This window comes from Sporosarcina sp. FSL W7-1283, assembly GCF_038003105.1.
Taxonomy (GTDB): Bacteria; Bacillota; Bacilli; order Bacillales_A; family Planococcaceae; genus Sporosarcina; species Sporosarcina newyorkensis.
Window position 1 is genome coordinate 2847367 of sequence record NZ_JBBOOL010000001.1, and the last position, 57671, is coordinate 2905037.

54 protein-coding genes and 1 other RNA gene (2 of these 55 only partly in view) are annotated in these 57671 nt (G+C 40.4%); 10 read left to right on the forward strand and 45 right to left on the reverse strand.

Annotated elements, in window-relative coordinates; translation table 11 throughout:
- The 3 genes from MKY93_RS14940 to MKY93_RS14950 all read left to right on the forward strand — a co-directional run.
- Positions 1-79, forward strand: partial view of a PadR family transcriptional regulator gene (locus MKY93_RS14940; protein WP_340759878.1) — the 3' portion only. 242 nt of this gene lie to the left of the window's left edge; only the last 79 of its 321 coding nucleotides appear in the window; its start codon lies off the left edge, out of view; the stop codon is at positions 77-79.
- Positions 80-155: 76 nt separating this feature from the next.
- Positions 156-722, forward strand: a complete 567-nt coding sequence (locus MKY93_RS14945; RefSeq protein WP_340759879.1) for an HAAS signaling domain-containing protein — start codon at positions 156-158, stop codon at positions 720-722.
- Positions 709-1563: a DUF4097 family beta strand repeat-containing protein gene (locus MKY93_RS14950; protein ID WP_221835775.1), complete on the forward strand. Its 855-nt coding sequence runs from the start codon at positions 709-711 to the stop codon at positions 1561-1563. Before MKY93_RS14945 ends, MKY93_RS14950 begins: the two co-directional genes overlap by 14 nt.
- 936 nt (positions 1564-2499) lie before the next feature.
- Here MKY93_RS14950 and MKY93_RS14955 read toward each other — a convergent pair.
- The 10 genes from MKY93_RS14955 to MKY93_RS15000 form a co-directional block, all read right to left on the reverse strand.
- A complete protein-coding gene (locus MKY93_RS14955) occupies positions 2500-3597 on the reverse strand; it encodes an aminotransferase class V-fold PLP-dependent enzyme (RefSeq protein ID WP_340759882.1) in 1098 nt (365 codons plus the stop codon).
- A 29-nt stretch (positions 3598-3626) separates the two neighbouring features.
- Complete coding sequence (locus MKY93_RS14960) at positions 3627-4832, reverse strand: M20 family metallopeptidase (RefSeq protein WP_340759884.1); 1206 nt, start codon at positions 4830-4832, stop codon at positions 3627-3629.
- A gap of 21 nt (positions 4833-4853) precedes the next feature.
- The gene (locus MKY93_RS14965; RefSeq protein ID WP_340759886.1) at positions 4854-5582 is read right to left on the reverse strand and encodes an MBL fold metallo-hydrolase; all 729 of its coding nucleotides are present in this window, start codon (positions 5580-5582) and stop codon (positions 4854-4856) included.
- Between the two features lie 19 nt (positions 5583-5601).
- A complete protein-coding gene (locus tag MKY93_RS14970; protein WP_340759888.1) occupies positions 5602-6606 on the reverse strand; it encodes a Gfo/Idh/MocA family protein in 1005 nt (334 codons plus the stop codon).
- A gap of 21 nt (positions 6607-6627) precedes the next feature.
- Entirely contained in the window at positions 6628-8109 is a 1482-nt protein-coding gene (locus MKY93_RS14975) for a sodium:solute symporter family protein (RefSeq protein ID WP_340759890.1), read from the reverse strand.
- A 4-nt stretch (positions 8110-8113) separates the two neighbouring features.
- Positions 8114-8452: a hypothetical protein gene (locus MKY93_RS14980; RefSeq protein WP_340759892.1), complete on the reverse strand. Its 339-nt coding sequence runs from the start codon at positions 8450-8452 to the stop codon at positions 8114-8116.
- On the reverse strand, positions 8453-9085 hold the full coding sequence (locus MKY93_RS14985) for a bifunctional 4-hydroxy-2-oxoglutarate aldolase/2-dehydro-3-deoxy-phosphogluconate aldolase (protein ID WP_340759895.1): 633 nt from the start codon (positions 9083-9085) through the stop codon (positions 8453-8455).
- Between the two features lie 33 nt (positions 9086-9118).
- A complete protein-coding gene (locus MKY93_RS14990; RefSeq protein WP_340759897.1) occupies positions 9119-10066 on the reverse strand; it encodes a sugar kinase in 948 nt (315 codons plus the stop codon).
- Positions 10067-10076: 10 nt separating this feature from the next.
- The gene (locus tag MKY93_RS14995) at positions 10077-10544 is read right to left on the reverse strand and encodes a RidA family protein (RefSeq protein ID WP_340759899.1); all 468 of its coding nucleotides are present in this window, start codon (positions 10542-10544) and stop codon (positions 10077-10079) included.
- 153 nt (positions 10545-10697) lie between these two features.
- Complete coding sequence (locus MKY93_RS15000; RefSeq protein WP_340759901.1) at positions 10698-11465, reverse strand: IclR family transcriptional regulator; 768 nt, start codon at positions 11463-11465, stop codon at positions 10698-10700.
- 1072 nt (positions 11466-12537) lie between these two features.
- Between MKY93_RS15000 and MKY93_RS15005 the strand changes: the two genes are divergently transcribed.
- Complete coding sequence (locus MKY93_RS15005) at positions 12538-13605, forward strand: PTS sugar transporter subunit IIC (RefSeq protein WP_078817985.1); 1068 nt, start codon at positions 12538-12540, stop codon at positions 13603-13605.
- Between the two features lie 344 nt (positions 13606-13949).
- On the opposite strand, the gene MKY93_RS15010 is transcribed toward MKY93_RS15005, so the two are convergent.
- From MKY93_RS15010 to MKY93_RS15040, 7 genes are read right to left on the reverse strand one after another with little or no spacing between them, the layout of a single operon-like run.
- A complete protein-coding gene (locus MKY93_RS15010) occupies positions 13950-15275 on the reverse strand; it encodes an MFS transporter (RefSeq protein WP_078817984.1) in 1326 nt (441 codons plus the stop codon).
- A 38-nt stretch (positions 15276-15313) separates the two neighbouring features.
- Positions 15314-16498 (reverse strand): thiolase family protein, encoded by a 1185-nt coding sequence (locus MKY93_RS15015; RefSeq protein ID WP_078817983.1) that lies wholly within the window; start codon positions 16496-16498, stop codon positions 15314-15316.
- A 19-nt stretch (positions 16499-16517) separates the two neighbouring features.
- Positions 16518-17264 (reverse strand): 3-hydroxybutyrate dehydrogenase, encoded by a 747-nt coding sequence (locus MKY93_RS15020; RefSeq protein ID WP_078817982.1) that lies wholly within the window; start codon positions 17262-17264, stop codon positions 16518-16520.
- Positions 17257-18213, reverse strand: a complete 957-nt coding sequence (locus MKY93_RS15025) for a 3-hydroxyacyl-CoA dehydrogenase family protein (RefSeq protein WP_078817981.1) — start codon at positions 18211-18213, stop codon at positions 17257-17259. The genes MKY93_RS15020 and MKY93_RS15025 overlap by 8 nt, the downstream gene beginning before the upstream one ends.
- A gap of 19 nt (positions 18214-18232) precedes the next feature.
- Positions 18233-19543: a GntP family permease gene (locus MKY93_RS15030; RefSeq protein ID WP_078817980.1), complete on the reverse strand. Its 1311-nt coding sequence runs from the start codon at positions 19541-19543 to the stop codon at positions 18233-18235.
- A gap of 22 nt (positions 19544-19565) precedes the next feature.
- Positions 19566-20207, reverse strand: coding sequence for a 3-oxoacid CoA-transferase subunit B (locus MKY93_RS15035; protein WP_139366002.1), 642 nt, complete (start codon positions 20205-20207; stop codon positions 19566-19568).
- Complete coding sequence (locus tag MKY93_RS15040) at positions 20185-20886, reverse strand: CoA transferase subunit A (protein ID WP_078817978.1); 702 nt, start codon at positions 20884-20886, stop codon at positions 20185-20187. Before MKY93_RS15040 ends, MKY93_RS15035 begins: the two co-directional genes overlap by 23 nt.
- Before the next feature lie 82 nt (positions 20887-20968).
- Here MKY93_RS15040 and MKY93_RS15045 point away from each other — a divergent pair, with 82 nt between their 5' ends.
- Positions 20969-21568, forward strand: a complete 600-nt coding sequence (locus MKY93_RS15045; RefSeq protein ID WP_078817977.1) for a TetR/AcrR family transcriptional regulator — start codon at positions 20969-20971, stop codon at positions 21566-21568.
- Between the two features lie 578 nt (positions 21569-22146).
- Here the strand turns inward: MKY93_RS15045 and MKY93_RS15050 are convergent.
- Positions 22147-23529: a vWA domain-containing protein gene (locus MKY93_RS15050; protein ID WP_078817976.1), complete on the reverse strand. Its 1383-nt coding sequence runs from the start codon at positions 23527-23529 to the stop codon at positions 22147-22149.
- 239 nt (positions 23530-23768) lie between these two features.
- Positions 23769-24032, reverse strand: a complete 264-nt coding sequence (locus tag MKY93_RS15055) for a hypothetical protein (protein WP_221835761.1) — start codon at positions 24030-24032, stop codon at positions 23769-23771.
- Between the two features lie 391 nt (positions 24033-24423).
- Here MKY93_RS15055 and MKY93_RS15060 point away from each other — a divergent pair, with 391 nt between their 5' ends.
- Together MKY93_RS15060 and MKY93_RS15065 are read left to right on the forward strand one after the other, a co-directional pair.
- On the forward strand, positions 24424-25059 hold the full coding sequence (locus tag MKY93_RS15060; protein WP_340759909.1) for a 2OG-Fe(II) oxygenase: 636 nt from the start codon (positions 24424-24426) through the stop codon (positions 25057-25059).
- Positions 25060-25760: 701 nt separating this feature from the next.
- The gene (locus MKY93_RS15065) at positions 25761-26612 is read left to right on the forward strand and encodes a DegV family protein (RefSeq protein WP_340759911.1); all 852 of its coding nucleotides are present in this window, start codon (positions 25761-25763) and stop codon (positions 26610-26612) included.
- Between the two features lie 233 nt (positions 26613-26845).
- Here MKY93_RS15065 and MKY93_RS15070 read toward each other — a convergent pair whose 3' ends face one another.
- Positions 26846-27394: a hypothetical protein gene (locus tag MKY93_RS15070; RefSeq protein ID WP_340759913.1), complete on the reverse strand. Its 549-nt coding sequence runs from the start codon at positions 27392-27394 to the stop codon at positions 26846-26848.
- Positions 27395-27647: 253 nt separating this feature from the next.
- Positions 27648-27797, reverse strand: coding sequence for a hypothetical protein (locus MKY93_RS15075; RefSeq protein WP_340759915.1), 150 nt, complete (start codon positions 27795-27797; stop codon positions 27648-27650).
- 479 nt (positions 27798-28276) lie between these two features.
- On the opposite strand from MKY93_RS15075, the gene MKY93_RS15080 reads away from it, so the two are divergent.
- Positions 28277-28465 (forward strand): hypothetical protein, encoded by a 189-nt coding sequence (locus MKY93_RS15080; protein ID WP_340759917.1) that lies wholly within the window; start codon positions 28277-28279, stop codon positions 28463-28465.
- A gap of 133 nt (positions 28466-28598) precedes the next feature.
- Here MKY93_RS15080 and MKY93_RS15085 read toward each other — a convergent pair whose 3' ends face one another.
- From MKY93_RS15085 to MKY93_RS15115, 7 genes are all read right to left on the reverse strand, one after another.
- Positions 28599-28868: a DUF6678 family protein gene (locus MKY93_RS15085; protein WP_340759919.1), complete on the reverse strand. Its 270-nt coding sequence runs from the start codon at positions 28866-28868 to the stop codon at positions 28599-28601.
- A gap of 128 nt (positions 28869-28996) precedes the next feature.
- The gene (locus MKY93_RS15090) at positions 28997-29734 is read right to left on the reverse strand and encodes a YwqG family protein (protein ID WP_340759921.1); all 738 of its coding nucleotides are present in this window, start codon (positions 29732-29734) and stop codon (positions 28997-28999) included.
- Positions 29735-30108: 374 nt separating this feature from the next.
- Positions 30109-30207, reverse strand: coding sequence for a putative holin-like toxin (locus MKY93_RS15095; protein ID WP_340759923.1), 99 nt, complete (start codon positions 30205-30207; stop codon positions 30109-30111).
- Between the two features lie 1006 nt (positions 30208-31213).
- Complete coding sequence (locus MKY93_RS15100) at positions 31214-32464, reverse strand: IS4 family transposase (RefSeq protein WP_340759925.1); 1251 nt, start codon at positions 32462-32464, stop codon at positions 31214-31216.
- Positions 32465-32756: 292 nt separating this feature from the next.
- Complete coding sequence (locus tag MKY93_RS15105; RefSeq protein WP_340759927.1) at positions 32757-34505, reverse strand: ATP-binding protein; 1749 nt, start codon at positions 34503-34505, stop codon at positions 32757-32759.
- A gap of 11 nt (positions 34506-34516) precedes the next feature.
- Positions 34517-35668 (reverse strand): hypothetical protein, encoded by a 1152-nt coding sequence (locus MKY93_RS15110; RefSeq protein WP_340759929.1) that lies wholly within the window; start codon positions 35666-35668, stop codon positions 34517-34519.
- A 143-nt stretch (positions 35669-35811) separates the two neighbouring features.
- Positions 35812-37743 carry a DUF2075 domain-containing protein gene (locus tag MKY93_RS15115; protein WP_340759931.1) on the reverse strand — a complete coding sequence of 644 codons (1932 nt, stop codon included), beginning with the start codon at positions 37741-37743 and terminating at the stop codon, positions 35812-35814.
- 585 nt (positions 37744-38328) lie between these two features.
- On the opposite strand from MKY93_RS15115, the gene MKY93_RS15120 reads away from it, so the two are divergent.
- Positions 38329-40071, forward strand: coding sequence for a GIY-YIG nuclease family protein (locus MKY93_RS15120; protein WP_340759933.1), 1743 nt, complete (start codon positions 38329-38331; stop codon positions 40069-40071).
- Positions 40072-40554: 483 nt separating this feature from the next.
- Here MKY93_RS15120 and MKY93_RS15125 read toward each other — a convergent pair whose 3' ends face one another.
- The 4 genes from MKY93_RS15125 to MKY93_RS15140 all read right to left on the reverse strand — a co-directional run bounded on the left by MKY93_RS15125 (position 40555) and on the right by MKY93_RS15140 (position 42804).
- Positions 40555-40857 (reverse strand): hypothetical protein, encoded by a 303-nt coding sequence (locus tag MKY93_RS15125; RefSeq protein ID WP_340759935.1) that lies wholly within the window; start codon positions 40855-40857, stop codon positions 40555-40557.
- Between the two features lie 158 nt (positions 40858-41015).
- On the reverse strand, positions 41016-41624 hold the full coding sequence (locus MKY93_RS15130; RefSeq protein WP_340759937.1) for a replicative DNA helicase: 609 nt from the start codon (positions 41622-41624) through the stop codon (positions 41016-41018).
- Between the two features lie 163 nt (positions 41625-41787).
- The gene (locus tag MKY93_RS15135) at positions 41788-42051 is read right to left on the reverse strand and encodes a DnaB-like helicase N-terminal domain-containing protein (RefSeq protein WP_340759939.1); all 264 of its coding nucleotides are present in this window, start codon (positions 42049-42051) and stop codon (positions 41788-41790) included.
- Entirely contained in the window at positions 42052-42804 is a 753-nt protein-coding gene (locus MKY93_RS15140) for a conserved phage C-terminal domain-containing protein (RefSeq protein ID WP_340759941.1), read from the reverse strand. It lies immediately after the preceding gene.
- Positions 42805-42974: 170 nt separating this feature from the next.
- Between MKY93_RS15140 and MKY93_RS15145 the strand changes: the two genes are divergently transcribed.
- Positions 42975-43304 (forward strand): winged helix-turn-helix transcriptional regulator, encoded by a 330-nt coding sequence (locus MKY93_RS15145; protein ID WP_340759942.1) that lies wholly within the window; start codon positions 42975-42977, stop codon positions 43302-43304.
- Between the two features lie 301 nt (positions 43305-43605).
- Here MKY93_RS15145 and MKY93_RS15150 read toward each other — a convergent pair whose 3' ends face one another.
- The 13 genes from MKY93_RS15150 to gpmI form a co-directional block, all read right to left on the reverse strand.
- Positions 43606-44766: an S-layer homology domain-containing protein gene (locus MKY93_RS15150; RefSeq protein ID WP_340759944.1), complete on the reverse strand. Its 1161-nt coding sequence runs from the start codon at positions 44764-44766 to the stop codon at positions 43606-43608.
- Between the two features lie 205 nt (positions 44767-44971).
- The gene (locus tag MKY93_RS15155) at positions 44972-45166 is read right to left on the reverse strand and encodes a hypothetical protein (protein WP_340759946.1); all 195 of its coding nucleotides are present in this window, start codon (positions 45164-45166) and stop codon (positions 44972-44974) included.
- A gap of 251 nt (positions 45167-45417) precedes the next feature.
- A complete protein-coding gene (locus MKY93_RS15160; protein WP_340759950.1) occupies positions 45418-46107 on the reverse strand; it encodes an AIM24 family protein in 690 nt (229 codons plus the stop codon).
- A 519-nt stretch (positions 46108-46626) separates the two neighbouring features.
- Positions 46627-48105, reverse strand: coding sequence for a purine-cytosine permease family protein (locus MKY93_RS15165; protein ID WP_340759952.1), 1479 nt, complete (start codon positions 48103-48105; stop codon positions 46627-46629).
- 838 nt (positions 48106-48943) lie between these two features.
- A complete protein-coding gene (locus MKY93_RS15170) occupies positions 48944-49093 on the reverse strand; it encodes a hypothetical protein (protein ID WP_340759954.1) in 150 nt (49 codons plus the stop codon).
- Positions 49094-49270: 177 nt separating this feature from the next.
- A complete protein-coding gene (locus tag MKY93_RS15175; protein WP_340759956.1) occupies positions 49271-50194 on the reverse strand; it encodes a S66 peptidase family protein in 924 nt (307 codons plus the stop codon).
- A 147-nt stretch (positions 50195-50341) separates the two neighbouring features.
- Positions 50342-50703, reverse strand: a transfer-messenger RNA (tmRNA) gene (gene ssrA / locus MKY93_RS15180).
- Positions 50704-50796: 93 nt separating this feature from the next.
- Complete coding sequence (gene smpB / locus MKY93_RS15185; RefSeq protein ID WP_340759958.1) at positions 50797-51264, reverse strand: SsrA-binding protein SmpB; 468 nt, start codon at positions 51262-51264, stop codon at positions 50797-50799.
- Between the two features lie 175 nt (positions 51265-51439).
- The gene (gene rnr / locus MKY93_RS15190; protein ID WP_340759960.1) at positions 51440-53785 is read right to left on the reverse strand and encodes a ribonuclease R; all 2346 of its coding nucleotides are present in this window, start codon (positions 53783-53785) and stop codon (positions 51440-51442) included.
- 48 nt (positions 53786-53833) lie between these two features.
- Entirely contained in the window at positions 53834-54580 is a 747-nt protein-coding gene (locus tag MKY93_RS15195) for an alpha/beta hydrolase (RefSeq protein WP_340759963.1), read from the reverse strand.
- A gap of 61 nt (positions 54581-54641) precedes the next feature.
- A complete protein-coding gene (secG, locus tag MKY93_RS15200) occupies positions 54642-54869 on the reverse strand; it encodes a preprotein translocase subunit SecG (RefSeq protein ID WP_009498255.1) in 228 nt (75 codons plus the stop codon).
- A gap of 120 nt (positions 54870-54989) precedes the next feature.
- Positions 54990-56285, reverse strand: a complete 1296-nt coding sequence (gene eno, locus MKY93_RS15205) for a phosphopyruvate hydratase (protein WP_221836840.1) — start codon at positions 56283-56285, stop codon at positions 54990-54992.
- 12 nt (positions 56286-56297) lie between these two features.
- Positions 56298-57671: the 3' portion of a 2,3-bisphosphoglycerate-independent phosphoglycerate mutase gene (gene gpmI / locus MKY93_RS15210; protein WP_340759972.1), read on the reverse strand. Its footprint extends 153 nt past the window's final position; only the last 1374 of its 1527 coding nucleotides appear in the window; its start codon lies beyond the right edge, outside the window — the gene reads right to left on this strand; the stop codon is at positions 56298-56300.

Consider the following 57671-nt stretch of genomic DNA (forward strand, 5'->3'; position numbering starts at 1 on the left):
TCTTCATGAACAATTGGCCGAGTGGCGGACTTTCACGGATGGAGTGAATGCATTAATCAAGGAGGGTGTACAGGAATGACTGAAAACTGGAGAATGAACGGATTTCAATCATATGACCATAGTCGGTTAGCAAACGAAAAGAAAGGAGTAGTAAAATGAATAAGAAAAAATTTTTTACTCATCTAAAGAATAATTTAACAAAACTCCCACACGAAGAACGACAAGAAATTTTGCAGGACTACGAAGAATACTTTGCAATTGGGCAGTTAGACGGAAAATCTGAAGAGCAAATTGCAACCTCCCTTGGTTCTCCAAAAACAATAGGAAAAGAGTTATCTGCTGCGTACCACCTTGAAAAAGCAGAAACAACCGGCAGCACGGGAAATCTATTGCGAGCTATATGGGCAGTTATTGGTTTAGGTTTCTTTAACCTGATTATTGTACTTGGACCATTTATCGCATTGGTCGCCTTGATTGTGTCTGGTTGGGTCACAGGCATTGGATTCACTGCGGCACCTCTTCTTATTTTGCTAAACCCCATTCTAGCTCCTGGTACATTTGAGTTGTTCGACTTATTTAACTCACTCGCCTTGTGCGGACTCGGTCTCTTTATCTCAATCGGAATGTTATACGCCACGAAGTACTTTATGAATGGGTTTATACGCTATATGAAATTTAATGGGAAACTCGTCAAAGGGGGCTTAACGCATGTTGAACATTAAAGGACTATCGATAATTGCTTCTCTTCTTCTGCTAGTTGGTATCGTAGGGAGTCTCATCACCTATCAGCTTATCCAAAAGCCAAAGGCGGTTACCCAGGAATTCACTATTCAAGATGATAACTTTACAAGCATCGATATCAACGCCGATGACGGTCAAGTTGAACTAGTTCCAACAGACGGATCAAAGGCTTTTATCGAAGCTTCGGGACACGATATAAAGAACGATGTATCCGCTATGGTAAAGGATTCTAGTTTGGTCATTGTACTTAAAAAGAAGAAACAGAAGCTGATCTCAGTCAATTTCGGGTTAAAGCCAACTATCCTGAAAGTACACATACCTCACAAGGATTATGACTCGCTACGAATTCAAAGCGATAATGGAACCGTTGACGTGAGAGACGTAAACGCAGATTATATGACGTTGGAATCAGATAACGGAAAAGTAAAAGCGACAAGTTTAACAAATACTACACTCAAGGTACAATCAAATAATGGTCTGATTGCGCTTAAAGACACGTCAGCCGATTCGATTTCAGTTCGCTCGGATAACGGAAAGACGAAGCTGGAAGACGTAAAAGGGAAACTTACTGTACAAGCGAATAACGGGCGAATTGAGGTAAAGACAGATTCACTCGATGACCCAACTGAATTGATTACAGACAATGGACGCATCGATATTCAAACGGCAAACACGCCTACAAATGCGACAATCATTGCAGAAGCCGCTAATGGGAATAGCACGATTTTCAATGAAAAAAAATCACATGCTGTATTTGGAAAAGGTGAAATCCCTATCAACCTTTCTTCGAAAAATGGAAATATCACAGTGGGAAAACGTTAAAAAACATGTGTAAGGTACCTGTGCATGAAACTATTACGTTCGATAAAACTTTTGCGTTTAATCAAACAATCATGAATGTTTGCCACACAGGTACCTTGAATTTGACGTAATACTCATAATGAACCGATAAATTAAACACTTCTACCATTGCACACTCAAAACAACATCATTATTGAGTCATTTCAGACTCATTAAAGAAAGAGTATTATTTAAAAATGATTCAATAGCCCCCCGGAAATTTATGTAGAAGATATTGTGCTATAGGCACTCACTCATTGAAGTGTTCATGTACATGAAATTTTTGCGTTTATTTAAACACTCATGGTTGTTTGTCAAATAGGTATCCTTGACTCTAACATTGCCTACCCTTGCTTGTATCATTGCAAATTCTCTCTATCATCTATGAAACAAATAAATGCTTCTGATCCTAAAGCCATCCACTTCGTTTTAAAAGCCGCAGCATATACAAGGTGAACGCCTTCAGCACAGAAGCATTAGTTATATAGTTTTTTAATCGCAAAACCATCCTGGATAGTCCGCAAATAGTTCTTAATGATCCGGCATCATAGACCCGCTCACCCGCACATTAATAATAGCGCCAAGCGCCGTGATATTTTCTTCTTCATTTGATTATCTCTAGACAGCCTTAACAGTAGCTGCAGTGTATAGACGGAGATTGTAAAGTAAGTTTCAAAATTTATAGGGATAATTTTCGGGAAGGAAACTAAGCTTGGAGCATTAATACAGTGAAATAGGAAAGTAACAGGTCCAAACACAAATTCAGAACAATTCAGAATCGCTTTGAAGCTATTATAAAACTTAGGATCCTTCAATAACTGTTGTTTATTAAACAGCGAACAGACAACTTTTCAGTATAGTTGCCTGTTCACTAGGATATATACAAATCCGAATTTTTTGTAGACCTGGCACACGAATTTACAAATTATTCAGAAATCTATCAATTTCCTCTTCTGTATTATAAAAATGAGGTGAAACCCGTATCCCCGATCTAAAGTTAACTTTAAAATTATTTCTTTCAAAGGTTTCTATTCCTCTTCCTGAGAATAATGTAATTCCAGATTCATTAGAAGTTGGAGATAACAAGGTTAGACTTGGAATAGCATCGATTCCTTTTCTTAATCGCTGAGTTAATCTGGCTACCCTATGATAAATTTCCTTTTGCATAGGTTGTAGTAAACATAATGTTTCATTCACACCTGAAATAGCAGAAAAATTCATATTACCAGTCTCGTACCGTCTTGCACTTTTGCTTAGGAGGTATTCTACCCTCTCATATTCAAAGGGATTTTCCATACTTGCCCACCCTACCCAAGGCATCTTTAATTTATCCATTGATTTTTCATTAATATAGACAAATGAAACTCCATCAGGACCCATTGCCCATTTGTAAAATCCGCTTACCAAAAGATCAACATGACATTTCGCTAGATCTAACTCAGTCATAGCAAATCCCTGAATTGCGTCAACTACAAAAAAGATATTATTCTCTTTACAGTATCTCCCTAGCGTCTGAATATCAATTTTATTACCATTAGTTGCACTAACCCAACTAACACTGATGACTTTTGTTCTTTCTGTTACCATAGCGATTATATGTTCCGCGGTCAATTCATTATTCTCAAAAGGCACAATCTTTGTTTTGACTCCTTTTTCTTTTAATGCCAACCAAGGATATATGTTCGCGGGGAATTCTTTATCGGGAATTATTACCTCATCCCCATCTGTGAGTTCTAAACCTTGTGAAGCTACATTGATTCCAGCAGTGGTATTCCATAAGTAGGTAATTTCTTCAGGCTTCGCATTAATCCAATTTGCAATAAGCTTACGAGTTTCTTCAACTACACCCCACCAGGCTGGGAAATTGGAACCTTTTATCTGTCTCTCTATGTGGAAGTTTTGAATGCGATTTACGACTGTATTATGCAATGCCCCCATGGCTGCATTATCTAAATAAATTTTTTCGCTTAGAAGTGGAATCTCTTTTCTAAACTTTTCAATTTCTTGTTTATTCATTTACACTCAACTACTTTCCATAAATAAGATTATTCATCACTATTACTACTCCAATGACCTGATTTATGAATCTCTGTAAAGATAAATGAGTACATGTTAATAGCCTGTACCATTTGTTCGGCTGCTATCCACTCGTCTTCTGTATGAGCTTCCTGAATACTTCCTGGACCAAACACCACTGTAGGGATCCCCTTAGGTTGAATTTTGCTTGCATCGCACCCGAACTGTAAGCCACTATATTCAATGTTCGGATTTAGTTTTTTTAGAACCTCGGTTAAAGCTAATAATTCCTTTGTATTTAAATTATTTTCTAACGGAGGATCGATAAGATACGGCTCATTCCAAATGATATCTTCCCAGAGATTAGGGCTTATAGCTTTTTGGACTCTTTCTTTAATATCTTCTATTGCATCCTGCCAATTTTCTTGGGGATTTAGTCGACGATCAATATGTATCGAACAATTACTAGGAATGATATTTACCTGCTCTCCTCCGGAAATTAAGGTAATACTTAATGAACTCTTTCCACATAGTGGATGACAATTATTTTCAACACTTGGTTTTACATGTTCCTTAATTATGGTAATAATATCCGTCATTTTCTCAATCGCATTATCACCTTCCCACGGTGTAGAAGAATGAGCACTCTTCCCATTAACCTCTAACACAAAGCGCACGCTTCCTTTATGATAAGTTCCAAACTGCAGTGATGTTGGCTCTCCAACTATTGCTAAGTCAGCTTCAACAGATTTTTCCATCAAGAAGTCTACACCACGATGTCTATGCTCTTCGTCTACTACAGCAACTAGAAGTACATTTAGAGGCAAAACTCCATTATTCTCAGCTAAAGCTTTACGCAGGCCAATGACCATGGCTGTAAGCTGTCCCTTAGCATCGCATGCGCCTCTTCCATACCATTTATCACCACTACTGGTTAACTCAAATGGTTCAACTGACATGCCTTGTATATCTACCGTATCTAAATGTGTTTCTAATAAAATGGTTGGAAATTCATTGCCACCTATATAAGAAGCATAATAATTAAACCGATCAGGTAATACCTCTTCTTTCCACGTTGTAAATTCCGGCAAGTATTCTTGAAGATAAGAAGCAAATTTCACGCCTACTTCCTTTTCACCGTAGTTTTCACTAAAATTAGTGGATTCACCTGGATTAATACTTGGTATCTCGACGAGCAATTTTAATAAACGAAATGCCTCTTTTTCCCAATTCATTACCCAATCATCCTAACTTATTTAAAATGTAGTAGGCATAAAGACTTTACTTAACTGATCTATCGCTTTTTGAATGTGTGCCTGACCATTCTCGAGTAAAAATAAACGATGTCCAGAGAACAATGCGTTCACTTCCAACCCACTCAGCTTTCCAATATCTTTTCGGTAACAGGCCAAATCAGACCCTGGGGCATTTAACAAACCTAAATCACCATTGTTGAAAACAAAATCACTTGCAAACAAAGTATTTTTTTCTTTTGTTTTCATATAAAAACAATACATACCAGGGCTATGACCACGTACATGAATTGGAATAAGTTCTACATCGCCACATTTTATAATATCATCTTCACTCATTAAATAGTCGGGTTCAAAATAGCTGAATTCATAACCTTCTGGATAGCCCCCAGAACTAATAGCGAGCCTTAGAGCTTCTTCTACTTCTTCGTTGCATGTTGTCATCCAATTGTATTCTTCTTTCGACAGCCAAACTTCTTTCCCTTCACTTTGAAAGAATTTACTTCCGCCACTATGATCGGCGTGGGAGTGTGTACATATCACCCGTGTGACTTTATTCCATGGTACATACTTCTCTACGTTTTTTTTAATTTTCTCTGACTCGATTCCAACCCCTGCATCAATTAAAACAGCATCACTACCCCCATCGATCAAGTACACATGACAATCATATTGATTGGTTAAACCGATTTCACCGCTACCTACTAAATAAACATTATCTGTTAACTTCATGGTCACAACCCCTGTATAGCTATAGATTTTCCCAGATAATTTCTCTTTGTTCCTTAGCTGATTTAATTAAAGCGTCACAAATTTTGACCCCTAAAACTGCTTCCTCCATGGTTGTAATTGGTTTCAGCTGAGGATTTTGAATCAAACTAATAAAGTGTTCTAATTCATTCCGTAATGCTCCATAAAACTCCCCATGAATAGCTGTACTCAATTGAATATCTGGTCTTGATAATCTTCCCTTAGTCATCATAGATAAAGTGTCTCCGGGAAACCGATAACTTAAATGGCCGCCCTCGTACATTACTTCAAATTCAACATCTAAGTATTGACCATATTCATTCGGTAAGCACCACTGAGTTTCCAAAGAACAAATAGATCCATCTTCCATCTCAATTAATCCAAAGAAAATTCCAGGCATATTTATGTCTTCTACAATCTTTTTCTCCATTGCATAAATTCGCTTAGGAGATACTTTTGTATTCCAAATTAATTGGTCAATGTCATGTGAGAGTGCCATAAAAACTGGATGTGTACGAGAGTGCAAAGAAAAACGTTGAAAGGGAACATTTCTTTTAAAACGTAACGATAAAATTCTTGAAGTTAGATTTTCTAAACCGTCTTTTATAGTGGCATATCCCGGGTCAAAACGCAGCATATGACCCGGGATGATAACTAGATTGCTTTTCTTGCTCAACTCTAATAATCTTTCAGCGGTTAAAACATCAGTTGTAATAGGTTTTTCAATTAATACATGTTTTCCGTTTGAAACAGCTTCATTTACTAGTGGTTCATGACTGACCTCATCAGTTGCGATAACTACAGCATCTAATTTTTCGCTTTGTAATAGTTCTGTTGAGCTCGTATATGTTTTTTCATCAGGTATACAAAATTCTTCTTTCACTTTTCTTAGTCTTTCTATATTACGATCACATATACCAAATAATTCAACCCCCTTTAAAGATTGAATGGTACGCACATGCTCTATTCCGAAATCTCCTATGCCTATAATCCCAATATTAATCAAGAAGACCACTCCGTCAAATTATTATTCTTTAATTTCTTTCATTTTCATCTTTTTAAAGAACTCTTCTATTTTTTGTTCATGTTTATTTGTCGTTTTTATTAGCAAGCTTAAGATTATGCCTGTTATAAGTGTCATTAGCGTACTTGTTGCAGTTGTTGCAGCTAAGCCTTGTATTCCACCCACACCCATTACTGATACTAAAAGCCCGCTAAGCGCGCCGACAAGGATGGAGATAACCGCAGCTGTTGCTTTCATTCTTTTCCAAAAGATAGCTAGACATACAATTACAAAAATCGGCATATCAGTTACGGCAATTACATTTAAAATTGCATCCACGGCGCCACCCAATAGTGGTACTATCATCGCCCAAATTGTACCAATCACTGCGAGAATTATTGTAGCTATTCTGGAAGTTTTCAAATAATGTGCTGCATTTTTATTTGGCTTCCACTTTCGATAAAAGTCTTCAGTAAAAAGAGACGAAGAAGCGCATAAAGCAGAGTCAGCTGTTGAAATACCAGCGGACAAAAGTGCGGCAAAAAATATTCCAAGCATTCCAACAGGCAATAATTCAATATATACCTGTGGACCAACCATATCTGGATCAAGGCTGGCTACTAACTGATCAGGAAGAATGCTATGTGCAGCCAGTCCAGGCAGAATTTCTAAAATTGCTATTGGAATCGAAACTATTGCCGCTAAGATTAACCCCCACTTTGCCACATTTACAGACTTAGCAGCAAGTCCACGTTGCATGACAAATTGACTGGTAATAAAATAAGGAAAACCTAAAAGAGTAATCGCTATGATCCACGGCCATCCATTTGCACTTTCGGAAGAAGGTACCCATTCAATTAAATTATCCGGAACCGAATTAACGACGCCACTCCATCCACCAAGTTGTGAGAAAATATAAGCCCCGCCAATAAACAATCCTGCAAACATAAATAAAAACTGAATCGAGTCCGTAATTACTACCGAGCGAAGTCCACCCAAATATGTATAAATTACTACAATGATAGCAATTAATAAAATCATCCAGTGGATTTCAATACCGAAGACTAAACCTGTTATTACAGCAGCAGCATATACTGTAACTCCATATCTATTTAAAGTATCTGCTAAAATCCAAATTACACTAATTAACCCTCTTACTCTGCCATCATACCGATCTTCAAATATTTCCGACATTGTATTATATCTCAATTTTCTATAGATAGGTACAAACACTACTGCCGCCAAAACACATGCCATCGCATTAAGCGCAATCCAACTAACAGAAACTCCAGCATTATATACCAAACCAGGTTTTCCTACTAAACTCCAGGTTGAAAAATTGGTAGCGCCAAATGTAGCCGCTAACATAAAAGGACCAAAGGTTCTGCCTGCAACTGAGAAATCTTCAAAGCTGTCAACCCCCCTAGATACCCACCATCCAATGAAAAGGGTCAAAATAACATACAAAATAATAATAACAATATCTAAAGCAGCTATATGGTTCATCTAATCATCTCCTTCCAGCTCTCTCTATTTCCTCGTCAGGCACCATAAATGCCAACATCTCATTTCGTATAACTGCTATAACCCCACCAATAATCCACAATAAATATCCTCCCATAACGTATGGAGTCACGGTATGAGATGAAAGTTGCGTTCTTAGTACGAGAGCAATCACAAAGATCACCATACTTAAAACCATTAGCCCCATTCCAATACGGCCTTTCGTGACAGGACTTTTTTCTCTTTCAAAGAGTATTTTTCCTTTCAACTCAAAATAAGGGCCAATACTTAGTAATAGTGCAAAGAAAACAATTGAGCCAAGTATTAAAACGCTTACAAAATCCATTTACTTGCCCTCCTTTTCTTGTAATACTTTTTTATAGATATTTAGCTGTTCTAATACTGCTCTTCGGTCTCTATTCGTAATCCATTCCTCTTTAAGTAAGCTGCTACCTATTCCAACCCCAGCAGCACCAGCATCTAGGAATTCTTTTAGATTATCCGATCCTACCCCGCCAACCGCTAACAACTTGACCTTATTTAAGGAAGCTAACACATCTTTAATGTAAGAAGATCCTAATTGCCGAATTGGAAAGATCTTAATTACATCAATTCCCAATTCACTAGCATACTGTATTTCAGTAGGTGTTAGTGCACCAGGAATATACGGTATATCTAATTCCTTTGCTGTGTTTGCTACTTGCTTAGAAATATTTGGGCTTAAAAAGAAACTTGCACCTAAGTCTCTAGCGTCATATGCCATTTGGCTTGATAGCACTGTTCCAGCACCAATTGTCATTTGGTTTCCAAACTCTTGACAAAGCCTTTCAAGTACCGTGTAACTATCCGCTTGGTTTAAAGATACTTCCAACACGTTAAAATTCGATTGATGTAAGCATTCAGTAAGGAAGAGTGCATCCTCTACATTCATTCCTCTTAAGATTGGAACAATTTTGTATTCACTAATCGTCGATAACACAGTATCATCCCTTCCAATTTTCAGTTAAATTTTTCATCGTATAGTTCCGTGAGCACCTTCTAGAAAACGAGTGAGTTCTTGTTTTGTAGGCAACCCATCTGTGTCTCCCTTAGAACTTACAACAAATGCTGCACATGCATGACCCATCCTTACAGAGTCCTCATGACTTTCCTTTTGCAAGTAGCCATGAAGAAAACCAGCTGCAAATGCATCGCCTGCTCCAATCTCATCAACAACATGCTTTACTTCGAACGAAGGTACAAAAACGGATGTGCCATTTTCAAAGATCCAGGCACCATTTTCTCCATCCTTCATGATTGTAAGAGGGATACCCCAATCGCTTAAACAACGCTCTATATCTTGTCGCTTTTCTAATTTGGACAGAAGCTTCATTTCATTTTTACCCGGAAGAAAAATATCACATTGCTTAGCGATAGGAATTAAAACTTCTCTCGCTTGGTCAATGCCCCAAAGTTTCAGTCGAATATTGGGATCAAAACTAATTAAGGCCCCATATTCCTTAGCCAAATCAATAACTTTAAATACCAATTCGCTGCAACTCTTGCTTAGTGATGGAGTTATGCCTGTTATATGAATTAATTTAGCCTCCTTTACCCAATCGACACATATGTCTTCTACAGACATTCGGGAAGCTGCAGATTTTTCACGGTAATAAGTTACTTCAGTATCTAATAGTTCTTTTTTTTGCTTAAACATCATTCCTGTAGAGTGCTCGGTATCAATAATAACGTCACTTGTGTCTATACCATGAGCATTTAATTCATACAAGATTTTTCTGCCAAAGGGATCCTGCCCTACTCTACTAAACCATTTAACTTTGTTTCCCAATCGAGCTAAAGCAATTGAGACATTTGATTCAGCTCCGGCAACAGAAGCAAATACTTCATCATGCTGAATGATTGATTGATTATTTTCTGTACTAAAGGAAACCATTGTTTCGCCAAACGTGAATACATTCATAATGAAACTCCTATTCCTCTAGTTCTAAAATTGTTTCAATTTCTACCGGGGTATTAAATGGTAACTCGTTTGCAGATAAAGCAGATCTAGCATGTCTCCCTCTTTCCCCGAAGATTTCTTCTAAAAGTTCAGATGCACCATTAATGACATAAGGTTGCTCAACGAACCCCTCTGCGGAGTTAACAAAGCCAAGAAGTTTGACAAAATCTTTGATTTTATCCAAATCTCCTATCACACTTTTTACCACTGCTAACGTGTTGATCATTGCTTGTCTTGAAGCCTCATAACCTTGTTCAATTGTTAAGTCTGAACCTACTTTTCCTTCATAAATAAGAACTCCATCTTTTCGACAATCCTGACCTGATATATACAAGAATTTATCACCAAACTTTTTAGCAGGCACATAAACAGCCGCTGGTTTTGGTGCTTCAGGCAGTTCAATTCCTAACTCGGCCAATCTTTTCTCAATCTTCGACATATTAACTCCTCCTCGTTCCTTATTAAGGAACATCGTTTCATAAGTTGATTATTTTTTTGTCGTTCCTTTAAAAGGAACGACGTTTCACTAAATCACCTTATACAAAGTATACGACCAAACTAAAAAAAAAGTCAATTCAAAATTTATATTTTTCTAAATTTCTCCGTTTAAATGCAAAGAAATTGCTTTTGCTGTTTTAAGCACTTTCGTCGCCATATCATCCAACTTTTCCTCACTCACCCGCATGATTGGACCTGCAACACTAATTCCAGCAATTACTTCTCCCTTGTAATTCAGAATTGGAGCAGCCGCGCATTTGATGCCCAATTCATGTTCTTCGTCATCTATCGAGTACCCTTTTTTTCGGATCAAGTCTAAGTGTATTAAAAGATTTTCTTTATCTACAATCGTATTCGGAGTGAATCTTTCTAATACTTCTTCCTCAACGATTCTTAAAATCTCTTGTTGTGGTAAAAACGCAAGGATCGCTTTCCCGACACCTGTACAATGCATCGGTGCACGTTTACCAATATTAGAAAACATCCGAATCGTTGCGGAGCTTTCAATTTTATCAATATAAACGATTTCTGCCTGTTCTTTAATAACCAAATGGGCTGTTTCACCCGTATTCTCCGCCAATTGACGAAGATAGCTAGAAGCAATATGTCGTATATCGATATTGTCAGAAACTGTTTGTCCGAACTCAACCAATTTAAAACCAAGCATATACTTTTGTGTTTCGGGATCTTGTCGTACAAACCCTTGCTTGTATAATGACATTAATAACCGATGCGCTGTACTTTTAGACACTCTTAATTCAGATGATAATTCAGTAACGCCTAATCCTTTTGGAGTGTATTTAAGTTTTTCTAAAATCAATAATGCTCGATCAACTGATTGAACAGATCCTACTTCTTTCATAATTTAGCACCCCTTCAAGTTCCTTATTAAGGAACTCTATTCTATCATTTAATTATACTTAAGCTCGATAATAAAACAAGAGTTTAAATTTTAGTTCTGATACAAGGAGAATGTATGAATGTTTAAGTATAATAAGATTCTTACACAATACTTTTAACACACGAATGAATTTCTTAATTTCAGGTCTTAGGAAATTATCAGTTCTGCACACAAATTAAGAATAATTTAGTAATACAATTAATTCACGCGATGACCCGTTACCTCTTACTTAAGAGTGAGGAGCTATCTCTCTGCCCTTCTTTGCAGTATGAAAGCAGCTTCCACTTTATAGTTTCTGCTCGGGTTTTGTTCTTACATGGACCGAGCTTGCGCCCTATCAACTGCGCGCTTTTTACGCGCTGCTTCGCAATCTTTCTCACCTTCTTGTATAGTGCAAATGTAAAGTTCGTCATGATCTTCAACGTTTTCTTTCATCCCAACTTCCATTCGAATAAATTCTTCAAACGTATGGACAGATTTTGGTTCTACGAAACGTTATGCGACATATCAACCCTTTCCTTTTTAAATCTAAATACATAGAATGCTTTTTTCTGGCTCATACGAGCAACCCTTCGTCATTAAATGCTTATATTGACGTGCAAGAGAAATAAAATGCGTATAGTGATTGTTTATACTAAAAGAAACTCCTTTAATAAGTATGTACATTCACGAGGTACATAGTGAAGGGTATCAGATCCTATCTCAAACTAAGTGTAATTCAGAACTGTCTTGAAGTCGTTTGAGAACCTGGACTCAAGTTAATTCATGTACCTAAATCATTACCTGATAGGTTGGCTCTAAAAATGAGCTTCTTATGCTATTTTCTCTGCAAACAGTAAAATTATAATTTGGAGACCTCCCCCTCATTTCTATGACGAAAGACCTCACGTCCACTAAAAACCTATTGAAAACATACGTAATTGGCGTTATGATTTATTCGTAACTTAAATAAATATAAAATCCCAGAAAGAAATAATCTAATCTTTCTGTAAAATAAGAATGTATACAAATTAGTTAAAGAGGCGATTACATCATGGAGATTATTAAAGGCACCGTGCTTTTACTAATTGTTTTAGCTTGTTTTACACTTTTCAGTTATAAAGCTCCTAGAGGGATGAAAGCGATGGGGGCATTGGCAAGTGCGGCGATTGCTACATTTTTGGTTGAGGCATTTCAGCGCTATGTCGGCGGTGACTTATTAAATTTTGCATTTCTAGGCGAAGTTGGTGACGCGGCGGGTAGTATGGGCGGTGTCGCAGCTGCTTCCCTTGTAGCACTGGCCATGGGCGTTTCTCCTGTATATGCTTTAATGATGGGAGCTTCAAGTGCAGGTCTTGGGCTCTTGCCAGGATTTATCGCGGGATATCTCATGTCTTTTGTAGTGAAAAAAATTGAAACTAAAGTACCTGATGGCCTCGATTTGATTGTGACCATCATCCTTGCCGCGCCGCTCGTTCGGCTACTTGGGGTATGGGCTGATCCGATAGTCGATGCCACCTTGCTTAATATTGGCGGCATTATTACACAATCGACAGATGCAAACCCGATTATAATGGGAATTATTTTAGGTGGCGTCATTACGGTTGTCGCTACAGCACCGCTAAGTTCTATGGCTTTAACCGCGATGCTCGGATTGACAGGTGTTCCAATGGCAATCGGTGCACTAGCGGTGTTCGGCTCTTCCTTTATGAACTATGTCTTTTTCCATCGCATGAAATTCGGTGATCGAAAAACGACCATCTCTGTTGCGATTGAACCGTTATCACAAGTAGACATTATTTCTGCCAATCCGATTCCGGTCTATGTGACAAACTTCCTAGGCGGCGCGTCAGCTGGTATCATCATCGCATTATCAGGACTGATTAATAACGCAACAGGCACAGCAACGCCAATTGCAGGATTTGCGGTTATGTATGGATTTAACGACCCGGTAAAAGTAACTCTCATCGCGCTTCTATGCGCAGGTGTTGGTGCCCTCTGGGGTTATATAGGATCGCTGATGTTTAAAAACTTCAAAATTCGGCGCGTACATGAGCTTAATATAGCGGATGAAAAGATTGATGAGGCAAAGAAGGAAAAAAAGGTTGTTGCTTTAACATGAGGAGACGGGGGATAGGCCCCTGTCTTCTTTTTTCAGTTATCGAGAGCAATGTGCCTGCCCCTTTTCTTCAGGGAGTGCCAACCGTCCATCCGTAATATGTAGTTGTGTCTACTATTTTATTACTTTAAATCAGAAAGACGAGTAAAAATAATTGAAAGAAGACCAGGTACTTTTGACAACTGCTCGGCACACTAAAAAAGCTGAAACCTTTGTCGAAAGGATTCAGCCACCTGCTTTTATTCGTCTCCTCTTGATGATCTGAAAGTTTTGTTCTTCCTATATGTCTTAATATTCCAGTGCTCATTTCTTGCCCACATTTAATAGAAAGAAAGCAAAATTCTTATTCAAGCTTCCGGAACCCCTCTTGTTGCCTGAACTCCCGAAATCGTTATTCCCTCTTTCTTTGACACTAATTTCAATGTCATCAACGTAATAATACCGATTGCCAAAAGTGCAGAGAGCACAAACATTCCTGACGTAAGATCTAACATGCCGAGAATCATAGGTCCTACAAATCCGCCTAATGCAGCGAACGAATTTACAATTGCAATGCCTACCGGTGCAGTGGATTCGCTGAAAAAGAATGTCATATATGCAAAGAAACACCCTGTAAATCCATATAGTCCAGCGGAAGTAATCGCCAGCATGAGGACGACCGTTGAAACGCTTTCAGATAAACCGCAGCCGATGAACCCAAAAATCCCAATGATGAAACATACTAGTAAGTGTGTTTTATACGAATTGGTTCTATCCGCATTCCAGCCGACAAATAGAATCACAGGTATTCCGACGAACGCCGGAATCATCGCTAGCCAGCCGATTTCCATATTGGTCGTGCCAGCGGCTGATAAAGATTTAATGATAGTCGGCAGCCAGAATGATAGCCCGTAAACTGCGGTATAACCAGTAAAATAGAGGAGTGACAGTTTCCAGACCTTTGAATCTTTCAGCATATCTATCTTAGAAACTTTGTTCACTTGAGCGCTTTGCAAACGTTCTGCGTTCAGTTCTCCTTCCAGCCACTCTTTTTCTTCATCTGTCAGCCATTTGGCATTTGAGGGCTTATTTGTTAGATAAAACACAACAACAATTCCTAGAATAATAGCAGGCAAACCTTCTAAAATAAACATCCATCTCCAACCCAACATACCATACCAACTGATATTATCGAGAATCCATGTCGACACTGGAGCGCCGATCAGTCCACCAATCGGCAATGCCAATAAAAGGACAGCGGTTGCTTTTCCCCGTTCCCGCGCTCTGAACCAATACGTCAAATATAAAATAATGCCGGGGAAAAATCCTGCTTCTGCGACGCCCAATAGAAAACGCGCCATATACAAGTGAGTCGTCCCTTGAACAAACCCCGTCAGAATGACAACAATTCCCCATGTGATCATAATCCGGGCAATCCACATCTGCGCCCCTACTTTATTCATAATCATATTGCTCGGCACTTCAAAAAAGAAGTATCCAATAAAGAAAATGCCTGAAAGCAGACCGAAAACTTCTGCAGTCAATGCTAGTTCAGCATTCATTTGTAAGGCGGCATAACCTAAATTCACTCTGTCTAAATAAGCAATTATATACAACAGCAAGATAAAAGGAAGAATGCGCATCATCGTTTTCCTGACTGTCTTCTTCTCGATCTCTTTCATAGTAGGGGTCATTCATTCTCCTCCTCTGCAGGTCTTTTCCTGCAATCCATTTATTGAATCGCTGCATTCTCCAATAACACAGCAATCCCTTGTCCGCCGCCAATGCATAGGCTCGCAATCCCGTATTTCACACCGTGTTTCTGCATTTCTAGCGCAAGTGAATACGTAACGCGCGTACCGCTCGCACCAACTGGATGTCCAAGCGCTATCGCGCCTCCGTTCACATTGACTTTTTCCTGAACAAGTCCGAGTTCTTCTATGACACCTAATGACTGTGCGGCGAAAGCTTCGTTTAGTTCAAACAAATCGATATCATCTAATGTCAAATTGGCTTTTTTTAATACTTTGCGAATTGCCGGAGCCGGACCCATTCCCATCAATGCCGGGTCTACGCCAGCTGTTGCGTAGGCAGCAATTTTGGCTAGCGGCCGTAACTGGTGCTCTTTTAAAAAGTCTTCTGACACGAGCACAACAGCCGCGGCACCGTCGTTAATACCACTTGCATTTCCTGCTGTGACAGATCCATCTTCCTTAAACGCCGGTCCTAACTTCGCCAAAGTTTCCAGCGAAGTCTCTTCGCGGATATGTTCGTCCTGCGAAACTTCCACCGTACCTTTGCGTGTTTTCACCGCTACTGGCACAATTTCTTCTGCAAAACGACCTGAACGGCGCGCTTCTGCTGCACGTTCATGTGAAATGCGGGCAAATTCATCTTGTCTTTCACGTGAAATCTTGTATTTTTCTGCAATATTTTCCGCCGTCATGCCCATTCCGCAGCCTGCCACTTCATCGTACAACGTCGCCCACAGCATATCTTCCACAACCGGCGCTTTAGCAGGAGAACCGAAACGTGTGCCACGCAGTACTTGAGGGGCTTGGCTCATATTTTCTGTGCCACCGGCCACTGTCGCCTCCGCGTTTCCAAGTTCGATTTCTTGAGCTGCTGTAATAATTGACTGCAATCCTGAGCCGCACAGCCGATTCACCATAAGTGCAGTACTTTCTTCGGACATCCCGCTTTTCAAGCCGATATGGCGGGCTAAATACGCCGAAGATTTCGTCGTTTGAATAATATTGCCGAGGACGATTTCATCTATTTGTTCTGCTTCTACTCCTGAACGCTTCAATGCTTCCTTCACGACTGCAACGCCAAGATCAATATCTGTTGTATTGACAAACGCACCGCCGAAACTTCCGAATGCGGTTCTGCTGCCGTTGACGATATAAACTGACATAAACAATTCCTCCTTCTATTTACATGCCGCCTGAAACGCTTAATGTTTCACCTGTTATCGCTGTTGCGTGTTTAGATGATATAAAATACACACTGTCCGCAATTTCTTCGGCTGTGATAAAACGCTGCATCGCTTGTTTCGGATAGACGATTTCGTTCAGTGCGTCCAATTCTGACATGCCTTTACTTTCTTCAAGCTCTTGTAATTGTTTTACAATTAATGGTGTTTTCACAGCACCCGGCAACACTGCATTAACAGTAATTCCGTGCATGGCCCCTTCCAAAGCCGCAACGCGAGTCAAACCGATGACGCCGTGCTTCGCTGCGACATAGGCCGCTTTTTCAGGTGATGCCATTTCACCGTGGATCGATGAAATATTAACAATGCGTCCGTGCTGTTGTTTTTTCATATATGGGAACACATATTTAGTCAGCAAGAATGGTCCTTTCAGCATCACATTCTGCAGCAAGTCCCATTGTTCTTCTGGGAAATCCTCTATTTTCGCACGGTATTGCAAGCCCGCATTATTGACGAGAACATGCAGCTCTTTGTCTTTACAAATTTTATCGATGACTCGCTGAACTGAAGTTGAGATCGCAACATTGAGCTCAACCGCTTCAGTTTTTTCGGGATATAAATCAGCCACTGCCTGCGCGGCTTCCAATTTCAAATCTGCCGCATACACATAATCCCCTTCTTCAACAAACTTCTTCACCATCGCAGCTCCTAAACCGCCACCGGCACCTGTCACTAAAATATTACGCATGATCGATCGCCTTCTCTCTTTTATTAAACGTTTGGAGCTGCTGGATTAACGAACGATCACGCTCTATGACGTATTCGTCCAGCCCCATTCCTGGATATTCAAAGAATCCTTTCGATGATTTGACGCCCAGATTTCCCTGATCGATTTTGTCCTTAATAGTAGGGAACGTCCGCACATCCGATTCTATTTTCGGTTGTAATTGCCCCATTACAATGTCCCATACATCCAATCCACCAAAATCCATAATCTTCAACACACCGCTTGATGCAAAACGGAATCCCGGCCCTGCAAAAATCGCACTTTCTAAATCCTCCTCCGAAACTACACCGTCTTCGAGCAAAGACAACGCTTCACGCGCTAACGCAGTTTGAATGCGGTTCGCAACAAGGCCCGGTACTTCCCGGCGGACTTCAATCGTCACTTTCCCCATTTTTTTCATAAACGAATTTACTTCATCGTACGTCTTTTGCTTCGTATCCGGACCTTTTAGAAGTTCGACTAACGGAACAATATGCGCCGGATTGAAAAAATGTGTTAACATCACGCGTTCTTTATGTTTTTCTACATCGCGTATGATGTCCGACATGCTTAAGCTCGAAGTATTGGAAGTTAAAATCGTATGCACTGCGCAAATTTCATCCAGTTGCTTGAAGATTTTTTGTTTTAACTTCAAATTTTCAGTTGCTGATTCAATAACTAAGTCACAATCCGCAATGTCTTCTATTTCTACAGTGCATGTTAAGCGGTTTTTAATGATTTCATCTGAATCGTTAAAAGGCATGCCTTCTTCTCGGAAAATAGTTAAATATGTCTGTAGTTTTTCTTTTGCCAGTTCCAAAGATTCCTCTTTCACATCTTGTAAAACAACTGGCATACCATTTATGATGAATTGAAACGCTATGCCAAACCCCATCGTTCCTGATCCGATAATGCCGACCTTTTGAATCATTTCACTGCCTCCTCAGACATCAATATAATAAAATAGCTGCGATCAACATTGGGATACTTGCAAGTAAAGGTGCTATAACTGAAACGGCGAAAATATGTTTATAGGCGTCTTTATGTGTTAATTTTGAAGCAACTAACACGGTAATAACTGCCCCGTTATGCGGCAACGAATCCAGCCCGCCCGAGGCGACTGCCATGATTCTGTGCATTACTTCCGGTTTCAATCCTAAATTTAAATACGACGATGACAGCGCTTCCATCGCAATCGCCAACCCCCCACTTGAAGATCCTGTAATTCCCGCAAGTGCTGTCGTTGCTATGAAAAGTGATAGTAACGGACTGCCCGGAATTTCTGTCATCGCTTCATTAAAAATTCCAAAGCCTGTCGTAATCGCAATAACAGAGCCGTATCCGACGTCTGCACTCGTATTGACAATCGGCAGTACGGCGGATACCGCACCTTCATTAAAGGTGTCTCTCTTAATGTCAATATACTTCCAGAATAATAAAGCCGCCAGTACTACCGCGCCCATCAGCGTGTAAATAATGTCCACTTTAAATATATTCAATGTAACTAGTAAAGCAATGGGAGGAATTAAACTCACTACAATATTCGGCAATGCGCGACCTTCGTAAATATCTTCAATTCCTTTAGATCTGCCTTTATCTGGATTCGTCATCCCCTCATACGTTTCGTTGCGCTGTTCTGAACGTTTTAACGCAAACTTTATATACCATAAGTTAACTGCAATGACGGTCACCGCTGCGATGATCCCGAGCAAAGGCGCTGCTGTAACAGTTGTTCCTAAATACTTTGTCGGAATGATGTTTTGTACAGAAGGCGTTCCCGGCAGCATCGTCATCGTAAACGTTGCAATCCCCGCAAAGAATGGTGCCATAAATAGATGCCATGGAATATCCAGTTCTTTGAATAATGGCTTGGCAATTGGCAGAACTGCAAAAATGACTACGAATAAACTGACGCCGCCATATGTTAAAAATGCACATATGGCCATAATTGCGACCAACACATTGAACTTACTTTCTTTTCCGACCACTTTCAATAGTAGATGAGCGATTCGACGAGCCGCGCCGCTGTCATCCATAAGCTTTCCAAACATGGATGCAAATAAGAATATCAAGAAATACTTTTGTACATAGCCGATAAACCCGGTCATGTATGTATCTTGGAAGGCATCTAAAATAGAAAATCCGTTTGTTACCATTACAAATAAACTGACAACGGGAGCGATGATAATGATACTATATCCCCTTAATGCTAAAACGATTAAAAGAATTAACGAAATGGCAATCGTAAGTAAACTCCACATCCGCTTTCCCCCTACTATTCGTTTATTTTTGTGTTAACGGTAAACCAATTTTGTCTTGCAGCTCTTCAAATGTCATATCACCGTATATATCATCCGCAAAGATCTTTCCATCTTCGAAAGTGAAGCTTGCATACTCCGTTACGAATTGATTGACTAGTCGCTCGCCGCTAGAATCAAGAGTCAGCGATTCCACTAATTTAGGCGATCCGTCTTTCGTGAAAAGTGTACTGGCCACAATTACTTTCTTTGCACCCGCAACTAAATCCATTGCACCGCCTACTCCCAAAATCGGCTGATTCGGCACAGACCAGTTGGCAATCTCACCGTAACGATCCACTTCTAACGTCCCTAAAACCGCCACGTCAATATGATGTCCTCTGATCATTCCAAATGAGAAAGCGCTATCAAAATACGACGCGTCAGGCATAATCGATACAGGATTTTTCCCCGCATCGATTAAATCGATATCCAATTCATCTTCATTCGGCGGAGGTCCTATTCCAAGTAAGCCGTTCTCACTCTGCAAATATACTTTTTTGTCTCCTATATATTTCGCAACAAGTGTTGGAATGCCAACACCAAGATTCACGGAATCCCCGTCTTTCAGCTCTTGCGCAATACGCTTCGCAATGACATCCCTTTTAGTTAACTTCAACGTAATCATCTCCCTTTTTGACATATTTGCTTTTCACTACGTAATCTACATAAATATGAGGAGTGATTATTTCTTCTGGGCGTAATTCGCCGATTTCGACAATTTCATCGACTTCAGCAATGACTGTTGCGGCAGCGGTAGCCATGACAGGATTAAAATTTCTCGCCGTTGTGTGGTAAATCAAATTGCCGGCCTTATCTGCCTTTGCTGCTTTAATAAGCGCAAGATCACCTTTTATCGCCTTTTCAAATAAATAACGGACGCCGTCAATTTCGCGGACTTCTTTTCCTTCAGCGAGTTTCGTCCCGACCGCAGTAGGTGTGTAAAAACCGCCAATCCCGGCACCCCCGCAGCGAATCGCCTCCGCCAGCGTTCCTTGCGGCAGCAGATCAATCGCAAGCTCCCCTTTAGACCAAGCCGTTACTGCTTCTTTATTGATCGTAAAAAACGAGCCGATTGCCTTCGCAATTTTTCCTGCTTCAAACACTTTGTGCAGTCCTTTACCGTAATCTCCAAGGTTATTGCTGACAACTTCATAGTCACCGGCCTTAAAACCCGGCAGCGCATGCAGGACTGTCAGCGGCGTTCCCGAAATACCAAACCCCCCGACAAGCAGGCGCATCCTATCCTTGAACAATGGCTCGAGCTCATCAACCGTTTTTAATTTCTCCAATTTCCGCACCCCCATAGACTAGACTGTAGTCTAATGATATAATAGTATTAATGGAAAAGTCAAACTATTCTTAAAAAATCAAAAAGAGGGATGCATTGTGGATGTAACCGAAAACAAAACAGCTAAAGGTATTCAAACACAGCTTCATATTATGAATATTGCGCTCGATCTATTTAAAAAATACGGCTACGACAAAATATCAGTAGATCGAATCGTAAAAGAAAGCAACACATCTAAAGGCTCCTTTTATCAGCACTTCCCTTCCAAATCAAGCATTTTTATGATGCGCTTTATGGAGATGGACGAACACTATATACATATCTATGAAGATATTGAGCAAAAGTATTCTTCCGCCATCGAACGTCTGGAAGCTTTTTTTCTTGCTGTACTGCGCTGTATCGAAAAAGAACTAGGAAAAGACTTAATGCGCGTGATCTACTCCGCAGCAGTTATCAGCAACGAACACACCTTTTTCACAAACGAAGACCGGAAATTATACACTATCCTCCGACAAATTATTACGGATGGAAAACAAGATGAATCAATTCAAAACATCAGCTCCACACACGACTTTTTCCAATCTATTGTACAAAGCTTTATGGGAGCTATTTATTTTTGGGGGCTGCAGTTGGACAATACTGAATTGGAGGAGTTGGGGAGACCGCTTATTGGGCAGATTATAGCAGGGCTTCGGTGATAAAATGCTAATGAAACAGACTTCTGCAAGAAAGGTACTTCATTTTGTTTAAAATCCGCTGCTTTTGAACGATCAAAAACACTTCAAACACAGATGCCTTTAACTGCGCCCTCGCACAGTAAATTTAATCAAACAGAAAAAACCAGAACAATTAGCACTTTTATATCGTGTTGATGTCTGGTATTTTTGTTTGACCGACTGAATGACAAGGTCCAGTAGAACCCAAATCTACGTACAAAAACTTTTCTACTTCAGCGCCTATGTGCATAACTGACTACTAACCCTCATTACCCTTACTGTACATGTATTTCATTTTTTATATTTAAATAGGTCCCTCTGCACTAAACAATTGTGTTAGTTTAAATATCCACATTTGTTTAAACGATCATGTTTGTTTCTTGCATAGGCACTTCAAACTGATTTATTGAAATAAAGTTTTTTGCTGAACTCAGATAAATTTAATCATTAGCGTCATATAAACAAATTCAGGACGTTACGTCTATACCTTTTCTGCCTTCAAGCGAAAAAACACTCCAGAAATCAAATGTCCTCTGATTTCCGGAGTGTACAACAATTACCTATTGCTGATGCTTCTTCCTAGCCGCCTCATTATGTTTCTCATGACCTTCTTTTATCACTTGATTGTACGTTTCATGGCCGTTTTTAATACTTTCATTATAAAGTTCATGGCCCTTCTGCGTAATATAATTATATTTTCTGTGCTGATCTTCAATTAAATAATTCGACAACTTGATTACAGCATCCGAGTCTTTATACTTCGTTTTTAAATAAGCACGCGCTTTCTTTAATCGTTCCTTTTCCTGCACTGATTGTTTCTGAAGTGTTTCTTTTGTATCAAAAGAAAGTTCCTTGAGATTCTCTTTTTGATCCCATGCATCTTTCTGGCTGGTCTCTTTCCACTCCCACCATTGCTTCTGAATCTCTTCGTATTGTGCTCTCATATACTTCCTCAATTCTTTTTCTGAATTGACATAAATAAATTCTCCGTTCCCTGCATCTGCCACCTTCTTCAGTAATGTCTGCCCTTCATTATCCACATCATAGCCGATAATATTAACGACCGTTTGTATATTCCCAGCCACAAGATCTCCAGCAGCCTTCACAGGATCTCCTCCGCATGTTTCGATACCGTCACTTACCACGTAAACGACTACTTCTTCTGCATCTGCAGGAATATCTTCTTTCACCGTTTCTAGTGCAAGCCCGATTGGTGTCCAGCCAGCAGGTTGTACTTTTCCGAGAGCCTCTCGAAATGCCGGCTCTTCAAACTTTCCGCTATAGAAATTCTCTGTACTTGTGCATGAAAGTTGCTTATCTGCCTGATTACCCGAACCTTTATGACCGTACACTCGCATCGACATGGTCGCATCTTCCGGGATCTGTTTCGCAAAATCTAGGACCGCATCCTTTGCAGAATCCATTCGGGTCTTACCGCCCGCCATCGCTCTCATGCTGCCGCTCGCGTCAATCAAGATTGCATAGTGAGCTGTCTTCAATGTCGGCTGGTTCACTTGTTCATCAGGTTTCGTATGATCGACTTCCACTGATGTATCAAACGTCAGTAAGGTCTTCATTCCGTCATAATAGTCTTCCCCCACCAAGTTCAGCATTTCATTTAAATACTGCTCCACTGTCAACCCTTCCGGCCACTGATCAATCGCTTCATTCACTTTTTCTTCGTCATAGTTCTCTCCACCATAAATACCCGGTTTCCGAAGCAAATCCTTCTCTACATCCAATAACTCGCGATCTACACCGTCCACTTCATAGTACTCGGGCTCTGTCGGTTCAAAAGCGTCTGCCTCTGTCTCAACCGTTTGCGATTGTTCCTCTTCCTGTGTTTGCTCCTGTATATCCGCCTGTACTTTCGGCTCTTCTTTAGCCGAGCAGCCTGCCAGCATTACAAGTGAACAAAACAACCCATATAACAGCTTTTTCATCGCTTGATCTCCTTTGTCATTCCCATTTTAATTTGATTATAGCGAAAACTTCAGGTGAGAAAAGACCGTATTTACAAAATCATTCTTATGGCGCGGTGCGAAAAGTCCATGAACAAAATACCTACATATAAAGAATCCTCCAATTAAAAGCACAAAAACTCCGCCAGTTTGCAAAAACCAGCGGAGTCTTTTATTTAAAGTAGATAGATGAGTAGTTTTGCACACAAATATCTAAAAAATCAGTTGCCTGCGATATTTAGACACCATGTAAAGTTTTCCCAGGCGGAATACCAGCCGGTGAAAGTCTCGTGCGAATCATCCCACCGAACCTCAAATTTCTTCTGACCGTCTACCTCTATCAAATACAGCGCCAGCGTAGCGTCTTCCTTAGCTATCGCTAACAACATACCGTTTTGAAGTTCGTCTTCCGTAAACGGCACATCTGAAACCGAACGCACCTGTGCTTGTTCGAATACTTGCTTGTTACTAATTTTATAATTCATAAAGACCCTCCACTAAAACATTTATTCTTTTGTCCGTTCGTATGTACTTCTTCTGTAAATCATAGAAGTATAGAAGTACAGAAGTTCATTTTATATGTATTTACCAATGAAATCAAAGGTGAAATAAATTAGCTTAATTCAATTAACTTGATAGGTTCGGATTTACGCCTTGATTTAGCGGAACCAAAACTACCGAACAAAGTATGGAGAGTACTATCTACTACTCTCGATACTTTCAAATTTTACGATTTCTAATCTAGCGTGCTACAATAAATTGAATTTAATTCCAAAAGGAAGTGTGAATCTAAAATAGTATCCGTTATGAGCTGTAAACCCATTGCCCAAAAACGCACTTGTTTTGAAAATCAAACAGTTTAAGAGGTGTTCGAAGATGATAGCGGAGAATAAAGAACAAACGATATTTCATCATGTTGGCAAAAAAATTATGACGGATAGAGAGATTGACATAGTCGCTAGAATAGAAGAGCCATTGATCGTGGTTTTAGGAAATATGTTAAGTGATGAAGAGTGCGATGAACTGATCCGATTGGCTGCAGACAAAGTAAAACGTTCAAAAATTGGGACAACACGTGAAGAAAATGAGCTGCGAACAAGCAGCAGTATGTTTATAGATGACAGTGAAAACCTAATTGTCGCAAGAGTTAAAAAACGAGTTTCAGCAGTTATGAATATCCCGATTGAACACGGAGAAGGACTTCAGATCCTTCGGTATACGCCTGGTCAACAGTACAGAGCGCATCATGATTTCTTTTCAGCTGAAAGTAAGGTTACAAACAATCGAATTAGCACGCTTGTGATGTACTTAAATGACGTAGAACAAGGTGGAGAAACATTCTTTCCTCAACTGAAATTTTCTGTGTCGCCTCGAAAAGGGATGGCTGTCTACTTCGAGTATTTCTATAGCGACCAGATGCTGAATGATTTAACTTTACACGGCGGAGCACCCGTTGTGGAAGGTGAGAAGTGGGTCGCGACGCAGTGGATGAGGAAACAAAGGGTAATGTGAAATTAATTTGCATGCCTGTGCATCAAACAATCGTGTTAGTTTAAACATTCATGGTTGTTCGAACTAACTTGAATATTTAAATTGTCGTGTTTGTTTTTTACACAGGCACCTCATACTTGTATTGGTCACTATACATTTGGGTTTTATTTTTGTATAGCTGTGGTACAATCAGCATATAATAAAACAACTGAACGTCTACGAAAAGTCCAGCCAATCACAGTTGTCCCCGCATGAAGAGCGGTTGACCTACTTAACAATTGAAGATGTTTTTACTAAAAAGAGTAACCCCCCATTGAGAACCTCGGTCAAAGGTAATGGGCGGTTACTTCTTTTTGTTAGTGCCGTAGCTAAAAATATACCGAATTGAAATAGCATATTCATTGATTTGTATGTCACCATATATAAACACCCCCTTTCTTTCAAGGGAGTGCCTAACCGCCCATCTGCTTTTTTGTGCAACTAATGTTTTTAGTCTATCATACTTGCAGATTGTTGAATGCCTATTCTCTTTGGTCATTCATGCATATACTTCTTCGATGAATAATTAATGATCGATGCCTATGTACCAAGCTATTGTGTTTATTTAAACATTCACGACCATTCGAACAAACACAAATGTTTAAATTGTCACGTTTGTTTCTTACAAAGGCATCTCAACTCAAAACTTGTATTAATAGAATAAAAGTTGGAGGCGATATCTAGTGAGAAAATTCATTTTATCGACTGAGAGCGGGGCCGATTTACCGGAATCGTTAGCAAAGAGACATAATATACAAGTAATACCCATGCACGTAATTATGGATGGACAGGACTATTTAGATGGTCATCTACCCGTCAAAGAAATTTATGAATTTTATGATCGTACAAAAAAGATACCTTCTACATCTGCCACTAATGTCCATGAGTATCAAGAGTTTTTCAAAAAAATCAAAACGGAATTTCCTGATAGTATCATCATTCATATCGGATATACGTCAAAAGCATCTGCTTCCTTTCAAAACGCGTTACTGGCTGCGGAAGATGTAGATGATATTTTTTTAATTGATGCGTTAAACGTTACAGGAGGATTAACTGCAGTTGTCATGTATACGGTTACTTTGCTGGAGAAATATCCGGAGATAGATCCTGTTCACTTGCTGGAAAAAATCAAATTAAAGGTGCCTAAAACAAGACTTGCCTTCCTACCCGGCAGCTTAGATTTTTTACGAGCCGGCGGACGAGTCAGCAATATGGCTTATCTGGGAGGTGCTTTGCTGAAAATAAAACCATGTATTGAATTAGTAGATGGCAGGCTTGTCTCAACTAAAAAATATCATGGAAAGATGAGCAAAGTTGCTGAAAAGTTATTGCTGGATTATTTACAGCAATACGAGATTGATAGACAACAAATATATTTTATATACTCCATCGGACTAAGTGAAACTATCAAACAACGGATCAATGAAATTGCACTTGAAAAAGGATTCGAAAATAGGATTTGGATTGAAGCAGGCGCTATGATCTCTACACATTCTGGTCCTGGAGGATTTGGAATTGCAGGAATAGAAGTTTGACGTTAAAAAGGAACTGTGTGAGAAACAAATATGAGAGTTCAATTATTCATCTTTGTTTGAGTTACTGTTAATTACTAAACAAACAAGATAGTTTCTTGCACAGGAAACTTTAAATACTTGAACAGGTGCTCTTAAACCAGAGGAAATCCCGTCAGTCCAGTATGACCGACGGGATTTTTTAAAGAAATTATCTATTCCAGTAATGAGCAAAAGTAAATCCTGTAAATGAAAAATTACTTCCCTGCTTTTACAGCAGCGAGTTCAGTCGTCACTTTTCCCGCTGCATCCGTGATTTTTATAATGCCGATTCCTTTTGCGAGATACACCCGGGAACCGTCCGGATATTTCAGAATCACCGTGTTTTTAAAAGTACCGGCTTTTACTTTTACAGTCTTTGGCTTATTTTCAACGAGAACTTTATAGTCATCAAAGTGATCGCTTTGTATAAAAGTGGAGCCTTGCTTTAGCGGGTAAGGTGCACTTACAAAAACAAAATCCGAATATCCTAAACTTGCCGACAGTCCGAAATCGTCTTCAATATATACTAAATTGGCCAACTCCGGATAGTGTTGACTCTTTTTATTGTATAAATACGTAAATGTCTCTTCTTTCTTCACGTGAAACGTTTCTTTCGAAGGCTCGGTGAATGAAGGTGAATAGGTCAGGATTAAGCCATCGTTTGGAGAAAGGCCACTGTTTTCTGCCGCTGAAGCCGTACCGGCAGGCGCAGTGTAGGAAAAGCCGAGAACTAAGATAATGATTGCGAATAATGTTTTTTTCATTGGAATCACCCTTTCGTGATGGTTGTCTACTTGGAAGTTTATGAGACAGCTACTGTTGCTAGAACTGGCTGGGGAATAAATGTGGTTATACAGATGCTATTTGCTGCCTGTTATTTAATGATACCCTCTGTGTCTTTCTATCAAACTGTAATTATGTCTATTTGAAAAACGCTACTGATTGAAAAAAGGGATATCGGCCAAGAGTTTCCTCTTGGCCAATATCCCTTGTGATCGGTGCTGCCTCAGCGTCGTATTATTTTTCTGTTTGTTTTTGTTTTTTCTTCAAATACTCTGCACGTATTTTTTCAAGCTGTTGCTTTTTATCAAATTGTGCAGGCTTATTTTTTTCATGATATTTGTCCACGGCTGCCTGACCTTTGGCATCTAGTTGATATTTTCCCACTTGGTTCACCTACTTTTCGTGTCATCTTTGAAGACGATTTATACAAAATATTTCAAAATCTTATTTTACTGATGTAGACATTCTTACTTTATTAGTATACTCCCATACGTCGCAAATATCAGTAAAACCTGTTTTATTGCACATGGAGGTGGTTTTGGCGCACCACACAATTGTGTTGGTTTGAGCATTGATGATTGCTTGAACTAACGTGAATGTTTAAGTTTTCACGTTTGTTTCCTGCACCTCACACTATGTTTGTAGTGGATGAGAACCAGGTACTTGCTTTTCATGGCTAGATTCTCATAATCGCCAAGCTTTCATTGTCTATTGGCTTATAATGTATACATGTCAGAATAGTGTCCGAGTTGTGTGTCACACAGGCACCCCACTAAGAATTCTTTATATCATAGTGTTACTATTTGAAAGGTAGAGGTTACCAGATACATATGAAGTTATTATATACTCATCGGGAGGTAGAAATGGATAAAAAGCGGATAGATCAATTAAACAAAAGGCAGGAAGCAGACGAACATCTTTTTTCTAATATGTTTTTAGCTGATTTTTGGGAGGACAGCGAGTATGCAAAAGAATCTTATCAATCTGAGCCACCTACGGATGAACTAATTGATTCAATTAGTGATGGGTGCCTAACCAAACAATTGTGTTAGTTTAAACATTCGTGTTTGTTCAAACTAACGTGAATATTTAAACTGTCACGTTTGTTTCTTGCGTAGACACCCAACAAACTATGTATACAAGTCAGAATAGTGTCAGAGTTGTGTGTCACACAGGCACCCTAAACTAATATCTTGGCCGGACTCGAATCCACTCCACATTGTAAAATGGTACAATACCCTCTATCCAATCTCCCCAATACCAAACATCCTTTTCAAATTCTTCAGGGTGTAATAGATCATCTAACAAATACTTGCCTTGGTATGGTGGCGGAAATAGCAACGTATTGATAACTGCATCTTGGAGTTTTCGCCACTTTGTATCATTCATGAGAGAAATTAAATTTCTTTCAGCAATGGTCTCCATTACTCTCATTTTATTTTGATTTGGTATCATTGGGAAACCTCAATTCGATAAGTGATATGTTGACGTCATGGTTGTGAAAATTTCGTTTACCGAAATACTCATACATTTCTTAGGACTTTTCTATAAGCTCCAGAACGGATCATCGTGCCGGCATCTCACTAGCAACATTGCCAATCATACACTACTTTTGAAAAATCCCTATTTTTCAAAGCTTCCTTTGGGATGGAGAAGACACAGTTCCCAGATTCCCCAAACATAATGCCGCATTCCTCATCAATATCCAGTTGCAATAAAAGAAAATCGTCATCGTCAAAACCGATATAGTCATTCTGAACAAAATAGGGATAACCGCCAACTCTGCTATCGCTACTATAGCAATCATCACTCAGTTTCTCATATTCTTCTTCTGATAGCTTCTTCATAAAAATTTCTCGAAATAGATCTAATGAGGAAGACATAGGCATCTCTCTTGATGTAAAATACATTTTGCCGCTGTGTGAAAAAGGAAGACTTTGGTTATATTCTTCACCTTCATAAGGATGTTTCTTTACTAACTGTCCTTCATTTTCTTCATAATCTTCAATGTATTTTACTAGAATAGGATCTTCCAAACCATACATATCATCGTTTGCAACAAAAAATTGCAGTAATCCCTTTTTAGGTAATTCATCCAGCTCTCCAATATCCGACAGATTGATTTGTGCTAAAAACAACATAGGTTTTCCAACTTGATCGGTTGGATAATCTTCACTGTTTTTCAAATAGGGACACCCACCTAATTTGCTATCCCAAGGTTTTGTTTCTTCACGCTTAAAAATTATCTCGTTACTATACCTAAATGTGCCTTTAGTTAGTTTTTCATGTTCTTTCAAAAGTTTTGGAATTTCGTATTTCATTAATGTAAATCCCCCATTCCTTAATAATTCTTGGTGTCCTACGCTAAATGTCTAATTTTTTCTGCTGATGAATATTGCTTTATAGGAATCAAATGTTGAGATTTCTTGAATGGTTTTATCTGTTGTACATTGTAGAAAAACTACCTTGCCTTGTGTTTGAATTGTTTGGAGACCTGGTACTGGATACTAAACGTTTTGGTTTTATTTTTGTATAGCTGTGGTATAATCAGCATATAATAAAAAAAGCTGAACGTCTACGAAACGTCCAGCCAATCACAGTCGCACACCGCATGAAGAGCGGATAGCCAAGAACAATAAAATAGGTGTCAAAAGGAGTAACCCCATTAAAATCCTCGGTCAAAGGTAATGGGCGGTTACTTCTTTTTGTTAGTGACTGCGATTGCTACCACAACAGCTACAATCGCTGTTAGTACCGTAGCTAAGAATATACCGAATTGAAATAGCATATTCATTGATTCGTATGTCACCATATTTAAACACCCCCTTTCTCAAGGGAGTGCCAACCGCCCATCTGCTTTTATGTGCAACTGATGTTTTTAGTCTATCATATCCGCTGGTTGTTTAGTATCTTTTCTCTCTGGTCATTCATGCGTATAGTTCTCCAATGTGTACTTATACTTGCCGTCGCTTACAGGTACACATAAAATCATAAAATCTTCACTACTTCCTCTAAAAACCTTCAATAGTTCACTTTCACATCATCATTCAGACACTTTCTAATCTGCATTACCGCCGTATGATGCAAAACCTGTCAGTTAGGGCATAGTGATGGGTATCTGCCACGAAACTATTACGTTTGTTTAAACAATCATGAATGTATGTCACACAGGTACCTTTCACAAAGAAATTGCAGCCGTGAAACGTGATTCTAAAACTAATCCACCGGAAAGAAAGCGGACAACGTAGAAGTGGATTTCGAGAATACGGTATACCGCGTAGGTGAATGTGAGGGGTTAGGTTTCGGAGAATGTTACCCTTATTACGTTGACGGGATCAGGATAGATGTACTTCAAATAGGTTCCATTGTTCATGTTTTTATAGGTGTGACAGGGGAGCCTGATAATGCATGGCACAAAATAGAAGTTCAGAGTTTTGAAAAGAAAAAGTATGTCAGCAGAAAAGGCCTGTGTGGGAAACTTTAAGTGAATAGTACTTGTGCAAGAGAATATTGTGGATTCAACATCACACAGGTACCGTTTACTACTTACCAAATCATTTGAATACTTTTTCTAAACCGATATTCAATTATATTATAAAAGGTACCTGGTCCACATACAATTCAAGAACAATTTAAAATTGGGTCTAAGTTGTGTGAGGACCTGGTACCCATCACTAGCGTTGCGTTGTAACCATATGAAAACAAATATGTTTATTTATTCCAAGCAACTTATCAAACTAAAGTTAAAAAAGGGAACAGGGTTATACAGACTAACCAGTTCCCTTTTTTTGGATATCTATTTACTTATCTTTTTCTAGTGCTTTTTTTCTCTTTTTTTCTTTCTCTTTTTCCACAAAGTGCTGGCGATTAATTGGACTAACTATCGCATGGTCCTCGCCGAAATCGCGCGATTTCTTAGCCCTGTCAGGGATTTTCTGACGACCATTACTTTTACGCAGTGGTCGGTTGAAATCTTTCTTCAACCGGCCGATAGGGTTAAATAAATACTCTTGTAGCGTACTTAAAAAAGTCCACGCTGACTTTCCCGGGGCTATTTTCAAACGCATAATCTCGACCAAAGCGACGGTGATCAGGGCAATAAACATCTGATTCCAAATACCAGTAGGCGAATGACTGAACAAGTGATCCAGCTTGACGTGTTGTTTCAGCCACTTGAAAAAAAGCTCTATGTACCAACGGTTTTTATAGGTTTCTAAAATCTCGTCTTCTGTTAATTCCACTCGCTCAGTCAGCAGATGCACATCTTTGCCTGTATCATCTTTGAAATAAATGTACCGAAGCGGTTCCTTCCGAGTCAGCATAGAGACCAATTCGTTTTTAATGACTCGCGGGTTTGTAGGCTTGAATGAACGCAGGGTCTCCATCCGAAAATTCTTCCGGCAACGGACTAGAAAATGAATACCCTGCTGCAGCCAGCCACCGATCTTCGTCTTATGGGCATAGCCGCGATCCATCACATACAGCGTTTCATCTGCATCGATAATATGATTGACAGCGTCCGAATCGGAGACATTCCCCGTGGAAGGGATCATCTTCTCGGGAAAGACGCAGTTTGCGTCGGCTACAGCGACACGGACGTGAAGCTTGATTCCGGAGGAATCTTTAGAGATGGCTGTCCAGTCGGCTGCATTGTTGGGAAGCTTAACATAGGTTCCGTCTATGATACGGATCAGTCCCACATTCGGATGCAAGCCCTTAGAGGCGCCTTTCAGGAGCCAGAAGTGGGAAGCCAGACGTCCAAGAAGGTCAGCCAATTGCCCTGTGTCGAGGCCTGCAAGCCTTCTGCTTAGCTGGGAATGGCTAAAGGATTCGGTAGTAATCTCTTTTTGTAAATCTTTTTTAGCCCGGATTCCTGTTTCGATTTTTCGGAGATTATTCCAACCGCAAAGGTTGGCCAGAATAAAAACTTTTACAACTTCAAAGTCTGAAAGCTTCCTGGCATCATAATTGAAGATCGGGCAGGCAAGCGCATTTTTAGGTAAATTCGATAAGCATTGACAAAATACTAAATTAGGGTTTACACTTTTCATGGGTATTGCTCCTTTTGATAGTGTAGGGAACTGATTTAGTCGTCGTCCCTACCTACATTAGGAGCTTTTTTGTGTCTTCGCAAGAGTTATTATCTAATTTATTGAATTTCTTACTAGCATTTACACCTGTGCAACGCTAGTGGGTACCCATAAGTTCATTCATAAATTCATTGAAATATATGTGTCTTTTGAGTTCGGGCTTACATTAAATAGATCACTCGACAAAATTGGGTGGTCTTTTTCAGATCCATACAATGACAATTTAATTTAATACAGAATTCATTTAATTTTTTCAAGATTTTGATATCCATTGTTCAATAATTTCCGTCATGTCAGGACTATACCACTTTTCTTTCCATTCGTCTAAGAAACCAACATTTTGAGAAGAGGGTTCAGGATTACACATCTCGATCTTTACCAACGAAGGCATTGTAATAGAATCCCCGATTATAATCGCCTCTCCTTCTTTTAATGTTGGCAACGAAGATGTCACAGGTTCAATAACATCTGGTAATAAACGCTTTATATAGTTCTGATCATCAGGATTCGTTAATCTCATTGTAACGAAATTACTACATTGTGAAAATATTGTTTCTGAAATTTCCGATGGTCTTTGACTAACAATCATAGCAGAAATACCATATTTCCTCCCTTCTTTAGCAATTCGTTCGATCGCATTTCTAGAGGAATTATATCGTGAATTTTTAATTTTTGGTACATATTTATGTGCTTCTTCATAAACCAAAAGTAATGGAATTTCCCTCATTTCATTTCTCATGTTTCTCATTCTTTTATAGACATATGAAAAGTCAAATAGCAACCTAGAAATTAAGGATACTGTTATGCTCAATACTTCAAAAGGTACACCACTCAAATCGATAACGGTAACGTTATATTTTTCAGTTTCACTTCCGTTTTCGAAGCCTATTAATTTTCTAAGGACATCTTCAAATTGTATAGTTTCATTTGAATTCTGAAATAGAAATGATAATCTTTGATCTTCATATTTATTCTGAATACGTGATTTGAATTTCTCCAAAGTACCATCATTATAAGTACCTTTGCTCACAGACCCATTCTTCGTCTCTTTAAATTCATATATTTCCTCAAAATAATATTGCATTTTCTCATTCATTGTTGTGAATTCTTTATTTTCATCCATAAAGCAAATTTCATTTGGTTTCTTTGAATTTTTGGTTTCGTTCGATAAATTAATAATACAATTAATAACTTCTTGAATTGAAAACTTTATAGGCGTATCAAACGAAATTTCCTCTGCATTTAATTGTGGATTTTTGATTTTCTTATTTAATGTTATTACTTGTCTTAATAAAGATGATTGATTATAAGATTGATTTTCACCCGACTCTACAAATAGTTCTTCTAGTTCCTCTCCATTCATTAGCCAATATGGTAAATTTAAGTTTTCTACGTTCAAATGATTTCCTTCCGGAAAAGCCGTTCGATATTCATCATGTAAATCAAACAAAATAATACGTGAATGATTTTTTAAATGAAATTCCTCAAAGTTCTTTAAATTAGTTGCTTGTTGTAATATTTTCGATACCGTATGGGATTTTCCTGACCCCGTGGAACCAACAATAGCTATATGCTTATTAAAAAATTTATTCCCGTCTATTGGAACTGGCACATCTTTGTTTTGGAGAAGTGAGGAGAATAAAAATTGGCTATTAGTATCGATATTATTATAAATTGCTTTTATTTCTTCCGCTCTTGCACGTTCTACACCTGTCGGAGGAATAGCAATGTTATTTCCTCCCCGTTGAAATTCACCATCCGAATTTATAAACCCTACCGGTGCAGCTTCTAATATATAACTCTCCTTTCCTTTTTCTTCATCTCTTTCAATTGTGAAATTTTCAATCATACTTAATAATGCCCCATCTTCATGATCTGAGATTCGAAGATATGCCCCGACTGTGAACTGATCAGTATCAGCTTTAAATTTTTCAATATCATAAACTCTAACCTTAACTTTATCAGGTAATACAGATTCTACACGCGCAATTTTACTATCCACAATTTCAACCCCTAGCTAAGTAATTGTTTTATATCTGAAATGCAATTCATATAGATACTAACTTCTTTAGTCTCATATTTTAAAGGTATAACCTTTTTTTTGTAAAGCTGATACGTTTCTATCGTCCCTTTAAGCTCTATCAATTCAGATAAAACGTTTTGCTCTATAAATCGAATTTTAATACTTTCTGACTGTTTTTTAAACAGTTGATCCAACCTAATTCTATCTCCAGCAAAAAATGTTCCATCGTTAAAATGAAATTCATGATCTATTAAATTCATCTTTAATTTATTCAATATTTTTGTCTCCATTCCTCTAAAACAAATAAAAGGTGCAGGTGATGCACTACCATGCTTACCACTTCTAAAAAACTTTTTACTAATAGAATGAACTATTTCAAACAAATCCTCAACAATTTCATCAGCATTACACTCTATTATAAATACACGCTCATGGGGAATAACATGTGACTTAGTATGTGTAAAATTTTCCTTACGAATTATATTTAAATATTTTTCGTAAGATAAGTACTCTTGATAACCTTGTTCGAATACTACTCTATTATTATTTTTGATAATAATATCTAGCTGGTTTTTATCTAGAGTTCTTTCAGCCCGTTTCAAAATAGAACGAGAACTCAATTCCCCTTTGAACATAGCATGGTAATATATCGCAAGCTCATCTTTATCCAATTTGTAGATATGTTTGATTAAGTCTAATAGCTCTATAAATTGCTTCTCATAATCACATGAAAATTCCAGTAAAAAACGTTCTACAAAAGACTCTTTAATAGATTGATCGTAAGACAATGAATCAGGTCCCAATATCTCGTCCAATGTTTCTATGTCAATTCTTATTACAGCTTCTTCACATTCTTTAAAATAACAATATAATTTATATTTCTTATCTTTTTTTAAAGTGGATAAGTCGATTAATTGTTTAATCGCTCCCCTTATTTTACTCGGCGAATATTTTACTGCCTCTTTATGTTTAACTTGGATTACAAATTTTTCATAATCAATATCTTGCTCAACCTCAAATCTAATCTTTTGATTGGGATGTTTAAGAATTTTCATCAACGTCGCATCAAATTGGTACAGGAAACCCTTCATGGCATAATATCCACCATCTTTATCTTGTTTGTCTAGAACGTCTGTAGCCATTTTATATCTCTCCTCTTTATATAAAAAAAGCAGGTACCTGATCCCCAAACAACTCAAATACAGATCAGAATCGTTCCTGACTTGTACAAAGACCTGATTACATCACAAACACAACCCTTCAAAATCCGACAACTCCTAAACAATCACTCCCCATACCCATCCTGCTCATCCACCAAATACAAATTCCTCTGCCTTGCCTGCATATGTAGCTTGACACGCTGCAACCGCTCCTTAAAATAAGATTGCAACCCGGGATCCGTACAATAAACAAAACAACCCTTCTGTCCACGCGTCATTAATGTTCGATAAGTATTTCGTATAATCGGATCTGCAAGCTCATGAGCCCTGGCTGGATCTTCCTTTGCAATTTTCTTGATCCCCTTTAAGGACTGGTCCGTCTTAGCACGTTTTGTATGATCAGTAATAAGCTGCCCTTCTTCAACTCTCAAATCGTCCCCGATAATCACGCCGACATAGTCGAATTCCAGCCCCTGCGCCGTATGGATACATCCTGCTTCCCTAACGGAAGAATCCTCGATCGCCCACGTTTTCTCTATGTTCCAACTCATACCAAAATTATATTCCGGTATGGTGATATCATGATGATGTACATCGCGTCTCTGTTTAGAAGGCCAGTCCCAGCAATAGCCCGCCATCATCCTAGATTTATTATTTAATTGATTCAGCTTTTCTATTTCTTTCAACATTTCATTCGGATCATCGAACACGCGGAAATCATAGTCCATTCCCATATCGTTCACATTCGCGGTTTGCCGGATTTGCAATACATCGTCCAGCCAGGCTATATATCCGTCAGAACCGTTACAGCGAAATTGAGAAGTGAGACGTGAGTAGACGATTTTTGCGTTCAGTTCTTCTCCATACCTTTTAATTTCATCCGTGCTGCCAATATCCTGCAAGGTCACTTTTTGGTTTTCATCAATGAAGAACAAAGTGAAGTTTGCTCCCTTGATCAGTTCTTTAATCTGGTTCTCCCCTTTATTGCGGAATAGACCGGACTTTTCATTCAACCTATGCGCTTCATCCACGATCAGCACGTCGAATTCATTGTCTTCGACTTGTGTAAAACTGCCGGATCCTTTAAATAAATTATCGATATGCGACTTCTTGAAATCACCTTTCAGCTTTGTGCTGTATACATCGCGGGGTGCAGCGTTTTTCGTTACATACATGGCAACCAGGTCCTGATCAATTAATTTCACCAATAAATTAATAGCCATGACAGACTTCCCTGTCCCAGGCCCGCCTTCTACAATCATGACGTGCTTCTCATCCGTGCGAATGCATTCAAGCGCCAAATGAAATGCCTCTTCAAAGAACACTTTCTGTTCATCAATCATGATGAATTCTTCATTGCCTTGAAGCATGTTGTTCAATGCGTCTTGAAGCGACTTGGAAGGTCTGATTCTGCCATTTTCAATTTGATAAATTAAATTGTTTCGGTCACCAACACGGATATATTTCTTAATAAAGCTGCGCAGTTTTTGTATTTCACCCTTAGTAAATACAGGGGCTTTCTCGAGATGCTCCTCGTAGTGAACGTCGGTAAGCGGATCGTCGGCTATTTTCCGATAGTTATGTAAATAAGCACAAGGCTCGAGCCGAATCTCCCGCTGCTGCACATTCTCGTTAAAGTCTTCGATCAGCGCAGCATAGGACCATGCCTGATAGGAAGGATGCGTTGTTTCGCGAAGCCCTCCCCCAAGATAAGTCTTAACTATGGCGTCCCGACTCTCAATTTTTTCTACCATTTCCCACTGTTTCAGTTCCACTATGACGACATGGTCCTGATCCCCGTCGTTCCCGGCAATTAGAAAGTCCACCCGCTTTGAAGTGTTAGGGATGTTGAATTCGATTGCCACCGCAGCATCACGCGGTATGTCCTCATCCTGCATGACATTCGACATCTTTTGCAATGAATTCTCCCACGAACGAATTTCCGATTTGCTCGTCCTGCCTATCTTCTCTTGATAAGAACTATATAAACGGTCAATTAATAATTCATTGACCACATCTCCTACAAATTGCTCTTTCGTAGATTCATAAATAATCATTTTCACACCTGCTTTGGTTTTCATAAGCCAATTGAACGCGAACTCTTATATCATTCATACTATAGTTGTATAGTCTCATCCATATCATACCAGTGCGGTAAGCTTGCCACAAGTCAATTACAGATTTTTGGGAATCAAAACAGACCACGGCAATAAAAGATACCTGGTCCTCGCATATTTTATACAATACCCCAAATTGTTTTCAGTTGTTTGTAGCCCCGCTATCACAGGGCTAGAAAGACGGCTCTTTGCAAGGAGACAAGAAACCTTTCACCTTGTTTTCTAAAATTCTTCACTATATTTTCTGAACCGTATTCTACATGTGTATGGAAAACTGGTATATCGCTATGAGGGAATGGAGTAAGTAACACTTTAAATAAAAATGACAAAACGACCTTGTAATATACACTTTTTGTCTTTTTATAATCAAAATAGCACACAGTCAACATATAGATCACATGAACTGGTATAATAGATTCAATAATAAGATAAACGTCTGCTTGAATGGTGAAGTAGTCGCAAACTATCTATTTGTATTTCTTGTTACCGCAACTTGCTAAAAAATTATGAAAGGGGTTTTCTGAATTGAAGAAAGACAAAGAAAGTAAAAAGACGAAGTTATCCAAAGATCAACTAACAGGAGACACTCCAAAAATATATGACCAATTAAAATGGTTCGAAAAAACCGGGAGTGTTTTACTGTTCATTTTCTCTTTACTAGCTTTTGTATTGCCACAAGTAATCCTTATCCTCGGTCCAATAATTGCTTGGAAACTACGAAAAGCAATAAAAAAGAACAACAAGGTTTTTCAAAAGTATGAAGATCTGGCGATTATAGAGGATGGTAAAAATAGAAGTTTAGAAAAATTAGACGATGAATTAAAAGCTTTAGAAGTAAAGATTGCTAACAGCAATGAAGAATTGAATGTTGTTAAAGAAGAAATCGTTAATAACAAAGAGATATTCGGAAAACGAAAAGAAGAATTCAAATATGAAATTCGGGAAGAAATGAAACAGCAAATTAATGAAGCAACAGCAGAAGCTGAAAAAATTAGAGAAGATGCAGCCAATGATGCCGCAAATGTACTGAAAGATGTTCAGAAATATATTGAAGAGCGTGATCAGCTACTTGCTGACAATGAAAAAGCTGAGAAACAATTAAAAACAAACACTAACAAAATTATAAAGGCAAAAGCAGAAGTATTAGGAATCAAAACATTGACTGAACGCTTCCCCCTGGCAATTGATTATTCTAAATTAGAAGAAGAAGTCCGTAAAGTCAGTAAGTTTTATGATGAAGAAAGTATGCTGAAAAATTTGATTGAACTCGACTGTCATTATAAAAACTCTAAAGAACTTAGAAAAGAAATGTCCCGTAACAAGCGTGAGATGAACAAGGTACTGGATGCTTATGTGGATCGTTATACGACAAAGTCTAATAAAACAATCTATCAGTTAATGGTGATTGGCCTGCAGGCAGAATTACAAAATATCATATATACGCTCACATACTCAAAACTCGAAGAAGCACAAGAAAATGTGCGTGCGTTAGTGAGAAAATACTTGGCAATCTGCGCTGACGGCAATAATTCAATTCTGCCTACAATCACTCGGTTCCTTGCAGAAATCGAACCAGTTTTTCTGGAAGCGATTGAAGTAGAGCACTACTATTATGTAAAGCGAGAACGCGAAAAAGAGGAACAACAGGCGATACGCGAACAGATGAGGCAAGATGCAGCGGAAAGAAAAGCATTGAAAGAACAACAGAAAAAACTGGAGCAAGAAGAAGAAAAGTTCATAGTAGAAATGAATCGACATAAAGAACTACTGTTATCTGAAACGGATACAGAAAAAATATCAGGTCTCGTAGCCCGCATTCAAGAACTAGAAAATCAGCAGAATGAGCTTGAAGCGAAAAAAGAAGAAATTACACGGCTGGCAAATGGTAAGGCCGGATATGTTTACGTTATATCTAACTTAGGATCATTTGGTGATAATATGTTCAAAGTTGGCATGACGCGAAGATTAAATCCACAGGAACGCGTGGATGAATTAGGCAGCGCATCTGTCCCATTTAAATTTGATATCCATGCCATGATCTTCAGTAATGACGCAGTAGAATTAGAAAATCAATTGCATCAGATCCTGCATAAACAACGAGTTAATAAAGTAAATCTGCGGAAAGAATTCTTTGAGACTACTATTCAGGAACTGCAAGGAGTAGTGGAAGAAATTGATCCGACTGTAGAATTCAAGATGACTCTTGTAGCACAAGAATATTATCAAAGTCAGCAATTAAAGGAAGAACAACTCACTGATGTTGGATAAAACATTCAAAAATCTACTAAAAAAGGAACTGGTCCTCACCCCAGTTAAGAATAATTTCAGGTTATTCTAGTTGTTATTTTGACTCAGAATCAGGAAGTAGAGGACCGACTCTGCCTTACAATGAATTGTGTGAAGCCCTCGAATATGCCTATTCATTTTGGTATAACTTCTATATCCCATGATATAATTAGCATTTAATAAGAAAAGCTGAATGTCTATGAAACGTCCAACAATCTCAGTGGCACACCGCTAGAAGAGCGGATGACCCATTCAACAATTTAAGATGTTTTTACTCAAAAGAGTAACCCCCATTGTGATCCTCGGTCAAAGGTAATGGGCGGTTACTTCTTTTTCGATTGCTGCCACGACAGCCACAATTGCCGTCAGTGTTGTGGCCAAAGTGAAGGGTACACGAAACTATTACGTTTCTTTAAACAATCGTGTTTAATCAAAAAACCATGAATGTTTCTCACACAGCCCCCTTCAAACATGAAACAACACCATCTCCCCCGCTCTAGCGTGCCCGACATAAGCCGGAAACTCCACAACCCTTCCCTTCCGCTCAAACAAAAACTCTTCCTTTCCGGTATCAGCCGACGCCATCACTTCCCACATCAGACGATCAGCGTTTACAATCTTTACGTCATACTCCCTGAACTTTTCACCATGCAGTCGAAATACGTCCAATGAATGTTCCGCAAAATAGAAAGCGAACCAGTCTGTCGTGTTGGTCTTGACGGCAAACAGTTTGATCCGACCAATGCCCAGAACATTAGCTTCATGCATCGCAATGATTGCTGCTTTATCGGACTGCAGCTCTTTCAGCTTTCCGACATCTTCGCCGGCACAGATTTTTCCGGTCTATAATGCCCAGTAGACACGATGCGCAACGAGCCTCATGTCCAGTTCCACTGCAGATTCGAAAAATTCCCCGACCGTCATTTTCATCCGTTTCCACTCCTCTGGCGTCCCATACTCCCCATATCCTGCAGTTTGCCGGTCTCTTTGATATACGTCACCACCACTTTCCCAGTTGGTCCGTTCCGATGCTTGGCTATATCGATTTCCAATTCATCGGCCGGGATGGATTCCTTGTGGTAGTAATCTGCGCGATAAAGGAAAGCGACGACGTCTGCGTCTTGTTCGCTATTTCCTGAGTCACGCAAGTCGCTCATGAGCGGCCGCTTGTCCTGGCGTTGTTCGACTGCTCTTGATAGTTGCGACAGCACCACGACAGGGCAACTGAATTCCTTCGCCATATTTTTCAAGTCCGCGCTGATTTGTCCGATTGCTTGGGTTTGATTTGCTGGATTTCCGTCGGGACGGATGATCTGCAAATAATCGATGAAGATGATCGGCAGATGACCGTTCCAGCCGGCGCTCAACGCGAAGTGGTTCAATGTATCCGTCTTTCCCATTGACGGCCGGGCTGCCACGACGATGAATTCACTATTCTGAAACCCATTCAATACCAGATCCAGTCCCGCGAGACCCGTGGTGGTTCCGTTCGTTTCATCCAGCGGCGTGAACGGTCTTTCGTATTGCTGAATCAAGTCACTTTTCAAGGATGTCTCCGTGCTCCCCGCATTTTCCTCATGCAGGTGGTCGAAGGTTTGCTGGATTTCTGCGATGGACCAGTTGTCTTGCTATGCTAGCTGCAACAATCTCGCCTTCTCCCCTTCTTTCCATTTGCCGACGACGATTTCTTTATACTCATCAAAACGAGCGGGATGGGGGATGGGCGAAGTTCTTGAGCTCTGCCAGATAATTCGCTCCGCCTAGTTGTGCATGTTGCCGGATCGTCAATAAGGTGATGTGGTCGGCCGGCTTATTCGTTCTGGCCAGTTCGCGCATTGCACTGTAAATATTCCGATGAATGTGCGAGCGGAAGTAGGACGCCCGTATGTCGCTATCCAGAATATAATGGTGTTCGGTCAACATGGAGCCCAATAAACTCTTCTCGGCTAGTCGGCTGCTCATCTACCTCTCTCCTTTCGCGAAATCCAATTCGAACGACAGAAAAGGTTCCGTCTTGCGTTGAGCCGGCATTTCTTCGTTGAAATAGTTCTCGAAGTTCGTAGCATTGAATAATGTCGACGGCCGTAAGTAATTACGAAATTTCTCATCTTGCAGCCACTGGGATGCTTTCAAGTCGATCACTCGTTTGAAATCGTCGACTGTATAACCTTCGTTCAGCCGGGCAGTAAGAAGCCTCTTGGTGGATGCTGCATTCGCCTTGTATCTTTTGCCGGTTACCTGGTTCAGGTATTCGGTGATCGAAACCACCTCATTTTCCCGGAAGCCGACATTCTCTTTTTGAGGTTCTTTAAGTTCTTTAAATAATGGTTGTCCCAATGTGGGTAGCTCCTCTGGCTCATCCTGGTTATGTCCGTCTACCCAACCTGGTTCAGCTGATATGTCGAGCTTCGAATAGTTGATCCGGTAACGCTTGGTTTGGTCATTCTTCCGCTCATTGTATTCGGCTGTGGAAATCAGATACCCCTTCTTTTCAAGCCTGCCGATCGTTCTCTTGATGGTGTTCTGCGACCAAAATGCAAACTCTTTTCCCCAGTCTTCATAGGTCTTATACACCCACTTTTCTCCACCGCAGATATCTTTGGAGATTAGCGAGCGATAATGTAGTTGCTGCAAAAAAATGGCCTCGTTCAAGCCAACTTGATGAACCAGCGTAGGCAGCAGTTGTAAAGACGGTTCGTTAATCAATAACTTCATGTGTAATTCCCCCTTTGGATTTCTGATGAAAGGAGTCATTTCTGCTCCTTTGCAAGCTATATAGGGGGATTCTTGGAAAAGAATACAGGTGGGGTCAAAAATCCAGTGTTTTTTATCCGTGTATCCTTTTTCATCCCTCTAGCTATATAGGGAGAAAAAGGAGTGACGACATGACAAATTATTTAGCAGGCCATACACGATTCATGGATCAGGACGAGCTAGATCAAGCAGTCCGCGAACATTTGGAGAGAAACTGGAAAAGTACGAACAGGACGGATAGGGCGGTATTCGAGTTGATTCATTCGCAATCGGGAGCATCCTTGGTGGCGCATCTAACGCAGCGGGAGATGGAGGAGGAATTGAAGGTATCGAATTCCACAGTTCGGCGGGCGATTCGGAAGTTGATTGAGCTCGGGATGATCCGGCGGGTTCCGTTCATCGATCCGGATACGCAAGGGCCCGGTGCCAATATTTATGTGATTTTGCCTGTGGTGCTGTAAAAGGTAACAGGTCCCTAAACAACTTAGGAACAAATTAGAATTGTTCCGGAGTTGTTTGAAGACCTGGTATATAAAAACAAAAAAAGCCACAAACCTTGATGGAACAAGGTTTATGACGTTCAATGAAACTATATACTAGTATGTTATGGAAATGGTGTGAATCGAACCCATGTCTAAAAGATCTGCTGCTCAGCGTCTATGTGTGTAGACGGACTACTTTCAGTACGCTAAGATTATACCTTCAATAAAAGTTGTCTTGTACGCACTTCCGGGAATCTCTTTTGTTAGCCTGACATTATACTTATTTTAAAACATCAGCCAGTCCTAGTTCAACCGCCGACGTACCATAGAAAAAGCTGTCATCCATTTCAAACGCTGTCACACTGTACCGCACTTCGTCTCCATTCGCAAAGCGGACCGTCGCGATATACACACCTGGCTTTTCGATCATAATATGCGTAAAATTGTATTCGATTTTTTCTATTTTTACGTTGTTAGAAATATTCTCTCCGTCCACCTTGGCTAGAGCTATATTTTGTACCGTTTTATATTTCGTATTGAGCCATGCCACTGTCGGCAGTGATTCATCCGTCTTTTCTAACGTCAAACGCAGTTCGCTGCCCTCTTTTTTCACATGGATATAGTATTTTTGAGACTTCCACCCAGTTTCCCCTTGTCTTCCCGCAATGACCATTCCACCTTTTCCTTCTTTGATCGGGAATAGTTGAACTTGATCCTGCGTGCCTTTTTTCCCTTTGACTTCTACTGCTCGGAATACACCTGGATTTACTTCATCCGCGTTAACCGATTCAATTGTATCCCATCCTAAATCGCCCGCTTTTACCGTCACAGCATTCTTCATCATGACCTGCTCCGTCGCCGCAAGCATTTTCGCGGCCTGTCCTCTCGTAATCGATGCGTTCGGGCTGAATGTTGTAGGAGATGTGCCCGAAGTAATGCCGAGCTTGTAAATAACAAGTACGTCATTCGTAATGCCGACTTCTCCTTTGAACGGATTTTTCACATCCGCATTACGAGGCAAATCAAATGCTTTAACAAGAATCGCAGCCATATTTTTACGCTTAATCGGCTCATTCGGTTTGAAACTGCCGTCCGGATACCCCCCGATAATTCCTTCCTCCGCCATTTTCACAATCGCTTTATAAAATCCATGAGATGCTGGTACATCTTTGAATTTCTTGCCTTTTACATCCGATGTATCCAGACCTATCATCTTCGCAATAATCGCCGCAGCTTGTCCCCGCGTAATCGAATTTCCCGGCTTGAACGTGCCGTCCGGATAACCTCCTATTATATTACGCGCCGCCAGCTCATTCACCGCATCCGCAAAATGCTTCGACGGGGGCACGTCAGAATACACTTGCTTACCGGTAGCAGCCCCTGACAACGGCAAACTGCACGCCAGTAAGAATGCACCAATTACTGTAATTAACTTCTTCATTTCTATCATCCTTTCTAAACATCCCAATTCTCTATGCAGCGTATAGACGGGAAATTACTAAAAAAGTTTCAAAATACGAGGAAATATTTCGAGCCCTCGCAATGTGGCTTCGGAAAAAGGACGCAACCGGTCGACGTGATCTTTCATCGATATGAGTCTATCTATTTTAATCATTAAATTCCCTTCCACAACGTTCACATTTTTCTTAAGAAAAAGAAGCCGTACTCACCATGGAGGACGACTTCAAGCCTGTACAGATATTAAAGTTCAAGCCATGATTATGCCAGGCATTATAAAAGCCCGGAACATCGAGTCTCGCGATATTGGAGAAACCGTCAACAAATAAGTCAGCACCTTTTATTAACAGTGCAAATCCTACAATTAATAAAATATAAGCCATGGGTTTGTCTCTCTTCTATTCCATTCACGCGTTTTTATTATTATTTTCTGTGAGCATAAATACATATCCAATTTGTAAGGAATATTAAACGGATAACGTAAACAACCATTTCTAGAAGGACAACGTGCCATTAAGTAGGTAAAATAACTGTTTCAAACGAAATTCTTAATACTCTACATGGAATTTGGAATGTTTTAGTGCCTGCCACTAACAGTTAGACTTTCCCGACTGTTTACATATATTCCGACACCTTATTGAAGAAATGGCGCCATTAACACTTTGCCTGTTCCGCGATAGACATTTACCAATCCTTCTCCTGAAGCCGCCGAACCCATAAGTGTTTTTCCAGACCTCTCAACAGTAAATCCTAAACTGCCTGACCAAGCAATCGCCATATTCCCATCAATTTTCAACTCATCATTATCTAGCTCTACTTCTATCAGTTCTTCTCTCGGGTTAGAAGATTCAAGTGCGACCACTCCTTGACCAGCAAGTCCAAGATTGAACAAACCTTCCCCTCCTAATGCAGCAGAAGACAGGCTCGCGCGCATCACGGCTTTATGTTTTAATCCCGAATCACAAGCTAAAAACAGTCCGTCTTCAATGATGAGTGACTGATCCCACTCGCCAACATCAAGGAGCAAAATATGCTTGTACGTTGGTTCTAATACAAGTTTGCCAGTTCCCGTATATTCAGGTTTGATCGCAGATTCTTTTGTGACCTTTCCTCTGAATGTTTTCCCAATAAAATCTCCAACACCTTTAATCCCAGTTGTCGCTTTCACATCTCCAGCCATCCATTGCATAGAACCTGCCTGAATCGTAATATTTGCTTGATTGACATCGCAAACCAACTGTCTTCTTCTCACATTCATTTCAGACGCATAATATGCCGATTGCGCTGTTAATTGATCGACACTTAATTCTCTTTGAAACTCCACTACTTTAAAAGGGCCTAACTCTTCCCTGACGTTAACATTCGCATTATCTTCAAAATTTCTGATTGTAAACAGAATAATCTCCTACTTTCTTAACTTACTCACTTTTGTTACGAGGTGATGATTAATTATAACATGATAAAACCCAGTGCAGTGATTGTTATGATGTCTGTTATCAAGCAAGGTGCCATTAATAAAAGTTTAGTTGAACTGGTTAAAGTATCAATTGAAAATTCAATGTCTTCCTATTGAACTAAATTTGTTTGCTGACGATATTCCGTTAAAATCCAGTAAAATTTCATGACATTAAAAAACGCCATATACCTTGATATAACAAAGTTTATGACGTTCTATAAAAATATTTTTTGGACTAAGCGTGAGTCCAAACACCTTCTCCTAACAATGCTTTGATGTCAAAGTTTAAGAGTAGTTTTCTTACACCTAACTAACCTTGGCTATGTTTACTGACAACTATCGGAGATAAGATGCTATTCTTTGTAAAAGATCTAGACATACAGCTGATTAAATCCAATCCTCTTTCGGAACATCGTTTACTTCTCTCTTCGCATAATAGCGTCCTTTTGTCGTCATTCCAAAAATAATCGTCATAGCCGCTGCCAAAAGGGCAGCGAAAAATGCCGCAGTACTTTGAAGGAATGTGCCCATAAAACCGAGCGCTGCAATGGTACCAATAATCGTCGGAACTACTAGCGATACAACGCCGACTGGGTTCCATTTAAAAAGATTTTCTTGTCTGGATTCATAAAAACGTGGAGCGACTTTCAGCCCTTTTCTTAGCACAAGCGCATCTGTCACTAGTACGGCCGCCCAGCTCATGAGCGCAACGCCTTGGAAAGTCATTGCCATGTCAAGATGGTCAATGATTCCGCCCAGCATGAGAATCATCGCAGTGACGCCCCCAACAACGACCCAGAAACGACGTCCCGGCGTAAAGCCAAATGTGTTTTCAAAGAAGTTCGATAGGGATAACGAACTGCTGTAAATATTGGTAACATTAATTCGAACTTGTGTAAGCAGTGTAAACAGCACACCGCCAAGCCCTAATAGAATAACGATGTATACGCCCGGATTTGATTCGCCAAATGTAACTCCGAACCAAATGCCAAGACCGCCCATTACACCATAGCAGAAAATCTGCGGAATGAAACCGATTGCAATGGAACCAACTTTCAAATCTTTTGGTTTTAAAAAGCGCGCATAGTCCGATGCAATCAATGCAGTTAGCCCCATAATACCGTGCTGCATTCCGATACATAACAATAGTGCAGTGCCGCCGACTTTAACGCCTTCAGGCAAGAATGTCCATAAAGCCCCGTCAAATGGTGACGAATGGGTGAATGTCATAACGATCGCTGTAATTAAAAAGATAAAGAAGATCGGCAAGGACCATTTTTGCAATTTGTCCAGTTGCTTAATGCCGAACCAGTTCAATGGGATAATCACCGATCCGAAGACTATGATTAACAGCCAAACAGGGATAGCAGGAAAATAAGCATGAACAGCAGCAACTAAAATCATGCCTTCAAAGGCACAATACATAATAAAATTAGACGCGTAAATAAGTGAGGTTAATCCGGCTCCAACGTAACCAAATCCTCCGCGGGATAATAAGTTAACGTTCATGCCGGATTTAGCAGACAAATAAACAATGAAGCTTCCTAGGATGCCTGCGACTACAATTGCGTACCCCGCTGAGATGAGGGCATTCACCGCTCCAAATTGTAGTGCCATAACGCTTCCCATCTGGAAATAGAAGATCGCAGTTGCGATGCCGAATGTGATGTTGGTGATACTTAACCAGCTCATTTGCCGTTCCTCGCGCGGAACCCGTTCAAATGAGTAATCACCTGTAGTTTCTTCTTGACGTGGATTTGTATCCTGTTGTAGGTCTTTTTCACGCACAGTTTTATCCTGACGTGGTTCTTTCTTCCGAAGATCTCTTTCTTGTAACTTGTGATCTGCAGTAATATCAGATCGCATTGTACCAAATCCTTTCCATATTCGATTGTAATTATTCTTTGTCGCGGTGCTTAAGTATTTAGGTGGGGGCTGCAAAATAAGTTGGGGGAAAGCGATTGCAGGCTAGGTAGACTTTTACATGCAGTTGATTGACCAGAGACAAAATAAAAAAGCAGTGAATTTCTCCGCTCTCTTTCAGCAGCGTTTTCCCTCACTCTTATTTCTATATTAACATAATCTGGGGGTAGGTTGGAGACTTCCCCACAAAGTCTATCCAAAGTCCTATATCGATAAAATTCGACATTATACTTCATTTTCACGAATTAAAATGTGATGCCAGAGCCTTTATTATCGTATTTTCGCGGTTTATTGTTTGGTATGCCTAAACCGTCTTATTTCCACCTATTTAACGCCGATAAATACTTGAGCAATTTGGCGATAATGAGCCTTTTTTATTGTACATATTTGTTGATAAATAAGTAGAGATTTGTTCGTTTTGCATTCTTTGATCGGTTAGAAATTTGGCCGCTTTGACGGTTGAAATGAAACAGCCCGGAAAAGTATCGGGCTGCTTTCGTTTACTTTTATGATTCCCATGAAAAACGTTCCGGTGCGGGAAACAAATCTTGTGTTCTTTAAAGGCTTCTTTAGACTGTGGCCGATGCAGATCACATTTTCTTTGAGTGACGTCAATCTATTTATTTCATCATCCAAAATAATCCGACCATAAAAAGGAATATTGCACAAGAGATTCCTCTCATACAATATCCCTGATTCTCTTATAATAACACCCTTACTCTCATATAGAGACAGTGGCAACCGAAACAGCGTCAAAAGATACTGCTGCCTCAGCGTCATATTATTTATCTGTTTGTTTCTGCTTTTTTTCCAAATACTCCGCACGTATTTTTTCAAGCTGCTGCTTTTTATTAAATTGGGCAGGCTTGTTTTTTTCATGATACTTTACTATAGCCACCTGACCTTTGCTATCCAATTGATACTTCCCCATTTTTTCACCTACTATTCTTATCGTCCTTATAGACCATTTATAAATTTCTGAATTCTATTTTATTGAAGTAGACATCCTTACTTTATTAGTATACTCCCAATCCTTGCATACATCAGTAAAACCGGATAATTAATTGTATACCATGCCGATTCCCATCTCCACTGGCCTCATTTTCGACTACACCTTAACCACTGGCTCCATCACCGTCAACGTTCGATTCACCGTATCCATTTTCACACTGGCTCCAATAGGTACGGTGGCTTTATAATGGCCGTGTGCGGTTGCCAAGTTGGTCATTAAAGGTTTTCCAAGTGGAGCTAGAAATTCATTGATCACATCCATATAGCTTTTCCCGTAGGCCGATTCACAGTTCGTACATTGTCCCATAATGATTCCAGCACAATCTTCAAACTTCCGCGCCATCGCTAAGTGGTTTACGTATCGATACACCGTATTGATCGGTTCATGTGTTTCTTCCAAAAGAAGAATTCTGCCTTCCGTATTGAATTCATAGGACGTGCCTAAAGTACCCACGAATGACGTGAGATTTCCGCCTACAATCGGTCCTGTGACATTTCCCGGAACCGCTCCGATAAGTGGAACTCCAGGTGGGTTGGTAATTTGCCAAGGCGCCGTGACAGTCGATGTCGCCTTAAAGAATTGATTGAAATTATAGGATGGGGTTTGTGGATTAAAGTCTAACAATAACAAACTTTGGAAACCGATGAGGTCCGCATATTCAAACAACACATTTAATAAAATCGTGATGTCGCTGTAGCCCGAAACAATTTTAGGATTTTGTTTAATGACGGTAAAATCAAGGAATGGTAAAATACTTTCCACCCCGACTCCACCCCGGGCAGGTAAAATCCACTTCACTTCCGGATTTGTAAACATCTTCATTAGATCCGAAGCCATTTGCCGGGGAGTTGCCGCAAGAAAGCCATTAGCAGAATACACATGTTCCCCCACAACCACTTTAAATCCCATACTTTGTAACATCCGAATTCCTTCCGTAATGCGATTAGCCGCCAACGGACTTCCAAGCGTTACAATCCCTACAGTATCGCCCTTTTGTAATTGCTGCGGTTTTGTAGCCAAGACCCATTAGCTCCTCTCCCCATGTAAGTAATACACACAATTTATTCTCATGTATTAGCATATGTTTGCGGATTTGTTTTAGGACCTGGCAACGCGTATACAAAAAATCCCCCAGCCATTAATACTGGGAGATATCCATATACATCTATATGGAGACGGCGAGAGTCGAACTCGCGTCCAAAGGCTCTGCTACTTCAGCGTCTACGCGTGTAGATTGACTACTTTCGGTTCGCACAGCATTATGCCGTCAATCAAGGCGTCTTGTGTGCTATCCTGGGAATCTCTTCTGACAGCCTCAGGAGGCAGATGTCAGCGTAGCTCACTAATAAGTGAACCTGACGCCTCCACATGAGCGATGGAAACGAAAGGTAGATTCAGTCAGCTTACGCTGCGAATGCTAAGTTGTTGTTTGTTTTGCCAGTTATTATTAACTGTCGTTTCTGACGGAGACGATCCCTCCGACGCGCAGCTCAAGCCCAGACCACCCCTGTCGAATCCGTAACGTCCCCGAAGGAAAGTCCGGAACCCACATCCATTTGTCACTTTCAAATGGCGGGTCGTACTTGAAACTATTTATAGTATACAATAATTTGCGCTCTCAATCAATCTTGTTGCCTTGATTTGAAAGCACGTTCCATATCCCGTTTATGCTCTTTCTCTTTCAAGTCTTGGCGTTTGTCGTATAACTTTTTCCCTTTACCGACACCGATCAATACTTTAGCAAAGCCATCCTTTACATACATTTTCAACGGCACAATTGAATAGCCCTGTTCTTTTGTGATACCTACCAATGTACTGATCTGTTTTTTGTGAAGCAAGAGTTTCCGCGCACGCAATGGATCGTGATTGTGAATATTCCCTTGTTCGTAAGGGCTGATGTGCATATTGGAAATCCATGCTTCATTATTCCGGATTAAAACAAATGCATCCCGCAACTGCACTTTCCCTTTGCGGATTGATTTGATTTCCGTTCCTTTTAACACGATTCCTGCTTCAATCGTCTCTTCAATCGCATAATCATGATTGGCTTTTTTGTTGACAGCCAGTACTTTACCGGATCCTTTGGCCATGTTCCATTCCTCCCCTATTTATCAATCACGCCTCGGCGTGATTGCGTCTGGATTTTGGATCACACATATTCGCGATTGCGTCCTTTCAAAAACCATGACATCCGCCGGAGGCATCATCTAATGTCAGCATGTTTTGGCTGACGTCAGATGAAGGCTGGAGTAGATGTCTCCAGCCTTATTTTCTCTTTGGTTTCTTCTTAGATTTCTTCGGAATGCCTTCGTAAAATTTCTTCTTCGGCTTCTCGTACTTCTTATTGCGTTTGTCGCCGTCTTTCTTGCCGCGACTGCCGCCAGCACCTTGTTTCTGCCCTTGGCCCTTACCTTTGCTGCCGCCAGAATGAATCACTTTTGGCGTCTCTTTACGTGAACCGCGGAAATTTTGCTTCATGCCGACGATTTCAAAGTCGACTGCCTGCTCTTCCGGCTTAACCGAAATTACACGCACTTCCACTTCGTCCCCGATACGGAACTGTTTGCCTGACCGTTCGCCGATCATGATCATTTGACGGTCATCGAAGCGATAATAGTCGTCGTTCATGTTTTGTACATGGACCAGTCCTTCTACCGTATTCTCGAGCTCGACGAAAATTCCAAAATTCGTGACAGATGACACGACACCTTCAAATTCTTCTCCGATCTTATCCATCATGTACTGTGCTTTCTTCAACGCATTCGTATCACGTTCTGCGTCAACGGCACGGCGTTCACGTTCAGACGTGTGCTGCGCGATTTCAGGCAAGCGTGCGGACCAGTGGCTGATCGTCGTTTGTGACAAGTCCTTCTCGAATAAATACGTCCGGATCAAGCGGTGAACGATCAAGTCTGGATATCTTCGGATTGGTGCGGTGAAATGCGTGTAGTAATCCGTCGATAAACCGAAATGTCCGAGACTTTCCTCAAAGTACTTTGCTTGTTGCATGGAGCGCAACAACATTGTTGAAATAACCGATTCTTCTGGAAGTCCTTCAATCGATTCGACGATTTCCTGCAATGCGCGCGGATGGACTTGGTTGCCTGTCCCTTTGACCACGATTCCAAAGTTGGTCAAAAACTCGAAGAAGCGCTGTAATTTCTCTTCTTTCGGATCTTCGTGAATTCGGTAGAGGAACGGCACTTGCAGCCAGTGGAAATGCTCTGCTACCGTTTCATTGGCAATCAGCATAAATTCTTCGATCAATCGTTCAGAAACGGTACGCTCGACGATGACGACATCTGTCGGCCAGCCTTCTTCATCCACGAGAATTTTAGACTCTTTGAAATCAAAGTCAATGGCGCCGCGATCTTGTCGTTTCTGACGGAGGATTGCTGCAAGTTTCGCCATATCATTGAGCATCGGCACAATTTCTTCATACTTCTTCGACAACTCTTCATCTTGGTTATCGATAATTTCATATACATCCGTGTACGTCATTCGATGATTCGAATTAATGACACTCGGATAAATTTCATGTTCAACCACTTTACCGTTTTGGTCCACTTTCATTTCACACGTCAATGTCAGGCGGTCTTCACCTGGGTTCAATGAGCAGATCCCATTCGATAAACGGTGTGGAAGCATCGGGATCACACGGTCCGTCAAATAGACGCTCGTTCCGCGGTCCGCCGCTTCAGCGTCCATCGGGGAATTTTCGGTTACATAGTAACTTACGTCTGATATGTGGACGAATAAACGATACGAACCATCGTCGTCTCTCACTAAAGCGATAGCATCATCCAAGTCTTTTGCGTCTGCTCCGTCAATTGTGATCGTCGTATCGTTGCGTAAATCTTTACGTTTGAAGAAATCCTCTTCTTGTACAGTCGTCGGTACACTCATTGCATGGTCTATCACTTCTTGAGGGAATTCGACGGCGATTCCATGTTTATGAATGATGGATAAAATATCGACTCCGGGATCATTTTTATGACCGAGGATTTTCACGATCATTCCTGTTGCGGACTGGGTGTTGTCCGGCCAATGCGTGATTTCGACGATTACTTTATGACCATCGACGGCTTCAAGCGTATTCCCTTTTTCGACGAAAACGTCCATTGGAAGTTTTTTATCATCAAGCAATACGAAGCCATATCCATCTCTTTCTACATACGTACCAACCACAGTCGATGTTTTTCTTTCAACGATTCTCGTAATGACGCCTTCCCGTCGGTCTCCATGTGAATCTCCGGAAACCCGGACAAGTACCGTATCGCCATTCATAGCACCATTCACTTCATGCGGCGGGATGAAGACATCGTCTCCTACCACTTCCTCCGGTACGACGAATCCGAATCCTTTCGCATGACCAATAAATTTACCGCGAAGTAAATTCATCTGTTCCGGCAAGCCGTAGCGATTCGTGCGTGAGCGAACGATAATTCCGTTTTGTTCAAGCTGTACGAGCATTTTCACTAGTTCCTTAAACTCTGCTGCTTGCTCTATTCCGAGCACTTCCTGAATTTCATGAACTGTGAGCGGTTTGTAGGATTCTTCTTTCACTAAAGACAAAATCCGATCTTGTAACTCTTTTTCAAATGCGTCCAAACAAACATCTCCTCCTTCTTTACCTACTATTTGTATCTTCCCCTGTTTTTACTCCTGCCAATCAAGTGATTCCAGAAATTGCAGCACTTTTTCGTGAAGCTGTTCTTTTTCTGGACCGAGCGTGATGACATGTCCCGATTCTTCATACCACTGTAATTCTTTGTCAGTCGATTCTGCTTCATCGTAAATGATTTGAGCCGAATTCGGATCGATCACTTCGTCTTGAGTTGCTTGAACAACAAGGAGCGGTGTGTAAATTTGATTGACTTCTTTACGAACACCTTCCACCAGCGGTCGCATATCGTTCAGTCCCGGCATCGACTTTGTTTTCAAATCCGCTACCTCTTGCTCTATCTGTTCATCGTTTTGACCCGCGAACTTCTTATAGTCCCGCGCATATTTCAAAACACCTTGATACAGGAGATCTGTCGTTTTCATTGTCATCGGCGCACACATCGTGACGACACCTTTTAGCGGATATTCGGTTGCAAGCTTCAATGAAAACACTCCGCCAAGAGATAGTCCAGCCACTGCGATTTCTTCGTAACCTGCGTCCTTTAGCTGATTGTAAGCTGCGAGGACGTCTTCCCACCATTGATCAGGATTGGTCTTGATCAATTCTTCCGGCGGTACGCCATGTCCTCGGTAATGTGGTGCCAATGAAGTATAATTATGCTTTTCCAGGAATCGGCCGAGCATCCGAACATCTGCGGATGTCCCCGTAAAGCCGTGCAAAAGTAATACAGCACGTTTTCCATGTTCAAAGAAAAACGGTTTAGGTTGTGCGATTCGCATGTCATTCGATCCTTTCTACGAAAAGCGCCTGACCGTTCAAACTTGGTCAGGCGCTTGCTTTTTATATTTTCATTATCGCTATTGTTAAGACAAAAAATAATACAGATAGGACAATCGTAGTTCGTTGAAGAACTAAGTCCAATCCGCGTGCTTTTTGTTTACCGAAAAGTTGTTCTGCCCCTCCGGAGATGGCTCCTGACAGTCCCGCACTTTTACCGGATTGCAATAATACGACAACAATTAATGCTATAGCTACGACTACAAGCGATGCTGTTAAAACGGCATGCATGTTTTTCCACCCCCAAAATAGCAAGTCACAACATTTCTATTTTAACAAAGCTATGTCATCGGCACAACCTTTTATCATAATCCAGATGCAAATTGTGCCAGATGACGCTTGCTAGTTCGATTATTTGTTGAGGTTATAAAATGTTTTTTTGCCTAAGTATTGAGCTGTTTCAAATAATTGATCCTCGATACGCAGCAATTGGTTGTACTTCGCAACGCGGTCTGTACGTGAAGGAGCACCTGTTTTAATTTGTCCTGCGTTCGTAGCGACTGCGATGTCTGCGATCGTCACATCTTCAGATTCACCGGAGCGGTGAGAAATCACAGCTGTATAACCTGCACGCTTAGCCATTTCAATCGCATCGAATGTTTCTGTCAATGTACCGATCTGGTTCACTTTGATCAGGATTGAGTTACCGATTCCTTCTTCGATTCCGCGTGATAGTTTATCCGTATTTGTTACGAATAAATCATCCCCGACCAACTGTACTTTTTGACCGATACGCTCAGTCAATAGTTTATGGCCAGCCCAGTCGTTTTCATCCAAACCGTCTTCAATCGATACGATCGGATATTTTTCGCAAAGTTCTTCATACCAAGCAACCATTTCTTCAGATGTTTTACGAACATCTTCTCCTGCCAGGTAGTAGTTGTTTTGGTCTTTATCGTAGAATTCAGATGAAGCTACGTCCATTGCAAGCAAGATTTCCTCGCCCGCTTTGTAGCCCGCTTTTTCAATCGCTTCGATGATCGTCGTCAAAGCTTCTTCGTTTGAAGCTAAGTTCGGAGCAAATCCGCCTTCGTCACCAACCGCTGTATTTAAGCCTTTTTCATGCAATACACTTTTCAGGCTGTGGAAAATTTCAGTTCCCATGCGCAAAGCATGACGGAAAGATTCTGCGCCGACAGGCATGATCATGAACTCTTGGATATCGACGTTATTGTCTGCGTGCTCTCCGCCGTTCAAAATATTCATCATCGGTACCGGCAATTGTTTCGCATTGAAACCACCTAAATACTGATAAAGCGGAAGATCTAAATAGTCTGCCGCTGCATGCGCGACTGCCATGGAGACACCCAGGATAGCATTTGCACCGAGCTTGCCTTTATTTGATGTACCATCCAATTCGATCAATGCTTTATCGATCACTACTTGATCCAAAACGGAATAGTTATCTTCAAGTTCTGAAGAGATCACTTCATTCACATGATCAACAGCTTTCAAAACACCTTTTCCATTGTAGCGATTCTCGTCGCCATCGCGTAATTCAACCGCTTCGTATTCACCTGTGGAAGCTCCGGACGGAACGATTGCACGTCCGAATGCACCGCTTTCTGTGAACACTTCTACTTCTACAGTTGGATTACCTCGTGAGTCTAATACTTCTCTAGCTTGAATATGTGTAATGATTGGCATGATGATCTCTCCTTAGAATAATGGTTTGCCGGTCATTTCAACCGGTTGAGGAATTCCTAGCATTTTGAGTAAGGTAGGCGCTAAGTCTGCGAGAATACCGTCTGTCCGCAATGTCACGTCCGGCTGTGTCACGATGACAGGCACGGGGTTTTTCGTATGTGCCGTCATAGGCTGTCCGCCGATCGTAGTGACTTCATCCGCATTACCGTGATCCGCTGTGATGATTGCTGATCCGCCTTTTGCAAATAGCGCATCGATGATTCGTCCTAGACATTCATCCACCGTCTCAATCGCTTTGACAGTCGGCTCAAGCATTCCGCTATGTCCGACCATATCCGGATTGGCAAAGTTTAGAATGATCGCATCTTGCCGCTCTGCTTCGATTTCTTTAATCAACGCGGATGTTACATCATACGCGCTCATTTCCGGCTTCAAATCGTAAGTCGCTACTTTAGGTGAATTAATGAGGATCCGGGTCTCCCCTTCAAACTCTTCCTCACGGCCGCCACTCATGAAAAATGTCACATGTGGATATTTTTCCGTTTCCGCAATTCGCAATTGCCGTTTACCGCGTTCCGCTAATACTTCACCGACCGTTTTCGTTAGATTGACGCTATGGAAAACGACATCCGCCACCACATCTTCACTATAATGAGTGAAGCCGGTGAAATGTAAGTCGGTGAACTTCTTGACACCCGTATCAAAACCGTCGAAACCCGGCTGTGTAAAAGCACGTGACAGTTGAATCGCACGGTCTGGACGGAAATTGAAGAAAATCATTGCATCGCCATTCTCGACAGTAGCTATTGGCTTACCATCTTGTTGTACCACAAATGGCTCAATAAATTCATCATGTATTTCTTCGGTATACGACGCGCTAATTCCTTCTTCTGCAGAATCCACATGTTTTCCGATGCCATAAACGATTGCATCGTATGTCTTTTGAACACGATCCCATCTCTTATCACGGTCCATTGCATAGTATCTGCCGGAAACTGTCGCGATTTGTCCCACGCCGATTTCTTTCATCTCTGTTTCTGTCCGTTTGATATAAGGTAAAGCCGTCGTCGGTCCAACGTCTCGTCCGTCTAGGAACGCATGCAAGTAAACTCGTTCGACACCTTGTTGTTTAGCTAGTTTCAATAATGCGAATAAATGCTCATAGTGGCTGTGAACGCCCCCGTCGGACAGCAATCCCATCACGTGAAGCGCGGAATTATTGGTCTTGACGTGTTCCATCGTTTCAAGCAATGCTGCATTTTCGAAAAACTCGCCTTCGCGAATGGACTTATCGATACGCGTCAAACTTTGGTAAACGATGCGTCCTGCCCCGATATTCAAATGACCCACTTCTGAGTTTCCCATTTGTCCTTCCGGCAGACCGAC

What these genes read in the sequence shown, in the direction of transcription:
- MKY93_RS15040 (WP_078817978.1), bottom strand. Translation starts at nt 20,886, where the DNA reads ATGGGGGTGCGGAAATTGGAGAAATTAAAAACGGTTGATGAGCTCGAG.
- MKY93_RS15050 (WP_078817976.1), bottom strand. Translation starts at nt 23,529, where the DNA reads ATGAAAAAGCTGTTATATGGGTTGTTTTGTTCACTTGTAATGCTGGCA.
- smpB (WP_340759958.1), bottom strand. Translation starts at nt 51,264, where the DNA reads ATGGCCAAAGGATCCGGTAAAGTACTGGCTGTCAACAAAAAAGCCAAT.
- MKY93_RS15070 (WP_340759913.1), bottom strand. Translation starts at nt 27,394, where the DNA reads ATGAAAAAAACATTATTCGCAATCATTATCTTAGTTCTCGGCTTTTCC.
- MKY93_RS14990 (WP_340759897.1), bottom strand. Translation starts at nt 10,066, where the DNA reads ATGAATGTATTCACGTTTGGCGAAACAATGGTTTCCTTTAGTACAGAA.
- secG (WP_009498255.1), bottom strand. Translation starts at nt 54,869, where the DNA reads ATGCATGCCGTTTTAACAGCATCGCTTGTAGTCGTAGCTATAGCATTA.
- MKY93_RS15090 (WP_340759921.1), bottom strand. Translation starts at nt 29,734, where the DNA reads ATGAAATACGAAATTCCAAAACTTTTGAAAGAACATGAAAAACTAACT.
- MKY93_RS15150 (WP_340759944.1), bottom strand. Translation starts at nt 44,766, where the DNA reads ATGAAGAAGTTAATTACAGTAATTGGTGCATTCTTACTGGCGTGCAGT.
- MKY93_RS15100 (WP_340759925.1), bottom strand. Translation starts at nt 32,464, where the DNA reads ATGAAAAGTGTAAACCCTAATTTAGTATTTTGTCAATGCTTATCGAAT.
- MKY93_RS15010 (WP_078817984.1), bottom strand. Translation starts at nt 15,275, where the DNA reads ATGACCCCTACTATGAAAGAGATCGAGAAGAAGACAGTCAGGAAAACG.
- MKY93_RS14950 (WP_221835775.1), top strand. Translation starts at nt 709, where the DNA reads ATGTTGAACATTAAAGGACTATCGATAATTGCTTCTCTTCTTCTGCTA.
- MKY93_RS15020 (WP_078817982.1), bottom strand. Translation starts at nt 17,264, where the DNA reads ATGCGTAATATTTTAGTGACAGGTGCCGGTGGCGGTTTAGGAGCTGCG.
- MKY93_RS15095 (WP_340759923.1), bottom strand. Translation starts at nt 30,207, where the DNA reads ATGAATATGCTATTTCAATTCGGTATATTCTTAGCTACGGTACTAACA.
- MKY93_RS15165 (WP_340759952.1), bottom strand. Translation starts at nt 48,105, where the DNA reads ATGCGATCTGATATTACTGCAGATCACAAGTTACAAGAAAGAGATCTT.
- MKY93_RS14965 (WP_340759886.1), bottom strand. Translation starts at nt 5,582, where the DNA reads ATGAAGTTAACAGATAATGTTTATTTAGTAGGTAGCGGTGAAATCGGT.
- MKY93_RS15035 (WP_139366002.1), bottom strand. Translation starts at nt 20,207, where the DNA reads ATGATTACGTTGAAGTTAACTAAAAGGGATGTCATTGCGAAGCGTATT.
- MKY93_RS15135 (WP_340759939.1), bottom strand. Translation starts at nt 42,051, where the DNA reads ATGAGCAGCCGACTAGCCGAGAAGAGTTTATTGGGCTCCATGTTGACC.
- MKY93_RS15015 (WP_078817983.1), bottom strand. Translation starts at nt 16,498, where the DNA reads ATGTCAGTTTATATCGTCAACGGCAGCAGAACCGCATTCGGAAGTTTC.
- MKY93_RS14960 (WP_340759884.1), bottom strand. Translation starts at nt 4,832, where the DNA reads ATGAATTGGGAAAAAGAGGCATTTCGTTTATTAAAATTGCTCGTCGAG.
- MKY93_RS15140 (WP_340759941.1), bottom strand. Translation starts at nt 42,804, where the DNA reads ATGAAGTTATTGATTAACGAACCGTCTTTACAACTGCTGCCTACGCTG.
- MKY93_RS15145 (WP_340759942.1), top strand. Translation starts at nt 42,975, where the DNA reads ATGACAAATTATTTAGCAGGCCATACACGATTCATGGATCAGGACGAG.
- MKY93_RS15110 (WP_340759929.1), bottom strand. Translation starts at nt 35,668, where the DNA reads ATGGCTACAGACGTTCTAGACAAACAAGATAAAGATGGTGGATATTAT.
- eno (WP_221836840.1), bottom strand. Translation starts at nt 56,285, where the DNA reads ATGCCAATCATTACACATATTCAAGCTAGAGAAGTATTAGACTCACGA.
- MKY93_RS15025 (WP_078817981.1), bottom strand. Translation starts at nt 18,213, where the DNA reads ATGATTCAAAAGGTCGGCATTATCGGATCAGGAACGATGGGGTTTGGC.
- MKY93_RS15085 (WP_340759919.1), bottom strand. Translation starts at nt 28,868, where the DNA reads ATGATACCAAATCAAAATAAAATGAGAGTAATGGAGACCATTGCTGAA.
- MKY93_RS14975 (WP_340759890.1), bottom strand. Translation starts at nt 8,109, where the DNA reads ATGAACCATATAGCTGCTTTAGATATTGTTATTATTATTTTGTATGTT.
- MKY93_RS14945 (WP_340759879.1), top strand. Translation starts at nt 156, where the DNA reads ATGAATAAGAAAAAATTTTTTACTCATCTAAAGAATAATTTAACAAAA.
- MKY93_RS14995 (WP_340759899.1), bottom strand. Translation starts at nt 10,544, where the DNA reads ATGTCGAAGATTGAGAAAAGATTGGCCGAGTTAGGAATTGAACTGCCT.
- MKY93_RS15000 (WP_340759901.1), bottom strand. Translation starts at nt 11,465, where the DNA reads ATGAAAGAAGTAGGATCTGTTCAATCAGTTGATCGAGCATTATTGATT.
- MKY93_RS15080 (WP_340759917.1), top strand. Translation starts at nt 28,277, where the DNA reads ATGGATAAAAAGCGGATAGATCAATTAAACAAAAGGCAGGAAGCAGAC.
- MKY93_RS15115 (WP_340759931.1), bottom strand. Translation starts at nt 37,743, where the DNA reads ATGATTATTTATGAATCTACGAAAGAGCAATTTGTAGGAGATGTGGTC.
- MKY93_RS15170 (WP_340759954.1), bottom strand. Translation starts at nt 49,093, where the DNA reads ATGGGGAAGTATCAATTGGATAGCAAAGGTCAGGTGGCTATAGTAAAG.
- MKY93_RS15155 (WP_340759946.1), bottom strand. Translation starts at nt 45,166, where the DNA reads ATGGCTTATATTTTATTAATTGTAGGATTTGCACTGTTAATAAAAGGT.
- MKY93_RS15195 (WP_340759963.1), bottom strand. Translation starts at nt 54,580, where the DNA reads ATGCGAATCGCACAACCTAAACCGTTTTTCTTTGAACATGGAAAACGT.
- MKY93_RS15125 (WP_340759935.1), bottom strand. Translation starts at nt 40,857, where the DNA reads ATGCATGAAGCTAATGTTCTGGGCATTGGTCGGATCAAACTGTTTGCC.
- MKY93_RS15055 (WP_221835761.1), bottom strand. Translation starts at nt 24,032, where the DNA reads ATGAATTATAAAATTAGTAACAAGCAAGTATTCGAACAAGCACAGGTG.
- MKY93_RS15060 (WP_340759909.1), top strand. Translation starts at nt 24,424, where the DNA reads ATGATAGCGGAGAATAAAGAACAAACGATATTTCATCATGTTGGCAAA.
- MKY93_RS14980 (WP_340759892.1), bottom strand. Translation starts at nt 8,452, where the DNA reads ATGGATTTTGTAAGCGTTTTAATACTTGGCTCAATTGTTTTCTTTGCA.
- MKY93_RS15030 (WP_078817980.1), bottom strand. Translation starts at nt 19,543, where the DNA reads ATGTGGAGTTTACTTACGATTGCCATTTCGTTAATTCTTTTAATCGTT.
- MKY93_RS14955 (WP_340759882.1), bottom strand. Translation starts at nt 3,597, where the DNA reads ATGAATAAACAAGAAATTGAAAAGTTTAGAAAAGAGATTCCACTTCTA.
- MKY93_RS15005 (WP_078817985.1), top strand. Translation starts at nt 12,538, where the DNA reads ATGGAGATTATTAAAGGCACCGTGCTTTTACTAATTGTTTTAGCTTGT.